Below are 54,759 nucleotides of genomic sequence, written 5' to 3'. Positions count from 1 at the left end.
TGTCATCCAGATCGGTGGCACGGGAACGGTCGATGCGACGATCATCCAGAACGGCACGCGAAATTATGTCAATGTGATCCAGGTGGGTGGCACCACCAACGTGGCGATCGGTCAGTCCGGCGTGAGCAACATTGCCGATATCACTCAGGTCGGTAGTTCCACCAACGCCCTCCTGCTCCAGATCGGAGATATGAACACCGGAACGGTGCGACAATTCGGGCGCTTCAACTGGCTGTCGATATTTCAGTTCAGCCGGTGATCGAGAAGGCGAGGTGCAACATGAGGTTCATCGTACTCGCAGCAGGAATGAGCATCATGATGGCAACGACAACCGGGCCGGCGGGAGCCGGCGAGTCAGGTGATGGCCACACCACAATAGTTCAGGACGAGAATGGCACGTCCGTCATTACCCAGAGCGGCGATCCGGCGCAGGCCGAGGTCAAGATCGAGAAGGAGCCTGGGCGCACCACGGTCTATCGCCGCAGCGGTGGCAACACCGCCATCGTGTCGCAAGGCACCGGAAATCCACAGGACATGCTGGACTGGCTGCGCAAGCAGCAGGGCCGCTGACGCACGAAGGCCCATCGTCCGTGATGGACGATGGGCCACATCGTGAGCGAGCGTTACCAGCTGCGATAGACGCCGGTCAGTGTGCCGTTGTTGTTGCCATCCGGGCCGACATCGCCCTGCGTCGAGCTCGGCGCTGGATGGTTGGTGCCGTTGAGCGCACCGTACGGTCCGGCGACATCCGGATAGTATGCGCGTGGCTGAACCGGCTCGTAAGCGGGAGCGGTGCGGTTCCATCCCGCGCGCGCTCCGTTCCAATCATAGCCCTGGGCCGAGGCGGCCGTCGTGCCCGCGACGAGTGAAGCCGTGATCAGGCAGAGGAGTTTTGACTTGTTTTGCATTGGAGATGCTCCTTGCTGGTGTCGGGAGCCAACGACCGCAGTGCGGGAGCGTTCCGGGTGTTGTCGGCCGAAGCGATCAACTCCGATCAACTGGTTATGAAGTCCGCTTTTCCCGGAACACGTGCGACATCAGCCGGAATCCCGGGCGTCTTGCCGCAGCTTGTTCCCTGTTAATCCCGTGCCTTAACCAATAATTAATTATACGTTTGCGGGTGGGCGACAGCCCGGCCTAGCGTGCGGTGGGGAGCCGCTATCCGCGAAGCCAAACGAGTTGGTGCGTATCATGATGTCCAGATCATTTGGGGCGTTGCTCGCCTCGCTCAGCGCAGCCGCGCTGCTCCTTGCCCCCAGCGACAGTTTTGCCAGGCCCGGCGGCACCGTCGCCCATGCCGCCACGCCGTCCGGTCCGGCGGCGCGTCCGCCGATTGCGCCAGGCGCCAGGTTCCGCGGCCGCAACACGCCCTGGGTCTACTGGCCGGGCGGCGGCGGGTTCTACTATGACAACGCAGGCTACGGCCAGCCTTTCGCCGAGACCGCACAACCCGTCTCCAGCGACGTGCGCTACACCTATACGTATGACGTTCCCTGGGATTGGACCCATCGCTTCCCGCCGAACGTGGTGCCGTCAGACCGGCCCTACGTGCCGAGCTGTCCGACGGAGCAGGTGACTGTGCCCGGCCGCGGCGGCGGCGAGCACACGGTCAACATCATGCGCTGCTACTGAGCCGCGCATTCGGCTCAGCTAGCCCAGCTCAAAACTGGTCACGCCGAAGACGCGGTCGATCCGCAGCGGCGCGATCGGTCCTGTGTACATCCGCGCCGTCTCGAACACCGGCTTCAGCCCGAGCTCTTCCGCGAGTGCAATCGCCTCGCGATTGACGGCGGGGACGTCGAGGAGGATTTCGCCGCCGTTTGCGCTCGCCAGCAAGGCCTGCACGATCGCGTCCGCCGCCGCGCGGTCGTGGGCGACGAGCGGGCCGATCTTGCGGCCGGTCCGGCACGGCCGGATCACGCCCCATGCAGCGAGCTTGCCGTCGCGCAGCAGCGCGCGACCGACATGTCCTGATGCGCCGATCCAGGCACGCAGGAAGGCGCCGCGCGGAGCCGGGAACACCGTTGCATCGTCGGCTTCAATGAGCGCGAACGGGATCGAGCCGAGCGCAACGACATCGGCGGGCGGCCTCGGTGGCGCGGCGATGAAGCCGCCATAGCGGAGATTGGCGTAAGCAAGCTGGAAGCCGGACTTTCTGTAATTGTCCTGCTGCGCGACGACGCCGTCGAGGCCGATCACGCGAGTGCCCGCATGCGCGATCGCCGCGTTCCAGATGCGGAGGCCATGGCCGGAGCCGCGAAAACCTTCGCGCACGATGTAGAAGCCGAGGAAGGCGAAGCGATCGTCGTAGTTGACGCAGGAGACAGTCGCGACCGGCTCGCCGTCGATCTCGCCAACGAAAAAGCCGTTTGGGTCGGGGATCGCGAAACAGACGGCATCGGAGAGGCCCGGATTCCAGCCCTCGGCCGCGGCCCAGTCGACGGCGATGGCGATCTCCTCGGGGCGCAAATTACGGATCTGCAAATCGCTCATCTTTCAGGTCGCTTTCGATGGTGGACCATCCGGCTGGTCCGGCGCTAGAAGGCCCATGACGGGCCGGGCTCGGCGGCTCGCCTCCACGATATCACAGAGGATGATCGGTCATGGCAGCACAGATGGCAGCAGAGAAGGTCGCACTCGTGACCGCCGGCGGCAGCGGCATGGGGGCAGGGGCTGCGCGTCGGCTCGCAGCCGACGGCTTTCGCGTTGCGATCCTGTCGTCCTCCGGCAAGGGCGAGGCCCTGGCAGCCGAGCTCGGCGGATTGGGGGTCACCGGTTCCAACAAGTCGAACGACGATCTGAAGCGGCTGGTCGATGGCGCGATGGCCAAATGGGGACGCATCGACGTGCTCGTCAACAGCGCGGGCCATGGGCCCCGGGCGGCGATCACGGAGATCACCGACGAGCAGTGGCACACCGGCCTCGACACCTATCTGCTCAACGTGATCCGTCCCACCCGGCTGGTGATGTCAATCATGCAGGCGCAGAAGGCCGGCGCCATTATCAACATCTCGACCGCCTGGGCATTCGAGCCGAGCGCGATGTTTCCGACCTCTGCGGTTTTCCGCGCCGGCCTTGCCGCCTTCACGAAGATCTTCACCGACACCCATGCCGCCGAGAACATCCGCATGAACAACGTGCTCCCGGGCTGGATCGACAGCCTGCCGCAGCTAGATGCGCGCCGCGACAGCGTGCCGATGAAGCGCTACGGCAAGGTCGAGGAGATCGCGGCGACCGTCTCGTTCCTGGCGTCCGACGGTGCTGCCTACATCACCGGCCAGAATATCCGCGTCGACGGCGGACTGACGCGTTCGGTCTGAGACGCGGGGCTCGAATCGCGTTTCGCGCGCTTGTCGTGATGCGACATTGGCGTGCGTAATGCGCCGCGGATGTGTGATCACGCGTGGCCCCTCGGTCACACCCGTGACGCGTTCGCGTGCCGCACGGCTCACACTACGTCACAGTCCCTATGAACTTCGCCGCAGCCCAAGACGGCGAGGGATCGGCAGCCTATGCCGATCTGCGCCGGACAACTTCCGCCCGCGCATTCGAAACGCGAGATCGATCGCGTGAGGCAAGGAGACTGGAATGAAGAAGTTTTTGCTGGCAGTTGCCGCTGTCGTTTTGGGCTCCGCATCCGTGCAGGCGGCCGACCTCGCGGCGAACTATACCAAAGCGCCGATGATGGCGACGGCCTACAACTGGACCGGCTTCTATGTCGGCGGCAATGTCGGCGGACAGTGGGGGAGCGCCGATCCGACCACCTCGACCATCTGGACGCCAACCGGCTATTTCGACCCCAGCAGCGTTCCCGCCATCAACACGGTCGGCGCCCAGCGCGTCAACAGCTCCAGCGTGACCGGCGGCTTCACCGCGGGCTATAACTGGCAGGTCAACCACGCGGTGCTCGGCCTCGAGGGCGACATCAACTATTTCGGCTTCAAGGGCAGCGCGAGCGGCTCGGCGCTCTATCCCTGCTGCGCACCGACCGGCTTCACGGTGTCGTCGTCGGTCTCGGCCGACTGGCTCGCCACCATCCGCGGCCGCATCGGCTTCCTCGCGGCTCCGACCTGGCTGCTCTACGCCACGGGCGGTGCGGCGATCGCGGAGGTGAAGGGCAATTTCAACTTCACCGACACCTTCTCCGCGGCATCAGAATCGGCCGCCATCCGCGACACCCGCCTCGGCTGGACCGCGGGTGTGGGCACCGAATATGCGTTCGGCGGCGGCTGGTCGCTCAAGGCCGAATATCTCTACGTCGATCTCGGCCGCGCCAGCGCGACCAGCACCAATCTTACGAGTTTCGCAGGCGGCACGGCAAATCCGAGCAACGTCTACACCCACTCGGTCGACCTCAAATCGAACATCGTGCGGGTCGGCGTGAACTACAAGTTCGGCGGACCCGTCGTCGCCAGATACTGAGCTTCATCCCGTTTCCTGATCTGGCGTGGAAAGCCCCGGCCTGGCCGGGGCTTTCTGTTTGGACCTCAGCCTGCGTGCGACGTCACGAGATGCGCCAACGCCGGCAATATCCTGTAGCGTGCGATCTCGTGGGGATATTCGCCCCGATTGGCAAGCAGGGCGATGCCCAACCGCTGCGCCGGAACGAGTCCGATATAACCGGACGCGTTGTTGAGCCCGCCCGGCTTGTCGACGACGGTGACGCCTGGAAGACGCACCGTCTCCCAGGCCATTGCCTGTCCGAACTTGTCGTCGACGCGGAAGATCTCGTGCTGCGTCATCCCCAATGCCTCGCGCAAGTGAGGCTCGATCGTCCGCCCGTCGATGCAGGCAGCAACGAATCTCGCGAGATCCCGCGGGGAGGAAAACATCTGGCCCGTGCCGGGGAAATCAAAATAGCTCTGCTGGTTGCCGATGGGGCCGATCGCCATGCCCTGATCCGAATAGCCCTGGACCGCGCGCTGCATCCAGGCCTCGTCCATGATGGCACGGCCGTCCTCGCCACGTTCGGGCACGGAGGTCGCATTCATGCCGATCGGCTTGAAGATGCGTTGTTCGAACAGGGTCGAGATCGGAGCGCCGTAACAGCGCTCGAGCGCGAGCTGAAGCAGCACGTAGCCGGCGTGGCTGTAGACGCGCTGCTCGCCGGGCACTTCGCCGGCTTGCGGTCGCCAGCTGTTGAACATCTCGACGAACTGCGCGCGGGAAAAAGTTTCGCTCGGCCACGGCGGATGATCGGTCGGCAGCAGCATGCCCGAGGTGTGCGTGACGAGTTCGCCGACGGTGACGCGGCGGATATAGTCGCCGGTGAGCTCGGGGAGATATTTCGCCAGGCGATCGCCGAGCTGCAGCTCGCCGCGGAGGGTGCCGAGCGCAACCAGCGTCGCCTCGAACGGCTTGCGCAGGGAGCCGAGGTTGAACAGCGTGTCCGGCGTGACCGGCCTTCGCGTGGCCTCGTCGGCAAAGCCGTAGTTGAAGAATTCGACATGGCCGCCGGCATAAAGCGCGACGGCAAGGCCGCCCGGTTGGTCCGGCGTCACGGTCGGCGCCAGCTCGTTCGCGACGATGTCGCGCATCTGCGCGATCATATCGGAGTCCGCGGCGGCCTCGCGCGGCAAGGCAAGCGCGAGCGGAACGAGCGCAGCCCGGGCGAGCGCCCGTCGGGTAAGATATGATGAGGTGACAACAGGCGGCACGGCTCTGAAGCAGAATGCGATGCGCCCCCACGTCTCTTGTAGCGGGAAGGGCCGTGTCTCCCTATTCACGATTGCGCGTGGTGGGTTCCGCGCGAGTGGTCCGTAGCCCGGATGGAGCGAAGCGCAATCCGGGAAAGTGCCGCAGCCAAGTGAGCGCCCCGGATTACGCTTCGCTTCATCCAGGCTGCGGTCGGCGAAATTTAACTTAGCTAGTTGGCTAACAATTGTTGACTGCGGTTGGCGGCAATCCTATAGTTAGCCCCATGGCTAACCAAATATCCCGACTCGATCAGGTTTTCGCGGCCCTTGCCGATCCCACCCGGCGGGCGATCGTGATGCGGCTCTGCGCCGGCGAGGCGTCGGTCGGCGAGCTTGCCGATCCCTTCGAGATGGCGCTGCCGAGCTTCATGAAGCACATCCACGTGCTGGAGACGAGCGGCCTCGTCCTGTCGGAGAAGTCCGGCCGCGTGCGCACCTGCCGCCTCAGTCCCGACGCGCTTGTCGGCGCGGAGGACTGGTTCCAGCAGCAGCGCGCGATCTGGGAGGCGCGGCTCGATCGGTTCGAGGCCTACGTCATGCAACTGAAGAAGGAAAGGGCGGCCGCCAAGCGCCCGTCCAAGACAGCTAAGAAGACAACCAAACGGAAAGGTTCCTGACGATGACGAATTCTGCCAATCCCGCCCTGTCGCAATGGTCGCTCGACCGCGAGATCGTGATGTCGCGCGTGATCGACGCGCCGCGCGATCTGGTGTTCGAAGCGTGGTCCGACCCGAAGCATCTGCCGCAATGGTTCGGGCCGAAGGGTTTCAAGCTCGAGACCTTCGAGATCGACGTGCGGGTTGGCGGCGTCTGGCGCTTCAACATGATCGGCCCGGACGGCACGGTCTATCCGAACCGCATGCGCTTTCGCCGCATCGAGCGGCCGTCCTTGATGGAGATGGATCACGGCGTCGACCAGGACGAGGATCCCGGCATGTTCCGTTTCACCGTCGCCTTCGCCGAACAGAGCAACGGCAAGACGGTTCTGATGATGCGGCAGCTGGCCTCGAGCACGGCGCAGCGCGACGGCATGATCAACTTCGGTGCGGTCGAGTACGGCTACCAGACGCTCGACAAGCTGGCGGCTTATGTGGGCGGGATGAAGAGGTAGGGCGAGCAGCCACTTCCCCCTTCATGAGAGGCGGCCAAGGAGCGGCCGCCTCGGAGCACGAGGACCATCGGCGAGGCCTCATCCTTCACGGGGCGCGCCCCTCAGGATGAGGGGCGCGTCATTCCTTCGCCTCGTCCGTGACGATGTCGCCGAGTTTCTGCCATCGCTGGCCGTCGAACTGCACCATCTGAAACTGCTTGTTGACGCGGTAGTCGGTCGGCGTCGTCGTCACCGAGATGCCCGGCAGCGTCAGGTCGAGTGTGATGTTGTACAGGCTCGCGGCCTGGCGCATCACGTTCTCGCGCGTGAGATCGTCGCCACATTGCTTCAGCACCTGCACCAGCAGCTGCGCGGTGATATAGCCGTAGACGTTCAGGTTCGAATCCTTGTCGCCCTCCGGGTAGTACTTGGCCATGAAGGCGAGATATCGCTTCATGCCGGGATCGTCCTTCCATTCGGGATCGGCTGAATCCTTGACATAACCGACGCTGACGACGCCGTTGGCGTTGTCGAGTCCGGCGGGCTTCAGCACCGCGCTCACCGAGGAGGCGTTGATGTCGATGATGTGCAGTGGCTTCCAGCCGATCTCGGCGACCTTCTTGATGGCCTGCGCGGCCTGTTTCGGCGTCGTGGCGCTGAACAGCGTGTCAGCGCCTGCGTCCTTTAACCGCAGGATCTGCGAGTCGATGGTCGGCTCGGTGATCTCGTAGGACGTCTCGGCGACGATCATCTTCGCCTTGTCGCCGAGACCTGCCTTGAAGCCCGCGAGATAATCCTTGCCGAGATCGTCGTTCTGGTAGAGCACGCCGATCCTGGCGTTCGGATAGTTCTTCAAAAGATATTGCGCGTAGATCCGGCCCTCGACGAGGTAGGACGGGTTGAAGCCCATGGTCCAGGGGAAGTTCTTCGGATCGGTGAAACGCGCCGCGCCCGTTGCCGCGAAGAGCTGCGGGACCTTCTTGGCGTTGAGATATTTTTGCACGGCGACATTCGGCGCGGTGCCAATGATCTGGAAGGTCAGCAGCACCTCGTCGTTTTCCACCAGCTTGCGGGTCTGCTCAACCGTCTTCGGAGGCGAATAGGCGTCGTCATACTGGATCAGATTGACCTTGCGGCCGTTGACGCCGCCCTGGTCGTTGATCATCTTCATGTAGGCGGCCTGGGTCTTGCCGATGACGGCATAGGCCGAGGCCGGCCCACTGAGCGGGACGGTCTGGCCGACCTTGATCTCGGTGTCGGAAGCGCCTGGATCGTATTTCTTCTGCGCCTGTGCCGCCGGGATCGATAGCGCGAGAACGATCGCAGGTGCCGCGATGCGTTTGAGAAGTAGGTTTTTCATTTCCATTCCCTATTCCGACTGTCACTCGCCCTTGAGGCCGGCCTCGCGGATTAGCCCGGTCCACTTTTTTGTTTCGTTGTCGATGAACTGGCCGAACTCGGCCGCGGTACCGGCGCGCACTTCGAGGCCCTGGGCGGTCAGCTTGTCCTTGATCGCCGGCTCGGCCAGCGCGCGCAACACTTCGGCCTGCAGCTTGTCGACGATGGCGCGCGGCGTCGTCGAAGGCGCCATGAAGCCGTACCAGCCGGCGGCGGCCACGTTGGGAAAACCCTGCTCGCGCAGGGTCGGCGCTTGCGGATAGAGCGCGCTGCGTTCGGCGGAAGCGACGCCGAGCACAATGAACTTGCCGCTCTGGATGTAGGGCAGTGCGGTCGGCAGCGCCGTCAGCGTGGCATCGACGCGGCCGGCGAGCAGCTCGGTGTAGGACGCCGCATCGCCACGGAAGGGAATGTTGAGCCCCTTGACGCCGGCATCCCTGAACAGGAGTTCGCCGGCAAGATGCGGCTGCGAGCCGGCGCCGGGCGAGGCGAAGGTCAGGCCATCCGGCTTCGATTTGCCGTAGGCGATCAATTCGGGGAGCGTCTTGAACGGCGCGTCCGCGCTGATGATCAGGAACAGCGGCGCGATCACCGTCATCGCGACCGGCTGCAGATCCTTGCGTTCGTAAGTCAGCTTGCCGAACAGCGCTTCGGCGGTGGCGTAGGGGGCCGCGACATAGAGGAGGGTATAGCCGTCGCCCGGCGCATGCGCGACCGTGTCGTTGGCGATGCGGGTGCCGGCGCCCGGCTTGTTCTCGACGATGAATTGCTGGTGCAGGTTGCGGCCGAACTCTTCGGCCAGCAGCCGCAACGAGATGTCGTTGGAGCCGCCGGGCCCATAAGGCGAGATCAGGCGCACCATGCGCGACGGCCAGGCGTCCTCAGCGTGTGCGGAGAATGGAAGTCCCGATAGCAAAAGGGCGAGGGTGCCCAAGAATGTTCGCCGTGTGACGGTCATGGTGGCCTCCCGGTGGCGGAGCGCCGATTGTCTTGTTCATCGTCTGGCGCTCTTCTTGTTTTGCTTTTGTGTTTCGGTCGTCGGCGCCGCACCAACCATGGTGCGGATGCTGTCGGCAAGGGCGGCAATGCGCGGGCCGATCTCGCCCTCCAGCTGGCCGGGCTGGAGCCGGAACGCGGGAATGCCGCAATTGATCGAAAAGGCCTGCTTCGCCTCACGCGCATGAAACAGCGGCGCGGCGACGGCATGGATCGAGGCGATGTACTCGCCGAAGCAAGTGCAGAAGCCGCGGCTGGCGCATTGTGTGAGGCCGGCGCGATATGTCTCGCGGAAGGACGACCACAGTTCGGTGTCCTCGCTTGCAATGCGGTCTTCGAGCAGCGCGGCATCGGCCTGCGGCAAGGTCGCCGCCGCGGCACGGCCCATCGCGGTCATCACCACGGAAATGGGCATGCCGATGTCGGGGACGTGCGGGCCGACGTCGCCGGAGCGCGCGGTCTCGACATAGATCATGGAGGTCGCATCGAGCAGGCCGATCGAGACCGTGCCCCGCACGCTTAGCGCCAGCTCCTGCATCATGGGACGCGCGACCTGGCGGAACTGCATGTCGGCGAGCAGCGGATGCGCCATGCGGAGTGCGCGCGCACCGACGCGATATTTGGCGCGTTCGGCGTCGTAGCGGAGGTAGCCGAGCTCCGCGAGCGTGTGCGTCAGCCGCGCCACCGTCGGGCGCGGAATCCCGGTCAGCGTCGACAGCTCCATGTTGCCGAGCTGGGCCGCCCCCGCCTTGAACGCTTCGAGCACTACGAGACCTTTCGCCAGCGTCGTCGCGAACGCGGCGTCATCGATGCTGTCCGCCAGCACGGCGGCAGCGGACGAGGAGGCGCGGATCGCTTTGGAGGCGGTTCTGGCCATGCAGGCTTTAATGAACCCGGTCCCGCCGGATGTCCAATAGATTCATAAAATGTAGCGTTATGTCCATTATCCGGACATGCGGCGGCTGTGCCGGCAGGGCAAGAATGTGCGCGAAGAGCCCCGCCGCACACAGATTTTCGTCGCGATTGCGTGGCTTGTTGTGACAGGATTATTACGACTGAATGTCATATCGATTACATCGGAGCGATTCATGTTGCAGTGGCAGGCGCGGACAAATCCCCTCGCGTGGTGGTGGGGGTCCCTGACGCTGGTCAGTGCTGCCAACATTCTCGTCTGGTTCATGCTGTACCGCGAGTTCTACCCGACGCCCGCCGGCAGCATCAGCGGCGGCTCCGACATCGGGCTGATGTTCCTGCTCTGCGCCGGTTACGTCTTCGGCTGCGCCTTCCGCTCGTTCCTGCCGCGCGCCGACGTGCAGCGCATCTGCCTGTTCGACACCTGGCTCTCCAGCGTCTTCGTCGGCCGCACGGTCGCGACCGTGGCCGAACTGTGCTTCGCCGCGCAATGGGCGGTCATCCTGCATCAGCTCGGGACCATGACGGGCGCCGAGACGGTGGTGAACATCGCGTGGGTGATCGTGCCCATCATCATCATCGCGGAGTGCTTCTCCTGGTATGCGGTGGTGACGACCAACTTCCTCTTCAACGCGATCGAGAACTCGCTGTGGGCGGTGACATTCTTCCTCGCGGGCATCGCGCTGTGCCGGCTGATGCCGGAATTCCAGGGACCGGTGCGCTGGGCCCTGATTGCCGGCATCGTCGGCATCGCCTGCTTCCTGGCCTTCCTCGTCACCGTCGACGTGCCGATGTATCTCAGCCGCTGGCGGGCAGGGCATGAAGAGGGCAACAGGTTGCTCGGCTTTCTCGAAGGCCTGCATGACGTCTCGACCCGCTGGGTCGTGACCCACGACATCGCGCACTGGAAGGGCGAGCTGACCTGGATGTTCCTGTATTTCACCGCCGCCGTGTGGTCGAGCCTCGCGCTCTGTGCGCTCTACGCGATGGACGGCTATCTCACGCGCTATCTGGTTTGACAGATTATTTGCCGACCAGGCCGCACTTGCTGCGTTCAAGCGGGCGGAAGGCCTGGTCGGGCGGGATGGTCGCGACCAGCTTGACGAAATCCCAGGGCCCTTTGGATTCCTCAGGCGTCTTGACCTGCACCAGATACAGATCATGCACCATGCGCTGGTCCTCGCGGATGCGGCCGTTGGGCGTGTAAGCGTCGGAGACGGGCGTCGCCTTCATCTTGGCCATTACAGCCGTGCTGTCGTCTGAGTCGGTATCCTTCATCGCCTGGAGATAGTGGCGCACGGCGGAATAGACGCCCGCCTGGATTTGCGACGGCATCGCTTTGCGGCGGGCGAAGAACGCATCGGAGAATTTCCGGGCCGTCGGCGAGACGTCCTCGAAGAACGAGGTGACGATGAGATCGCCGCGCGTCGCCTTCAACCCGACGGCCTCGATATCGACATTCTGGAATGACATCGGCACGATCTTGATGCCCTGGTCGGCAAGGCCGAATTCTTCCGCCTGCTTGATTGCGGTGGCGTTGTCGCCGGCCACGTTGATTGCCAGGATTTTTGCACCCGAGGACTGCGCCTGAAGCAGGAACGAGCTGTAGTCGGGCGTGCCGAGCTGCGCCTTGACGCTGCCGGCGACCTTGCCGCCGAGCTCGATGATGCGGGCGCGCGCGGTTGTCTCGATCGAATGGCCGAAGGCGTAGTCGCCGGTGATGAAGAACCACGGCTCCTTGCTGGTCTGCATGATGCCGGAGACCACCGCGGTCGCGGTCGAATAGGCATCCTGGGTCCACTGCACGCTGCCCGCGGCACAGGCTTCATCGGTGAGCTGGTTGGCGCCTGCGCCGGAGATGAGGAAGATCTTTCCGTTGCCGCGCACCAGTTCCTGCACCGCGAGCGCGGCACCGGAACTGCCGCCGTCCGCGATCGCCTGCACGCCGTCGCTGAACCATTTGCGGGCGAGCGAGGCCGCAAGGTCCGGCTTGTTCTGGTGGTCGGCCTGCAGGATCTCGATCTGCTTGCCGTTGATCTTACCGCCGAACTCTTCCGCCGCCATGCGCGCCGCCTCGACCGAGCCCGGGCCCATCGCGGTCGCAAAGATGCCGTTCATATCTGTGAGGACGCCGATGCGGACGGCCTCGCCCTTGATCTCGGCACGCGCGGGAGTACCTGCGAGCGCCAGCGTGATCAACAGAGTGGCGGCGGATGTCGTGCGGAGGATGGCCATGGCGTTTCCTGATGTTGTTATGTTTGATTGATTGGCGTCGGCAGTCAGGCCGGCTCGGCGACGACCTTATTGCGCAGGATGCCGATGCCGGAGATTTCGACCTCGACAGTGTCGCCGGGGCGCATCCACAGGGGCGGCTTGCGCTTGGCGCCGACGCCGCCGGGCGTGCCTGTCACGATGACGTCACCGGGGACGAGCGGGCAGGTCGTCGAGATGTAGGCGATCAGTTCGGGGATTGCGGTGATCAGGAGATCGGTGGTGGTGTCTTGCACGACGGTCCCGTTCAGCCGTGTCTGCAAGTTGAGCTTTGACGGATCGGGGATCTCGTCCGCCGTCACCAGCCACGGGCCAAAGCTGCCGCTCTCGGCAAAGGTCTTGCCGGAGAGGAATTGGCTGGTGTGGCGCTGCCAGTCGCGAATGCTGCCTTCGTTGTAGCAAGAATAGCCGGCGATGTGGTCGCGTGCGCGGCTCGCGGAGATGTGGCGGCCTGCCTTGCCGATGACGAGCGCAAGCTCGCCTTCATAATCGAAATCGTCACTCACCTTTGGCTTCACAATCGGCTGGAGATGGCCGACCTGGCTGCAGGGGAAGCGCACGAACAGCGCAGGCTTCTCGGTGACGGTGCGCCCCGTTTCGGCGACGTGGTCGCGATAGTTGAGGCCGACGCAAATGATCTTGCCGGGATCGGGGATGACCGGGGCAAAGGTGATCTCGTCGAGTGCATGATCTGGCGCAGCGGATGCGGCGTGCTTTGCCGCCTCGGCAACGCGCCCAGCTTCGAGCAACTGCCGCAACGTGGTGCAGCCCGCGATGCGTGTGCCGAGATCGACGACCCCATTGTCCTTGACAGCCCCGAAAGAGGCATGGCCGTCGGTGATGAAAGAGAGCAGCTTCATGAGATATCCTTGGGAGAAGTCGGTTCAGGCCGCGGACGGCACGTGGGTTGGAGGTGTGACGGCGGCAATCAGCCGGTCGAGCTCGGTGTCGTTGCTGGCGCTGCCGCGGACGTAGCGATCGGGGCGAACGAGCGCGGCGATGATGCCGTGCTCGCGCAGCCATGACCCGACGCCTTCGGCATCGTCGCTGGTCAGGATTTCGGTTCCAGATTGCGAAAGAGCAAGACGCGATGAGATCGTCGCGGCGCTCTCGACGAGGAGCACGTGGCTGTAGCCAACCCGGTCGTCGCCGCGGCGGCCGTCCTTCAATTCGAATTGCGGCGCAAGATGTCCGGCGAGCGGGAGATCGCCAAGCGCGAGGCCTGGGCCGAGCAGGGGCTTTTTGACCTCGAGCCTGACCGGCGCATTCGCGCGCGCCTCGCCGGCCGCAAGGCCCGCTTCGATCGCCTTGGTGTTGATGACGCCGCCGAGGCGGATCGCGAGCTCAATGAACTCGCGCACGTGCGGCTGGCGCTCGCTCTGATAGGTGTCGAGCAGGCTTGGATCCGCCAGTCCGCGCAGGACTGCAGCGAGCTTCCAGGCAAGGTTGGCGGCATCTCGGATGCCGGCGCACATGCCCTGGCCGAGGAAGGGCGGGGTCTGGTGTGCGGAGTCGCCGGCGAGCAGCAGACGACCGCTCCGCCATTGCTGCGCGATGATGGAATGAAAGGTGTAGACCGCGGCGCGCTCGAGTTCGGCATCCTCGGGCGTGATCCAGCGCGACAGCAGCTCCCAGACCTTCGCTGGCTGCGCGACCACCTGGGAGTCTTCGTCGGGCAGAACTGTGATCTCCCAGCGTCGCCGCGTGCCGGTGCCGCGGACATAGGTCGCCGGCCGGCGTGGATCGCAATGCTGGATACTGTAGTCGCCGAGATCGTCGCGGTTGCGCTTGAGCAGCACGTCGATCACCAGCCAGCGCTCGTGGAAGCCGAGATCGTCCATGCCGGAGCCGATGAAGCGGCGCACCAGAGAGCGAGCACCGTCGCAACCGATGACGTAGCCGGCACGGACTTCGCTCAGCCTCCCGTTGGAGAGGTCCTCGTAACGGACGCGTACGCCGATCTCGTCCTGATCCAGCGCGAACACGTCGCAGCGGTTGCGCAAGGCGATGTGTGGCCAGCGCGCGAGGCCAGCGATCAGCGCGTCCTCCAGGTCAGGCTGATGGAAGCGATAGCTGAGATTCCATCCCATCGGCGTCAATGTCTGCGGCCGCGACCAATCCAGCAGCATCCGGCCGTCGGCGTCGAGAAAGAGCATGCCGGGGCTGAGGATGACATGCGGCAGGATCGCGTCGGCGAGGCCGAGGGTTTGGAACACCCGCATGCATTCGTCGTCGAAATGGACCGCCCGCGGCAGATGATAGGTCCGCGCCTCGCGCTCCAGCACCAGCGTCCGCACGCCGCACAGGCCAAGCAGGTTGGCCAGCGTGGCTCCGACCGGGCCGCGGCCGACGATCACGACGTCAAACTCTTCAGGGGCGGATTTATCTTGCATGGGGACTATCTCTTCCCCAAGGGATGCAGTCGTATCAACGCCGCCGCGCCAAGTGTCCGCCCAGCGGACGGCTCGCCTAGATCTCGACGGGAATGGCCGACGCCGTCTCCTGGAGCTGCGCCGCAAACTGCACCACCGCCTCTTCGATTCCGAGGGCCGAGCGGATCCAGATGATGGAGATGCAGCCAAATACCGCGCCGTTCCGCACGATGGGTACGGCGATCGAGGCAGTCTTGGGATTGTATTCGCCCTCGCTGCGGATCGCGTATCCGCGCGCCTGCGTCTCGGCGATCATTCGGCCGAGGCGGCCTTCGTCGAGGAAGGGGCGGTCGTCGGCCTCGTCGATCCGGCGCAGATGATTGACAATCAGGTCGCGTTCGCGCGCGGGGCTGGCGGCGAGATAGGCCCGCCCCGCGGAGGTGCGCAGCATCGGCAGGCGCTTGCCGATCATGCCGCGGTCGATCGAGAGCGGGCTGCGCGAATGCGTGGTCTCCTGCACCACCATCGCGGCGTTTTCGTAGGTCGAGAGATCGACCGGCCAGACCAGGCCCTTGCTCAGCTCGGCGAGGAAAGGTGCTGCCGCCTGGCAGATCACGACGCCGGGATCGTAGCCATCGCCAAGACTGAGCGCCCGCCGGGTCACACGAAAGCGGTCGTCGCTGGCGCTGCGCGCGACATAGCCGAGCTCTTCCAAGGTCTCGAGCAGGCGGTAGACGGTCGGGCGAGGCAGGTCGAGCGCGCGGGCCACGTCACCGGCGCGAATGCCGCCGGAGCGATTGACTTCGTGCAGCACGTCCAGCCCACGCTTGAAGGCGCGGACGCCTTCAGGCTGCCGCGGCTGACCGTTCGTCCGCTCCTTGGACACTTCGCATTTCCTCCCTTGTGGCCTGCGGCCTCGCGATTATCGTCTTTGCGAACGCGAAGCGATTGCGGATGCCACCGTAGGATCGCGCGCGGCCGGTATCAAGTTCACCGCAGTGCGGCGGACGCGATGCCCTCGGGAGGAATTCGATGGAAATCACCGCGCTCGGCTATATCGGGATCAATTCATCCCAGCTCGACCAGTGGGGCCGGATGGCGACCGGGCTGCTCGGCATGCAGCAGGTGGATCGCGGCGGCAAGATGCGCGCTTTCCGCATGGACGACCACAAGCAGCGCCTGGTGGTCGACGGCAGCAGTGATGCCGGGCTCGCGGTGATGGGATGGGAGGTTCCCTCGACCGCGGACCTCGACCGTCTCGCCGGCCGTCTGGAAAGCCACGGCGTGAAGGTGACCCGCGGCTCCCGCGCGCTGGCCGACGAGCGGCATGTGGCCGAGCTGATCGTATTCAGCGATCTCGCCGGCAACCGGCTCGAAGCCTTCTACAAACCGGAGCTGGCGACCGAGCCGTTCAAGCCCGGACGGCCAATCTCGGGCTTCCGCACCGGCGCGCTCGGCATGGGGCATGTCGTGCTCAACGTCGAGGAAGTCGAACCGTTGGTGCCGTTCTATCGCGACGTGCTCGGCTTTCAAGTTTCCGATTTCGGCCTCAAGCCCTACGGGCTCTATTTCTTCCACGTCAACGGCCGTCACCACTCCTTTGCAATGGTTGGCTCAGGACGGAAAGCGCTGCACCATTTCATGGTCGAACTTGGCAGCCTCGATGATGTCGGGCAGGGCTACGATCTCGCGCAGATGGACGACGGCCGCGTCGCCTACACGCTAGGACGGCATACCAACGACCACATGACGTCGTTCTACGTGAACACGCCATCCGGCTTCTTCATCGAATATGGCTGGGGCGGTCGTGTGATCGATCCCGAGACCTGGAAGCCACACGAGACCTTTGACGGCCCGTCGCTATGGGGCCACGAGCGGCTCTACATGCCCGAGGAGCAGCGCAAGCGCCTTCGCGACATGAGACTGGATGCAGCGTCGCGCGGCGTTCGTGTGGCCGACCCCCGCGTGCCGCCACTGAATTGCGCGTGGCTGGATTCGGTGGTCGCGCGGGAGTAATCCGGGGCGGATACGATCAGGCCTCGCCGAGATCGACCTCCGTCAAGATGCCCTGGCGCAGTGCCAGCCTGACCAGCTCGATGTCGGATCCGACGCCGAGCTTGTCCTTGATCAGGGAATGCAGGTTCGCCACCGTCTTCGGGCTGACATGGAGCGTCTCGGCGATCTCCTCTGTCGTATTCTCGGCGAGCAGGAGCCGCAGCACTTCGAATTCGCGCGGCGTGAGGACGTCGGCGGCAGAGCTTTCCCCGGCGAGCCGGCTCAGCGCGAGCTCATGGTCGATGTCGGGGCTGATCGCGATCTTGCCGGCAAGCACGTCCATCACGGCGCGCACCAGCGTCTCCGGCGGACTGGTCTTGGTGACGTAGCCCCTGGCACCGGCGCGAATCGCCTGCACGGCAAAGCCGGCATTCTCGTGCATGGTGAAGACGAGAATCCTCGCGCCCTTGTCCCACTGCCGGATGCGCCTGACCGCCTCAATGCCGCCGATGCCGGGCATGCTCAGGTCGATGATGACGAGGTCGGGCGCCTCCGATTTGTAGAGACGGTAGGCCTCGGCGCCGTCGGCGGCTTCGGCGATGACGCGAAGTCCCGGCTGCTTCTGAAGCACGGAGCGATAGCCCTCGCGGACCACGGAATGGTCGTCGACCAGCAGAATGGTCGCGTCCGCCGCGCTCATGCGGCATGCTCCAGCGACGGCCGATCGGTGGCTGCGAGCGGAATGACCACGCGCAGTGCGGAGCCGCCGTTCGGTGCGGCCTCGAAGCTCAATTGGCCGCGCAAGGCGGCGACGCGCTCGCGCATGCCGAGCAGGCCCATTCCGGATTTCGCGACGGGATCGCTCGCGCGTCCGTCATCGTCGATCGCAAGCGCGATCTCGCTGGCCCCCATCGTCAATTCCAGGCTGACCCGCGTGGCGACGGCATGCTTGGCGGCATTGGTGAGCGCCTCCTGCACGATCCGGTAGAGGCTGGCGCTGATCGTGGCCGGCAGGGTCTCGAATGCGCCGTCGAACCGGATCGAGAAGCGCGTCTCGCCGCGGCTGCGCCCGTTCCAGCCCGCGACGAGGCCTTCGAGGCTGGCGACGAGCCCGAGCTCCTCCACATCGGGCGGCCGCAGCCGGAACAATGTGCCGCGCAACGTCTCCATCATGCCGGTTGCGGTCCGCGCGATGCCGTCGCATTCGCCAAGCAGGGAGGGACACTCTTGCGCGGCGGTCTGGCGGGCGGAGGAGGCGAGCGCGCGGATGGCGGCAAGCGACTGGCCGAACTCGTCATGCAGCTCGCGCGCGAGATGGCGACGCTCCTCGTCCTGCAGCGCGATCAGCTTCCGCGTCAGCTCGCTGCGTTCGGCAAGCGCGGTCTCGAGGCTTTCGGCGAGATGGTTGAAGCCGTCGCGGATCGCGGAGAGCTCGGCAAGATCGAACGGCGGCAGCCGCGTGGTGAGATCGTTGGCGGCAATCCGCTCGAGGCCGGTGCGGATCATGCGGGTGGGGCGCAGCGCGCGCGCCAGTGCGGCGTAGACCAGCCCGCAGAGTAGCGGCAGCGCGATCGCGAGCGCGAGCATCAGGCGGCCGGCCTCGTGCCAAGCCTCCGCGGTCTGCACGCCCGGCTCGACCGAGACCACGGCCTCCCCGAGCTTCGTCCCGCGCACGATCACGGGCCGTGCCGCTTCTCGGCCGGGGTCGAACAAGCCGCGATAGAACGCCGTGAAGGCTTGCGGCGGCGGGTTCGCCGGGACAGGCGCGCCGCTACAGAAGCGCTGGAGGACGTCGCCGCTCGTGCCGCGGAACGCCAGGCACAGACCGGGCGTCATCACATAAGCCGAAACGGGGTCGAGGTTGGGAAAGTCCGAGCGCGGGCTCGCGACCCACTGGATCTTGCCCTGCTGCAGCTCCAGCGTCTTGGCCACGATGGCGGCGATATCGTCGAGGCGCGCATGCGCCTCGCGGTCGGACGTAATCAGGAAATAGGCGGAGATCGCCGCGAAGCAGGCGGCCGATATCGCGGCCACGCGCAACGTCAGACGGACTTTGAGATCGAATCTCGGTCGGTTCCACATCGGCGGGCACCTTGGTGCGAACGGATTTGTCGCGCTCGCATTAAACGGCAGAACGCATCCGGCGCAAAGCCGCCAGGCGCCAGTGCGGTGCACCGTCGTGAAATTTTCCCGGCCATCGCCGGGACCGGCGCTGCTGCATGGCCTGATTGCGCCGTCCAGATTGGCGCGCCGCTCCGTCACACGAGGCACATTTATGCACCTGCGCCGGTTGATCCTCTCAGTCTGTCTCCTTGTCGTCCTTCCGGCGGCTTATGCGTCGGCCGGTGCCGAAACGGCCATCGGCGTCGCCATGGACGACTTCAGTTATACCGATACGTCGGCTGAACCCGCCAACCAGACCGCCGCCCATGAGCGACGGCTGTCGGCCTTCATGGCCGCGCTCCGGCGGGACATTGGAGGCGACCGGCGCTACCGGCTCGTACCGTCGGCCCAGGACGGCGCGGCGTTCAAGGTGATCGGCGGCATCCAGAAGACGAGCACCTTGGTGCAATGGGCCAAGGTCGCCGTGATCGACGTCGGCGCCAAAAAGGTCGTGATGGACAAGCTCTACACCTTCCGCGGCGACAATGATGAATCGTGGGAGCGCGCCGAGATCTTCGTGTCGCGCGAGATCGTAGCCGCGCTCGGCACGCCTGCTCCGATCGCACTGGCGGTGTTCGAATTCGAGCTCGACGACAACACCGCGGCGCCGGCCGCCGGCCTCGCGGCCGCGGACGCATCCTATCTGGCCGAAGTGACTGGCAGCGTCCGCGACGCCCTCGGCCGATCCGGCCGCTACCGTCTCGTCGATGTCGGCAGCGCCAACGAGGCGGCGTTGAAGGCGCGCGCTTTACGCGACTGCGGCGGCTGCGAGGCGGCGATTGCGCAAGGGCTGGGTGCGGATCAGTCGCTGATCGGGGTGGTGCGGCGGGTCAGCCGCACCGAGTACACGCTCGGCTTTCAGGTGCGCGATGCCAGGACCGGCGTGGTGCTGGCACGCGGCGACAGCGGCCTGCGCCTGGGCGCGGACTATTCGTGGAAACGGGGCGCCGTGCGGCTGGTCAGCGATCGCATGATCGAGAACCAGCCGCAGCAATAGGCCTCAGAACGTCAGCTGCACCTTCATCGACTGCGAGCGGTCGCTGGCGAGCTCGAAGGCGGCGACCGCGTTCTCGAACGGCATGGTTGCCGTGATCAGCGGCTTGACGTCGATCAGGCCTTCGCCCATCAGCCGCACCGCCAGCTCGAACTCGGGGTCGAAGCGGAAGGTGCCGCGCAGCTGCAATTCCTTGGCGACGATGGAGTTGATCGGCAGCGTCACCTCGCCGCCGAGGCCGAGCTGCACCAGCGTGGCGCCGGGCCTGAGCACGTCGAGCGCGGTGCGCAGCGCGGCCTGGTTGCCCGAGGCTTCGAACAGCGTGTCGAACACGCCTTTGCCGGTGCGCCAGGGATCGAGCGCCGTGGCATCGGCGGCGACATTGATGGCGTGAGTGGCACCGAGTTGCCTTGCGACGGCAAGCGGCGCCTCTGCGACATCGGTGACCACGATCTCGGCCGCGCCGCCGAAGCGCGAGACCAAAATCATCAGCGCGCCGATCGGGCCGCAGCCGGTGATCAGCACGCGCTTGCCGAGCAGGGCCCCGGCCTGCTTGCCGGCGTGCAGGCACACCGCGAGCGGCTCGGCGACCGCGGCTTCCGCCAGCGACAGCTTGTCGGTGATCGGAACGGCCTGCGCGGCATCGACCGTGATGAATTCGCGAAAGCCGCCCTGCACATGGGGAAAGCGCATCGCGCTGCCGAGGAAGCGCATGTCGAGGCACTGGTTGCGCATGCCTTCCTGGCAATGCAGACACTGGCCGCACGGCTTGCTCGGATTGACCGCGACGCGGGTGCCCGGCTTCACATTCGTGACGCCGTCACCGACGGCTGCGACCACGCCGGCGATCTCGTGCCCCAGCGCCATCGGTTGCTGGATCCGCACGACGCCGAAGCCGCCGTGATGATAGTAGTGCAGATCGGAGCCGCAGATGCCGCCATTCGCGATCTTGACGCGGACTTCACCCGGACCGGGCGCTGCATCCGGATAGCTATCGATCCGCAGATCTTTCGGTGCGTGAATGACGACGGCGCGCATGCTTGGCTCCCTCAGGGTTTCGCGGCTTCACATAGCGGCGATCATGCCGCCATCGACATAGATGATCTGGCCGTTGACATAGGTCGATGCATCCGAGGCCAGGAAGATCGCAGCGCCCACCAGCTCGTCCGGCCGGCCCCAGCGCTTGGAGGGAACGCGGCCCATCAGCCAGTTGTTGAAGTCGGTGTTGTTGACCAGCGCCTCGTTCATGTCGGTCAGCATGTAGCCGGGGCCGATCGCGTTGGCCTGAATGCCGTGCTGGGCCCATTCCACCGCCATCGAGCGGGTCAGGTTCTTGATGCCGCCCTTGGCGGCGGTGTAGGGCGCAATCGTGGGACGCGCGAGCTCGCTGCCGAGTGAGCCGATGTTGATGATCTTGCCGTGCTTGCGCGGGATCATGCGCTTGGCCGCCTCGCGGCCGATCACGAAGGCGCTGGTGAGGTTGGTCTCGATCACCTTGCGCCACTCGTCGGTGGTGAACTCCACCAGCGGCTTGCGGTGCTGGATGCCGGCATTGTTGACGAGGATGTCGACCGCGATGCCCTTGTTGTCGAAGTGGTTGAAGGCGGCGACGATTGCAGGCTCGTCGGTGACGTTGAACGCGGCGCCCTCGGCCAGGTAGCCGGCGGCGCGAAACTCGGCGACAACCTGCTCGACGCGGTTGGGATCGAAGCCGTTGACGATGATCCTGGCGCCGGCCTTGGCCATGCCCTCGGCAATGGCGCGGCCGAGACCGCGGGAGGAGCCGGTCACCAGCGCGGTGCGGCCGGAAAGGTCGAAGAGGGCGGTGCTCATCTCAAAAATATCCTCAAGAGTTGGAACGGCGCACGGTCAGATCGGAGCGGTCGAATACGGCGGGCAGAAGGTCGACGCCGAGGCCGGGGCCTTCCATCGGATAGACAAAACCGTCCTTGATCGTGGGCATGGTGGTCACGAGCTCATTGTACCAGCCCTTGTAGAAGGCGCGCACCGATTCCTGGATCAGCGTGTTGGGCTGGCTGAACGACATGTGGATGGCGGCGATGAAGCCGATCGGGCCGATGCAGTCGTGCGGTGCGAAGGGCCGGTGATAGGTCTCGGCCATCGCCGCGATCTTGCGGCCCTCGGTGAGGCCGCCGGTCCAGCACAGATCCGCCATCACCACATGCATGGCGTCGCGGTCGAGCATGTCCTTGTAGGGGAAGCGCGAGCCCAGCGTCTCGCTGGCGCAGACCCAGACGTCGGTGCAGCGGGCGTATTCGGCCAGCGCCTGCGGCGAGTTCATCCGGATCGGGTCTTCGTACCAGGTCGGCTTGTAGGGCTCGAGCGCGCGGGCGATTTGTTTTGCGGTCGGCAGGTTCCAGAGCGAATGGAGCTCGACCATGATCTCCATCTTGTCGCCGACGGCTTTGCGGATTTTTTCAAACGGCTCGATCGCGTGCTTCATCTGGGCGGCGGTGATGTACAGGCCCTTGTTCTCCTGCGCCGCCGGATCGAACGGCCAGATCTTCATCGCCGAGATGCCGCTCTCCAGCAGATTTTCGGCAAGCGCATCGGCGTGGTGCATGAAGCCATCGAGATCCTCATAGGGACCCTTGGCAGCGCCAAGATTCCAGTTCGCGACCGGGCTGATATTGGTCGAGCGGACATATTGGGTGCCGGCGCAGGTGTTGTAGATGCGCTGCTTGTCGCGGCAGAGGCCGCCAAGCATCTGGTGCACCGGCTGATTGCAGACCTTGCCGAACAGGTCCCATAGCGCGATGTCGATGGCCGAAGCCGCGCGATATTCGACGCCGGTGGAGGACTGCGCCATCGGCAGATTCAGCATGTCGCGATGGATCGCCTCGATGTGCAGCGGATTGCGGCCGAGCAGGCGGCCGGCAAAGGTATCGTGGATCTGCGCCTCGACGGCGCCGGCGCCGTAGAAGGTTTCGCCAAGACCGATCATGCCCGTGTCGGTGTGGACGCGCACCCAGATGACGTTGGAGAATTCTTCGGTGCGCAGCGTCTCGATCGACGTGATCTTCACGGCAATACTCCTCCCATCGCAGGCGCGCGCAGCGCCGTCTTGTTGTCATTCCGCACCGCAACATGGTGCGGGCGCATGCCGAGTCTTACGCTCGCTTGTAATATATCACAACATGTTTTAGGGATATCACCAACAAGGCGCCGCCCTGCAAACGACGGCGCGGGCTGAGGGAGAGACGACATGGCAACACGCAAGCGCGCGCTCGAAGTGGTGAGGAACGACGACGCCGAGGGCAAGCCCTCCCGGCGCAACCGTCTCAACTTTTTCGAGCTCGCCTATCAGAGGATCGAAGAGCTGCTCGTCCATTGCGAGCTCAAGCCCGGCCAGTTCATGACGATGCTGGAATTGCAGCACATCACCGGCTTCGGCCGCACGCCGGTTCATCACGCCGTCAATCGTCTCTCCGCCGATACATTGATCATCATCCGTCCGCGCCACGGTCTGCGCATTGCGCCGATCGATCTGGCACGCGAGCGCATGCTGCTGGCCTTGCGCCGCGACATGGAGCGCTTCGTGATCCGGCTCGCGGCCGATCGCGCCAGTCTCTCGCACCGCAATCAGGCGCTGCATATCGAGCGCCTTCTGCGCGAGCGCCGCGCCAATCTGACCCTCGACGAGTTCAATCATATCGACCGCCGCATCGACGCGCTGGTGCTGGAGGCGGCAGGCGAACCGTTTCTGGTGCACACGCTGCGGCCGTTGCACACGCTGTACCGGCGTATCGGCTACATCCACCACCGTTTCATGCCGGGACAGGCCGAGCTGTCAGGAACAATCGATCATCATCTGGCTATTCTTAATGAGGTTGCCAATCGTCGTGTCGAGGACGCGGTGAAGGCGAGCGATGCACTGATCGACTACATGGGCGAGATGTTCACCGGCATGGAGGTCGGGATCGACCCGCGCCTGCTCGATTGCAGCATCGAGCCGCTACTTGGCACGTAAGAGAGTTTAAGAGAGGACCAAAGATGTCGACGATGGCGATGCCACAACCGACCGCGAGCGAAGCCGCGGTCCGCTACCTCATCACGAACTACAGTCCCAAGGGCAACAAGGTCGGCTGGCTGATGATGGCCTCGATCCTGGTCGAAGCCTGGGATCTCTATTCGATCGCCTTCGTGCTGATCTTCATCAAGGAGCAGTTCAATCCCGATCCGCTGATGCTGGGCCTGGCCGCGGCCGGTACGCAAGGCGGCGCCATGATCGGCGCACTGCTCGGCGGCTGGCTTTCCGACAAGATCGGCCGCCGCGTCATGTTTCTGGTGACGATGGTGCTGTTCATCGTGCTGGCGCTGGCGCAGGCCTTCGTGCCCAGCGTCGGCTGGCTCGTCGTGATCCGCTTCCTGCTCGGCATACCGCTCGGTTCGGACATCTCGACCGGCTACACCTACATCATGGAATCCATGGCCAAGGGCGAGCGCGAGGTCATGGGCAACCGCTGGCAGTTCATGTTCGCGGTCGGTGAGGTCCTCACCATCGGCGTCATCGTGATCTTCCTGCTGATCGACATGCAGCACGAGATGCTGTGGCGGGTGACGCTCGGCCTCGGCGCGCTGCCGGCGCTGATCATCCTGGTGATGCGCCACGACGTGCCTGAGACGGCGGTGTGGCTGGTGCAGAAGGGACGCTACCGCGAGGCCAAGCAGGTCGCGCGCGAGATGTTCAACGACGATCTGGCCATGCTGCCGGACCATGACGTCGAAGTGCCGAAGGTCTCCACCCGCGCGTTTCTCGCCGACCTCAAGAAGGATCCGATCCGCTGGCGCGCCACGATCTACGGCTGGATCGCCTGCTTCGCGCAGGCCAGCGAGTTTTCGACCTTCGCGTTCTACCTGCCGGTGCTCTTTGTGATGGTCGGCGTGTCGAGCGTGCTCGGCATCAATCTGGTGACGATGGCGCTGTTCTCCTTCGCCGCCTTGTCGGGCTGGGTCGGTCCGCTGCTGACGCCGAAGATCGGCCATCGCGGCATCTCGATCGCGGGCTTCTCGATCGTGCTGGCCTCGCTGCTGGTCGCGGCCTTCGCTCTCTACACCGACAACAAGATCCTGCTGCCGTTCGCGGCTGCCGCGATGCTGTGGGGCCATTATTGGGATGCGTCGAACTGCATGACGATCCCGACCATGGTCGCCAAGCCGAAATATCGCGGCACCGCCAGCGGCTTCGCCTACATGTTCGTGAAGCTGCCGTCGTTCCTGGCGATCTTCCTGTTCCCGACGGTGTTCGCCGCGATCGGGCAGGCGAACGCCACGCTGATGGTCGCGATCTTCCCGCTGATCGGATTGCTTGCCGCAATCTTCATCCTGCCGGAAGTCTACGGCTACGAGAACGATTGACGATGCGTGACCCGGTCGCGGCCGCGACGGCCGCGATCGGGCTTTGTCCTGCTACGGGCTCAGGAAGACGGGATCGATCCCGATCCCATGGCTGAGCAGGCCGATGGCCTGAAGCTGGGCGGAGTGCAGGTCGATTTCCACGATGGCGAACAGAGTCAGCAGCGCCACGACCGAGAGGACGAGCAGGGGATGGGACGTCTCGCCCCGGCCGCCAGCGGGCGCGATGTAGCTCTGGATTTCGCGACGCAGGGAAAAGCTCTGCGGTAGCGCCTTCGATTGAATCTGCATGATGAACCTTCCTTGTCGCGGCATGTCTCAATCACGCGACAAGAGAACTGTAGCCGCGGTCAGACCGTCGGCATTGATGCACCGCAAACAACTGAACGTAATCGGCCGCGCTAACGGATCGCGGCCGCAAGCGCTGCGATCAAGGCGGGCGGCGTCACCAGCAGTCCGAGCTTCAGGAACGGCCAGGCGCCGACTTCGATCTTCTCCCGCCGCAGCGCCACCAGCCACAGGATGGTGGCGAGCGAACCGGTCACCGACAGGTTGGGCCCGAGATCGACGCCGATCAGGATGGCGCTCACGACCGGCGCGGGCAAATGATCGCTGGCGGCGACCGAGCCAGCAACGAGGCCGATGGGAAGATTGTTGGCGATGTTGTCGGCGATCGCGGTGGCGAGGCCGACGCTCCATGCCGCCTTCGTCACGGATTGCCCGACGGCTTCATGCAGCAGCGCGCTGAGCCGTCCGATCACGCCGGTCTTGATCAGCGCTTCCACCATCACGAACAGCCCGCCGACCAGCGGCAGCACGCTCCAGGAGACGCCGCGCAGCACGGGGAGCGGCGATTGCCGGCTGAGCAGCAGCACGATTGCGGCTGTCACCACGCCGCAAACGAAGGTCGGCAGGCCCAATTGCTTGTCCAGCGCGGAGGCCGTGACCAGCACGATTCCGATCGCCACGATGCCGATGGCGGTCAGCTTGCCACCGCGGCCGAGCTTCGGATGCGGCACGCTGCGAGCGATCGTTTCTTCCTTCAGGGCGCGGTGCTGGGTCAGGCGCAGCACGACATAGGTCAGCAGGATCGAGGCCGCCGAGGGCAAGGCGAACAGGCGCAGCCATTCGGTGAGCTCAGGCATGTGCGCCCCGAACACGACCAGATTGGCCGGGTTGGAGATCGGCAGCACGAAGCTTGCGGCGTTGGCGATGAAGGCGCAGACGAAGAGATAAGGCAGCGGCTTGGCGCCGGCTGCGCGCGTCGCGGCATAGACGGCGGGCGTCAGCACGATCGCGGTGGCGTCGTTCGAGAGCAGGACGGTGACGAGCGTGCCCACGATGTAGATCAGCAGGAACAGCCGCTGCGGCCAGCCGCCTGCATATTCCACGGCGAGCGCTGCGAGGTAGTCGAACAGGCCTTCGAGCCGCGCCAGCTCGGCGATCAGCATCATGCCGATCAGGAAGAGATAGACATCGACACCCTTCCCGATGCCTGTCAACGCATCCCGCCACGGCAGCAAGCCGAACAGCACGAGCGCACTGGCGCCGATGGCGGCCCAAATCGCCTCCGGCAGGCGAAAGGGCCGGATGATGACGCCTGCGGTCGCAGCGACGATGATGCTCCAGGCCAGGATGGCGTCAGACGGCACGTTCGGTCCTCGAAGTGGGAAGGCTCATTCGGCAGCGATAGCGGAAGCCGCCGGCGCTGTCTTCCCCTGCGGGCCGCGGACCGCCACCTGTGATTTGCCGCGTCTCGGCCTGAGCTTCAGTCCTCAATTTTGTTCAAAAGTATGTTAGGTTGGAACGGCACGCGCCGTCATTGCGAGGAGCGCAGCGACGAAGCAATCCAGACTGTTCCTGCGGGAAGATTCTGGATTGCTTCGCTGCGCTCGCAATGACGGAGTTTTTGTCAGCTTCGTGCAATCACAACACTCACCGCGTGATCGACGGCTTTGCCGTGATCGCCTTGCGCAAGATGCGCGAGAGCAATTCCACCGAATACGGCTTCTGGATCAGTTCGAAACCGCGATCGGCGTTCTCGGCGAGGACGTTGCTGTAACCAGAGGTGAGCACGACGGGCAGGCCCGGATAGCGTTCGCGGATGATGCCGGCGAGCTCGACGCCGTTCATGCCGGGCATGATGACGTCGGAGAAGACGAGGTCGACGGCGAACTCGTTCTCGCCGAGGATGGCGAGCGCCGCATTGGCGTTGGCGACGCGGCGGACGACATAGCCGAGGTCTTCCAGCAGCTCAGTGGAGAAGCGGCCGACCTCGTCGTCGTCTTCCACCACGAGCACGCGATAGCCGCGCCCGGTGGCGGCGGCCTCATAGGTCAGCGCCGCGGCTTCCTGATCCGTCGCGGGGCTATGCGCCCGCGGCAGATAAATGGTGAAAGTCGCGCCTTCACCATGCGTGCTCGTCACGGCGATGTCGCCCTCGGACTGCTTTGCGAAGCCGAAGGCCTGGCTCAGCCCGAGGCCGGTACCCTTGCCGACCTCCTTGGTGGTGAAGAACGGCTCGAAGATGGCCTCGATGTTGTCGGGCGCGATACCGCTGCCGGTGTCGGCGACCGAGATCGCGACATAGTCGCCGCCGCGCGCCGACTGCGCCCGCAGGTTAGGGATGCCCTGAACTTTCCGGACGGCTATCGTGAGGCGGCCTTCGCCGTCCATGGCGTCGCGGGCGTTGACGGCGAGGTTGATCAGCGCGGTCTCGAATTGCGCGACATCGGCGATCGTGAAGCAGTCGCCATCGTGAACCTCCAGCGCGATTTCGATGCGGCCACCGACCAGCGGCCGGACCAGCTGCGCGACGCCTTCGACCTGGCTGCCGACGTTGAAGATCTGCGGTTTCAGCGGCTGCCGGCGTGCAAACGCCAGCAGCTGGGCGGTCAGCTTGGAGGCCCGCTCGACGGTGTCGGAGATGGCATCGACATAGCGGCGGCGGCGCTCCTCCGGCAGCTCGCGGCGGCGCAGGAAATCGGTTGCCGAGCGGATGATGGTGAGCAGATTGTTGAAATCGTGCGCGACGCCGCCGGTGAGCTGGCCGATCGCCTCCATCTTCTGCGATTGCCGCAGCGCTTCCTCGCCGCGGCGGCGCTCGGTGATGTCCACCGCCTCGGGTACCGCGCCGGTGATGTTGCCGTGGCGGTCGAGCACCGGGCGCATGCCGAACTCGAAATCGCGCTCGCCGATGGGAAGGCGCAGCCGCATCTCCAGCCGCACGGCTTCGCCCTTGAGCACGGTGTCGAAGGCCTCGCGCACCCGCGCGCTCATGCCGTCTGTCGTGCTGAACCAGGGCGTCTGCCATAACGGCTTTCCGATCACGTCCGCAGGGCTCGCCTTGATGGCGTCGAGCACGGTCGTGTTGGCGTAAAGCAGCTCGCCCCTGAGATTGACGAGGCCCTGGTACTGGTTGCTGGTCTCCAGGATCGCGCGCAGCCGCGCCTCGTTGGATTCGAGCTCGGCAGTGCGCTCGACGATACGTTCTTCCAGCGTCTCGTTGAGCTGCCGGAGCTCGATCTCGGCCTGCTTGGCCACCGTGATGTCATGGGCAACGCCGATGAAGCCGATATGCCTGCCGGTCGGGTCCCAGCGCGGCTGCGATTCCGAACGCAGCCAGCGCCATTCGCCGGCGGCGTTCTTGTAGCGGGCTTCCAGCACGAACGGTTTGAGCGATGCTTCACCCTGGACGGACTGCTGCAGCACATGCGGCAGATCGTCCGGATGCAGCACCTTGCGCCAGTCGAAGGAGATGGCCTGGTCGTAGGGCAGGCCGACGAAATCGACATAGGCTTGATTGGCGAAGGATCGTGTGCGGTCCAGTTTGGTGACCCAGATCGGCACCGGCGCGCTGTCGGCGATCAGCCGGAAGCGCTCCTCGCTCTCGCGCAGGGTCTCGCGCACCAGCATCTGGTCGGTGACGTCGATATGGGCGCCGACGAGGCGGACGGCGCGGCCGCCACCGTCGCGCTCGATCTTGGCCACGACGCGGATCCAGCGGGTCTCGCCGTCGCTGGGGCGGATGATGCGGTATTCGGCGGTGTAGTCCTCGCTGGTGCCGGACAGCGAATCGATGAAGTGCTTCACCGTTGCGTCGCGGTCGTCGGGATGAATGCGATTGATCCAGTCCTCGTGCGACTCGTCGGCCGCTTCCGGCGGCAGGCCGTGGAGCATCAGATATTCAGGCGAACGGCGGTTCTTGAAGCCTTCGCGGAAGTCGACTTCGAGACCGCCGACCTTGCCGATGCGCTGGATGCGCGCAAGCTCGGCTTCGCGTTCCTGGAGCGCGCGATAGGCGCTGTCGCGCTCGCGCGCGACATCTTCCAGGTGCTGGCGCAGCCTTTCGGCGGCGATGGTCTCGGGCGAAGGATCGTTCAAGGCGATGGCCGTTGTGATGCGGGAGCGCACGTGGCCGACCGATATTCACACAGACGACGCGTGATGGCCATTGCTCAAAAGAAATATGGAAAGAAAGGCGCCGCCGAATGCAGCGTGCTAGGTATGAACGAACGCCGGGTCTGGCTATTTGTTCCGAACCTTGGAACGATGAGCCCTCCGCGCGCGTATCTCCGAGCGGCCGCAACCTTCATTACCAAACACTCGCTTTCCGAAGAGGCTAAATCTTGAAGCTTTTTGTCTGCCAGGCCTGCGGCAACGTCCTCTATTTCGAGAACCGCGCCTGCGAACGCTGCGGCCATCGCGTCGCGTTCCTGCCGGAGAAGGAGACGATGTCGGCGATCGAGCCCGACGGCGAGGCTCAAGGTGGGGCTTGGCGGACGCTGGCCACCAAGGGCGAAAGTCGCATGCTGTGCAGCAATGCCGAGCACGATGCGTGCAACTGGCTGACGGATGCAGGTGATACCACAGGCTATTGCCGCGCCTGCCGCCATAACGGCGTCGTGCCGGACCTGTCGGATCAGGCGCAACTCGCCGGCTGGCGCGAGCTGGAGATGGCGAAGCACCGGCTGTTCTATTCCCTGATCCGCTGGAAGCTGCCGCTCCAGACCCGGCAGGACAATCCCGAACATGGCCTAATCTTCAATTTCCTCGCCGACGATCCGCAGAGCGGGCAGAAGGTCCTGACCGGTCACGACAACGGCCTGATCACGATCGCGCTGACCGAGGCCGACGACATCGAGCGCGAGCGGCGCAGGCTGGAGATGGGCGAGCCCTACCGGACGCTGCTCGGGCATTTCCGCCACGAGGTCGGGCACTATTTCTGGGACGTGCTGGTACGCGACGGCGGCAAGCTGGACGAATGCCGCGCCGTGTTCGGCGACGATTCCGCCGATTATGGCCAGGCCTTGCAGCGCCACTATGCCGAAGGCGCCCCGCCGGACTGGCAGCAGAATTATGTTTCGGCCTACGCGACCACGCACCCCTGGGAAGATTTCGCCGAGACCTGGGCGCACTATCTCCACATCGTCGACACCCTGGAGATGGCTAGCGAGTTCGGCATGGAGGTGCGGCCCAAGGTCGACCGCGACGGGGAGTTGACGACGCGCATCCGCTTCAACCCCTACGAGGCGAGAGACGTCGAGGCGATCGTCAACGCATGGCTGCCCTTCACCTTCGCCATGAACAGCGTCAACCGCGCCATGGGCATGCGCGACCTCTATCCATTCATCCTCTCGCCGGTCGTCGTCGACAAGCTCCGCTTCATTCACGGCCTGGTCCGGGACGTGGGCAAGGCCGGGAAGCCGTAGGCCGTCCGGGGCTTGCCAGGCCCGTTTCGGTCTTGCTTCGGTCTTGCGCTGGTACGCCAGAGCGGCCGGATTTTGACCGTTGCCTCCGGCCTATTTTGATGTACCACGGGAGCCACACGGCCCGTCCTATAGGCCCCAACGGCCAGGGAAGGGTCCCGCCCAAGGTCGAGACTCAAGAAAAGCATGTTCAAACGCATTCTGATCGCTAATCGCGGCGAAATCGCCTGCCGGGTCATCAAGACCGCTCGCCGCATGGGAGTTCAAACGGTCGCGGTCTATTCCGAGGCCGACCGCGACGCGCTCCATGTCGAGATGGCCGACGAGGCCGTGCTGATCGGCCCGCCGGCTGCGGCCGAGAGCTATCTGGTGATCGAGAAGATCGTGGAGGCCTGCCGCAAGACCGGCGCCGAAGCCGTGCATCCCGGTTACGGCTTCCTGTCCGAGCGCGAGGCGTTCCCGCGCGCGCTGGAGGCGGCGGGCATCGTCTTCATCGGCCCCAACCCGGGCGCGATCGCGGCGATGGGCGACAAGATTGAATCCAAGAGGGCTGCGGCGAAGGCAAAAGTCTCGACCGTGCCCGGCTATCTCGGCGTCATCGAGGACGCCACGCACGCGGTCAAGATCGCCGACGAGATCGGCTATCCCGTGATGATCAAGGCCTCCGCCGGCGGCGGCGGCAAGGGCATGCGCATCGCGCATTCGACCTCCGAGGTCGCAGAGGGATTCAACCTCGCCAAGGCCGAGGCCAAGGCCTCGTTCGGCGACGACCGCGTCTTCATCGAGAAGTTCATCGTCGACCCCCGCCACATCGAGATCCAGCTGCTGGGCGACAAGCACGGCAACGTGATCTATCTCGGCGAGCGCGAATGCTCGATCCAGCGCCGCAACCAGAAGGTCATCGAGGAAGCGCCTTCGCCGCTGCTCGACGAAGCCACCCGCCGCAAGATGGGCGAGCAGGCCGTCGCACTCGCCAAGGCCGTGAATTACGACTCCGCCGGCACCGTTGAATTCGTCGCGGGGCAGGACAAGAGCTTCTACTTCCTGGAGATGAACACGCGCCTCCAGGTCGAGCACCCCGTCACCGAGCTCGTCACCGGCGTCGACCTCGTCGAGCAGATGCTCCGCGTCGCCGCCGGCGAGAAGCTCGCAATCACGCAGAAGGACGTCACGCTGACGGGCTGGGCCGTGGAATCGCGTCTCTATGCCGAGGACCCGTTCCGCAACTTTCTGCCCTCGATCGGTCGCCTGGTGAAATACCGTCCGCCGGCGGAAGCGAGCCAGGATGGCATCACGGTGCGCAACGACACCGGCGTGCAGGAGGGCGGCGAGATCTCGATCCATTACGATCCGATGATCGCCAAGCTCGTCACCCACGCGCCATCCCGCGCGGCCGCGATCGAGGCGCAGGCCACCGCGCTGGACTCGTTCTACGTGGACGGTATCCGCCACAACATCCCGTTCCTGTCGGCGCTGATGCATCATCCGCGTTGGCGTGAAGGCCGGCTCTCCACGGGCTTCATCGCGGAGGAATTCCCCAAGGGGTTTGCCGTTCGTGTGCCGGAAGGCGAGGTCGCACGGCGGCTTGCCGCGGTCGGCGCCGCCATCGATCACGTGCTCGGCGAGCGCAAGCGGCAGATCTCGGGTCAGATGGGCGGCCGCATCGTGCAGCGCGAGCGTCGCCGTGCGGTCTGGCTCGACCGTCAGGAGATCCTGCTGGAGATCGCGCGCGAGGGCGAGGCGGTCGCGGTGCGTTTCCTCGATGCCGACGGCAAGGCTGGCAAATCGCATCTGTTGCAGTCGCCGTGGAAGCCGGGCGATCCGGTCTGGCAGGGCACCATCGACGGGCACATCGTCGCGGTGCAGGTGCGCCCGATCGCGAACGGCATTCGCCTCGCGCATCAGGGTGTCGAGGTGCCGGTCTATGTCTGGACCGAAGCGGAAGCAGCCTCGGCGCGGCTGATGCCGGTGACCACGGCTGCCGACACCGGCAAGAAGCTGCTTTGTCCAATGCCCGGCCTCGTAGTCTCGATCGCGGTGACCGAAGGGCAGGAGGTCAAGGCGGGCGAGACGCTCGCGGTGATCGAAGCCATGAAGATGCAGAACGTGCTGCGCGCCGAGCAGGACGGCACGGTGAAGAAGATCCACGCCAGCGCCGGTTCGACGCTCGCGGTGGATGCGCTGATTTTGGAGTTTGCGTAAGGGGCCTCAATGTCGTCCTGGCGAAAGCCAGGACGACGGCGGGACGCAATTCGCACTAACCGAGACATCACCATGGCCTTTCGTTCCCGCCGCGAAAAACTGCGATCGATCCTGTCCGGCGGGACTTGCGTCCATCCCGGCTCGGTCTACGACGCCATCTCGATCCGCATCGCCGAGGATCTCGGTTTCCCGCTCGGCATGTTCGGCGGCTCGGTGGCTTCGCTCGCGGTGCTCGGCGATCCCGACATCACGCTGATCACGCTCACCGAGCTTGCCGAGCAGATGCGGCGGATGTCGCGTGCGGCAGCACTTCCGGTGCTGGTCGATGCCGATCACGGCTATGGCAACGCGCTCAACGTGCGCCGCACGGTGCAGGAGCTGGAGACGGCGGGCGCCGCCGGCCTCACCATCGAGGACACGCTGCTGCCGGCTGGCTTCGGCGCAGCGAAGACGCAGCTGATCTCGCTGGAGGAGGGCGTCGGCAAGATGAAGGCGGCACTCGACGGCCGCGGCGATCCGTCGCTCGTCATCATGGGGCGCACCGGTGCGGCCTCGATCACCTCGATCGAGGATGCGATCCGCCGCGCCAGGGCCTATGAAGCCGCCGGCGTCGACGCGCTGTTCTTCACCGGCATCAAGTCGCGTGCCGAGCTCAAGGCCATCGCATCTTCAACGCGCCTGCCGATCGTGCTCGGCGGCGCGCCGGAGGAGTTGAACGTGCTCGATGATCTCGCTGGCTGGCGCGTTCGCATCGCGCTTCAGGGCCATGCGCCGATCGCGGCCGCAACGCAGGCCGTCTACGAGACGCAGAAGGCGCTGCGCGACGGCACTGCGCCGAAGAATCTCAAAGGCCTTCCGTCATCGGACTTGATCAGCCGCGTCACGCGGGAGGCCGACGTCAAGGCGCGCAGCGCCGATGTCCTCGGACTGAAACAATGAGCCGGGCGATCCTCCAGGTGATGATCCGCGGGCGCGTGCAGGGCGTCGGCTATCGGGCCTGGCTCGAGCATCAGGCGACGACGTGCGGTCTCGAGGGCTGGGTCCGCAACCGCCGCGACGGCAGCGTCGAAGCGCTGTTCGCAGGGCCGCCGAACCACGTCGCCGACATGGTTGCGCTGTGCCGCCACGGCCCGCCGTCCTCGCGCGTCGACAGCGTCACCAGCGAGACGGCCGACGTCGATGAGCTGAACTTGCGCCGGGCAGGTGAGGCGTTTTCGGTGTTGCCGACGGTGTAGCTAAAGAATCACCGTGGCAGCTTGGCGATCGCTTCGCTCAATTCGTGGATCTCGTAGGGCTTGCGCAGGATCGGGAAATCGCCGCGCACGCCTGCGGCGACTTCGCTGTAGCCGGTGGCGAGCAGGATCGGCAGGCCGGGGCGGATCTGGCGGAGGTGATGGGCGAGGCTGAGCCCGTCCATCTTGCCGGGCATGACGATATCCGAGAACACGAAGTCGACGCCGTTCTTCTCGATCTCGCTTAAGGCGGCTTCGGCGTCCGCGACCCGGCGCACGTGATAGCCGAGCTGCTCCAGAAGACCGATGCTGACGGCGGCGACGTCCGGATTGTCCTCGACCAGCAGCACCGTGCCGCTGCCTTGGAACGCCGGTTCTCCCGCCGCCTCGCGCGATGGCTCGTCTTCTCCGCGCGGCAGGAGGATGGTGAAGGTCGTGCCCTTGCCAAGCGCGCTCGCGACCCGGACCGTGCCGCCGGCCTGATGGGCGAAGCCGTGCACCTGGGAGAGGCCGAGGCCGGTGCCTTTTCCGATCGGCTTGGTCGTGAAGAACGGCTCGAAGATCTTGTCGAGAACGTCGGAGGGAATGCCGAGGCCGGTATCGCTGACGTCGATCGCGATGAATTCGCCCACGAGGGGGTCCTCGTCGAGCACGAGATTGCGCGCTGCGATCGTCACCGTGCCTCCGTCGGGCATCGCGTCGCGGGCATTGATGACGAGGTTGAGCAGCGCGGTCTCGAGCTCGGAGACGTCGGTCCTGATCGGCCAGACGTCGCTGCTGACGTCGAAAGCCAGGCGCACGGAGCTGCCGACGCCGGCGTCGAGCACCTCGCGGATCGCCGCGATGCGGTCGGCGAAGTCGATCGCCTGCGGATTGACGCTCTGCCGCCGTGCGAAGGTGAGGAGCTGATTGGTCAGCGCCGCGCCGCGCCTGGCGGCGGTCTCGATCGCCGAGATCGCGCGCTGAAGCTTGGCTTCGTCGTCGGCCCCGCGTTTCAGCATGTGGAGGCTGCCGCTGATGATCATCAGGAGATTGTTGAAGTCGTGGGCCACCCCGCCGGTGAGCTGGCCGAGCGCATCGAATTTCTGGGATTCGGCGAGCTGCTTCTGCATCGCCTCGAGCTTGATCTGGGTATTGCGGCGCTCGGTGATGTCGCGCGTGATCTTGGCGAAGCCGACCAGCTTGCCGTCCTCGTAGATCGGATCGATCACGACGCTCGCCCAGAAGAAGGTGCCGTCCTTGCGGACGCGCCAGCCTTCCTCCTCGTAACGGCCCTTGTCCCGCGCGATCCCGAGCGCACGGGCGGGCTTACCGTTGGCGCGGTCGGTCTCGGTGTAGAAACGGGAAAAGTGCTGGCCGAGGATCTCCCCGGGCGAATAGCCCTTGATGCGCTCGCCGCCGATGTTCCAGCTGGTGATGATCCCGGTGGGGTCGAGCATGTAGAGCGCGTAGTCCGCGACCCCTTCAACCAACAGGCGGAAACTGCGTTCACTCTCGAACAAGTCTCTCTGCTGACTGAACTTCTCGACCATTCCCGGACCCTGCCTTAACGGGGGCAAACGCCGCAGGTGGCGGATTGTTCCCCGAGCTTGGAACCTTTTTAGGCAATATTGCGAGCCCGTATGCAGGGCGCAAGCCAGGGGATGCTCTTGACAGCCGATCCTATTCGTCAGATATTTCTGTTATGACAGAAATAACAGGAAGAAAGAAACTCCCAGCCGCCGTCGAGCGCTTCATCCTGCATTGGGGTGACATGGGGGACCAGTGGGGGGTCAATCGCTCGGTCAGCCAGATCCACGGGCTGCTCTATCTGGCCGAGGCGCCGATGACGGCCGAGGACATCGCCGACACCCTCGGCATGGCCCGCTCCAACGTCTCCAACTCGCTCAAGGAGCTGCTCGCCTGGAACCTGATCCGGCGCGTCCCGATTCTCGGCGATCGCCGTGACCATTACGAGGCCGAGACCGACATCTGGGAGGTCGCTGCCAGGATCGCGGCGCGGCGCAAGGAGCGGGAGCTTGATCCGGCGATCACAGCGCTCAGGGCCTGCGTGTCCGATGCCGCCGACGATCCGACCATCAATCCGGTCGCGAGCAAACGGCTGAAGGAGATGCTCGCCTTCACCGAGCTCGCCGACCACTGGTTCATGCAAATGCTGAAGGTGCCGCGGCCGCGGCTGGTCGCCTTGATGCGGCTTGGCGAGAAGATCGCCAATCTGCTGCCGCTGGGCAAGACCAAATAGGTTTGAGGAGGGTGCGATGACGTCGGCAAGATTATCAGGCTCCAACGCATCGACCTTCGCTCACACGAAACTGCTCGACGATCGCCGCTTCCGCGCGCTGCTGTCGGACGAGGATTGGGGCCGGCTGCCGCTGGCGACCTGGCGACGCTTTTCGAAACGCGTCGCCGACGGCGACAGCGTCGTCTATGTCGGTGTGGTCGATGAGATCGGCTTCAGCGGCATCGGCTGGTGGTTCGCCCAAGCCGCGCGCCTGATCGGCGGTCCGTTGCCGACCGGCCGCGACACCGGCGTCCCCATCGTCGTCACGGTAACCGAAGACGCCGGGGGCGGCGGCCAGACTTGGACCCGCATCTGCGCGCGCAAGCGCGGCTTTCCGCAAGTGATCCATTCCGCCAAACGCTTTGCCGGCCCGACCGGGCTCGAGGAATATGTCGGCTTCGGCGTCTCGATGGCGCTCCGCATCGCAGTCGAGGACCAGGCGCTGACGTTTCGCAGCGCCGGTTATGGGCTCCAGTTTGGACGTCTGTGGATTCCGCTGCCGCGATGGCTGACGCCGGGCGAACTCACGGTGACGCACAGCGATCTCGGCGAGGGCGCCTTCCGCTTCACCCTCGATGTCGTTCATCCGCGTTACGGCGCGCTGATCCACCAGTCCGCCATGTTCAAGGAGGCCGTGTCATGACACAGCTCATGTGGACGCTCATCGCCATCCAGATCGTGATGGGCGTGTTCGACACCTTCTATCACCACGAATTCACCGAGCGCCTGGCCTGGCGTCCGTCGCAGCGCTTTGAGCTGAAGCTGCACGGCATCCGCAACATGCTTTATGCGCTGCTGTTCCTCGTGCTCGGCTGGCTCGAAGTTTATGGTGTGCTAGCGCTGCTGGTCGTCGCGGTGCTGGTTGCCGAGATCGTCATCACGCTGATGGATTTCGTCGAGGAGGATCTGAGCCGGAAGCTGCCGCCGAGCGAGCGGATCAATCACACGCTGCTCGCGATCAATTACGGCGCCATCCTGGTGCTGCTGCTGCCGGTGCTGATCGACTGGGCCATGCAGCCCGTCGGCGTGACGGTCGTGTATCAGGGCCTGCTCAGCATTGCCGCGATGGCCTGTGCGGTTGGTGCGGCGCTCTGCGGGCTCAGGGATTTCGCGGCGATGCGCCGGCTCGGCCGCATGCGAAGCGTTCCCGCACATGGGCTCGTCGAAAAGCTCTCCGGCCGCAAGACCGTGCTGATATCAGGCGCCACCGGCTTCATCGGCAGCCGCCTCGCAGCGAGCCTCAGCGGAGCAGGGCATCAGGTCATTGCGCTGATCCGCAATCCCGCGAAGGCCGATATTCTGCCGCCGCCGGTCACGCTGATCACCAGCCTCGATCAGCTCGCCTCGGACACGCCTATCGATGCCATCGTCAATCTCGCCGGCGAGCCGATCGGCAACGGCCTGTGGACCGAGGCGAAGCGCGCGAAGATCCTCGGGTCGCGCATCGACATGACAGGCGAGATCGTAAGATTGATCGCGCGGCTGGAGCGCAAGCCCGAGGTGCTCGTCAGCGGCTCTGCGATCGGCTGGTATGGCCTGTGGGCCGACCAGGTGCTGACGGAATCGGCGAAGTCGCACGCCTGCTTCAGCCACGAGCTGTGCGCGGCCTGGGAGGCGGCGGCGCGACCGGCGGAGGAACTCGGCGTCCGCGTGGTCAATTTGCGCATCGGCCTCGTGCTCGGCACCGAAGGCGGCTTCGTCACGCGCATGCTGACGCCGTTCGAGTTCGGGCTCGGCGGTCCCATCGGCACCGGGCGGCAGTGGATGTCCTGGATCGAGCGCGACGATCTGATCCGGCTGATCGCCTATGTGATGGCGACGCCTGATCTGACGGGTCCCGTCAATGCCACCGCGCCGATCCCCGTCACCAACGCAAAGTTCAGCGAGGAGCTAGGCCGCCGTCTGCATCGACCCGCCGTGTTTCGCATTCCCGGCGGCCTGCTGCGCCGGATCGGCGGCGGCTTCGCCGACGAACTCCTGCTCGGCGGCCAGCGCGTGCTGCCGAACAAGGCGTTAAGCCGCGGTTTTGTGTTTCGCCACGAGACGCTGCGAAGCGCGTTCGAGGCGATCTTGTAAGGCCGTGCGGCGTCAGACCGCCGCCACGCTCCGAAACGTCGCCGCCACCGCGCGCAATGCCGCCAGCTTGGCGGGATCGCTGACCTTCGAATGCAACATCACCTTCGAGCTGCCGAGTTTCGGCAGCTTGTGCGTCGGCCCAATGTCGACCAGCCCGGGAGGCGCGATCCGTCGCGCCAGCGGCGCGACTGCAAGTCCGGCGAGCGCGGCTGCCACCACGGCAGTGACGCCGCCGCCGACGAAGCGCTCACGCCATTTGAGGCCGGCCTTGTCGAGCGCGCGCACGGCGATGGCGCGAACGCCGCAGGGTGGGGCGAGCGTCGCGAGCGGCAACTGTTCGCCCTTCGGCACGGCAAAGCGTCGTGATGCGAACCAGCCGAACTCGTCCTCGGCCAGCGTCTCGCCGCCGCGGCGGCTGCCTTCCTGGCGCACGATCACCGCATCCAGTTGGCCCGAATCATAGGCCTCCTGCATCTCGCGCGAGAAACCGATGGTGACGGCGAGCGTGAGGTTCGACGACATCGCATGCAGGCGTTCGAGCAGGGGTACCAGTTCGGGGCCTGCGGCGTGATCGGAGATGCCAAGCGAGAGCGACTGCGCGACTGACGCCTCGCCCGACAGCGCGCGATCATGCGCCGCGATCAGGGCGCGGGCGCGCTCGAGGAAGGTCGCGCCGTCTGCCGTGAGCCGGACTGCGCGCGGCGAGCGCTCGACGAGGCGCTTGCCGAGCAGCGTTTCCAGCCGTTGCAGCTTCAGACTAACCGCTGCCTGCGTCGTGCCGAGCGCTTCGGCGGTCCGCGTAAAGCTCTGGAGGTCGGCGACCAGCAGGAAGGCTTGGACCGTGGCGATGTCGAGCGTTGCTGTCATTATGATATCTTATCACTGGTATCAACAGAGATAAGATACCAAAATGTGGAGGGCGGGTCTAGCTTCTCCCCAACGCCGCGCAACACTTGCGCGACATCCGAGGAGAACGACCATGCCGCTGATCACCGTGTCCTACACCACCTCCCGCCAGTCGCCTTCGCTGAAAGCCGACATCGCGAGCGCCGTGTCCGAGCTTACCGCAAAAATCCTGCACAAGGATCCGGAGGTCACCGCCATCATCGTGAAGTCAGTGGAGGCGGGCGACTGGTTCGCCGGCGGCAAGTCGCTCGCGGAGCAAAAGCTGGCGAGCTACTGGATCGACATCCACATCAGCGAAGGCACCAACACCAAGGACGAGAAGGCCACCTACCTCGCCGCGATGTTCCAGCGCATGGCCGGGATCCTGGGCCCGCTGCATCACGAGACCTATCTGCATGTCGACGAGGTCAAGGGCGACGCCTATGGCTTTGGCGGCCTGACCCAGGAACGGCGCTACATCGCCGGCAAGCTCGAGGTTTCGCCGGAGAAGGCATGAGGAGCGAGGCCGCGGGTGAACGACCGCACCCGCGGCCTGAACCGGTTGGGCCTCCTGATCGTCAGCTCGCTATGCGAAACTGAACTTCGTCCTTGTTCAGGAAACAGGTCTTGTCGAACAGCTTCAGGTCGAGCGGGTTTGGCAGCCTGACATCGTCCAGGTCAGGGCAGGGCTTGAGCGAGGGATCATAGGAGCGGTCGATCTGCGAGATAAAGACGACGATCAATCCCTTGTCGCGCGCGAATGATTTCAACGCGCGCACCTGAACGGTGAGGTCGGGATTTTCCCGCCGCTGGTCGAGCAGTTGCAGATAGTCTATCACCACGACCGTGCCACGCGGTGCTGCGGCCATCTGCTTGACGACGTAGTCGGCACTGATGGCGTCGGAGCAGTCGACCTCGAAGAGTTTGTCGAGTTGCGCGAGGTCCACGCGGATCGCCCGAAAGCGATCGAAGACGTCTTTCTCGGTGTATTCGAGCGAGAAGAACGCCGCGCGGTGGCCCGACCGCATCGCCTCCACGGCAAGCTCGAGGCTCATCAGCGTCTTGCCCTGGCCGGGGCGCGCGCCGACCAGCACCAGGTCGCCCGGTCGGAATTGCGGGAAGAGCCTGTTGGCCGGCGTCGCTGCGGCCGCTTTCGCCGCGAGCATGCTCCAGGCGGAAAAGCCTTCCGTCGCGGCGATGCGGTCGAGCGCATCGTGCAGCGGGATGCCTTCCTCGCGGGACAGGCGCTTCGCTCTTCGCTTCAGATGATAGATGGGTGCAGACAGTCTCATCGCAAAAACCTCCCATTGCGAGCTGAAACGCAACCCCTCCTTATGCCTGGCGCTCGAACAGTCGGTCCGATGGTTTAGTCGCCCGGCATGACATCTGCTTTCCCGGCGGAGGGGGGAGGCGTGGGCGACACCGGAATCGACCGTAGCTGATTCCGGCTTTGCGGAGAATGAGAGAGACCGGAAGTTAGACCGCCGCTTCCGGCATCAGCATCCGGGTCGGCCCGAACAGCTCCTCGAAGGCCTGCCGGAGCGCGACGTCGACATCGGCCATCGTCACGAGCTGGCCGAGATCGACCAGCGAGGTGACGCCGTAGCGCGGATCGGCGACGCCGCAGGGCACGATGCCGGCGAAATGCGAAAGCTCCGGCTCGACATTGATGGCGATGCCGTGGAACGAGACCCAGCGCTTCAGCCGGACGCCGATCGCCGCGATCTTGTCCTCGTGCTCGGGTCCCTTGTCGGGCCGCTTGACCCAGACGCCGACCCGGTCCTCGCGCCGTTCGCCACGGATGTTGAAGGCAGCGAGTGTCCGCAGAATCAGCTCTTCAAGGCTCGCGACATAGGCCCGGACATCCGGCCGGCGGCGCTTGAGGTCGAGCATGACATAGGCCACGCGCTGGCCGGGCCCGTGATAGGTGAGCTGGCCGCCGCGCCCGGTGGCAAAGGTCGGGAATCGGGCATCGAGCAGGTCGGATTCCTTGCCGGAGGTGCCGGACGTGTAGAGCGGGGGGTGCTCCAGCAGCCAGACCAGCTCCAGGGCTTCACCGGCGGCGATCGCCGCGACGCGCGCTTCCATTTCGGCCACGGCCTCCGGATAGGGCACGGGCGCGTCCGAAATCCGCCACTCCACCGGCTCGCCGGAGGAGGCGGAAAACGACGTCAAATCGAGCTCTTGGCGGGGGTTTTGGGGTGAATTAACCATTGGCTAACCATAACCGGGTGATGATCGCAGGCGCAAATACCAAGTCCCTAGTCCTAGTCCCAAGTTGCGGTGGTGCTGAAGTGCCTACTCTCGACAAAGTCACCGTGGATCTCATGGTCGTCCTCGGGACGACCACCATGCCGATCCACCAGGTATTACGTCTTTCCCGCGGCGCCATCATCGAGCTGGACGCAACCGAGGCCGACGAGGTCAAGGTTTTGGCCAATAATTTGCCGGTCGCCTCCGGCGTCGTGCTGGTCGACCGCAACCGGATCGCGGTCGAGGTCAAGCAGATGCTGCCACGCATCCCGGGCACGCGGTAGCGGCCTGGGCACGCGGTAGCGGCCTGGGCACGCGGTAGCGGCCCGGGCACGCGCAGCCGCCTGGGCAGGCGGAAAAGGCCGATCCCGGCGCGAAGAGCCGGAACTTTCCTGCCAAGCTTGTGGAATTCAGGGCCTTTGGAGGCTTGTACCCCTCTGATGGATTTGTTAGATCGGCGCCGTTGATCCGGTTGGCCTTCAAGCCTCAAGCCGGCATCCCCAAAAGCGCTCGTGGCGGAATTGGTAGACGCGCTGCCTTGAGGTGGCAGTGAGTAAAATCGTGGGGGTTCGAGTCCCTCCGAGCGCACCAAGCAAACAGACACGCGAAGGATCTTTTCGCGATCTTCAATGCCCGCCGGGTTCGCGCTGCGGACCCTGGAATGGGGCCTCCAGAAGTCTCCGATTTTTGATCTCCCGGCCGAGGGTTCGCTCCGTCGGCGCGGTCCTCGTTCGCGACCCCTAATCACTGCGGCAAGGCCAGCAGCAGCCACGCGCCGGCGGCCACACAGGCAATGCCGGCAGCGCGCGCGATCCAGCGTCCCAAGGGCGTGACTTTCTCCAAAAGTACAAGCAACGACAGAAGCGCGATCCAGAGCACGTTCATCACGCCACCCACGAACAACAGCGCCATCAAAACCCAGCAGCAGCCGACACAGTAGCCTCCATGCCGAAAGCCCAGCAGCACGCAGCCTCGCAGGTCGCTGCGAAAGCCGCCGTGGCGCATCAGGAATAGAAAGGGCGACTGACATTGGGCGAGGCAGACGTCTTTCAGCCGTGTCCATTGATAGACGCCCGCCGCGATCAGCACGATGGCGCCGAGCAGGTTGCTCGCGATCGCCATCCGGGAATCCAGCAGGGCAGCCCGCTCGATCGCCCATTGGAGCAAGGTGGTTGCCAGCGAAAAGCCGCACCAGGCGAAAAGATAACCGGCAGCAAACCAGCCGGTCGCGGCGAATGGCTTGCCTTGCGCTTTGCCCTGTCGGCCTACGCGGGCGTACATCAGGATCATGGGCGCGGCAGAGGGAGCCATCATTCCAACCATCATCACCGCCCACATCAGGAACACATAGGCGAACTCGATCGTTCGCCACGGCTCGTTGGCCGGCAGCATGATTCCGGTCCCGGCCGGGATCATGCGGAACTCGGTCATGTCCATGCCGCCCATGTCCATGTCGTTGGCAAGCCAGAGCACATAGCTCCATGCCAGCGCGACAATGAGGACGATCGCACCGCCGACGATCCAGCGATCGCGCCGCAGCACGGCTTCCAGGGGGCTGTCCGTCATTTGCGATCGATATTGTGCGATCGATGTTGCCAGCGCCGATACAGCCGGTATCGGGAGTTTACCATCACGCCTGGTTCGACCAGCGGATCGGTGCATACAGGCCGTTCCTGCCGGAATTATCCCAGCGCATGCCATGATCGCTAAAGGTATTGCCGGCGGCGCCGACGGCCATCACCATGGCGTCGGGGCTGACCGGATGGCCGATGTTTGTCCACATCTCGCCGCTCGGATGCATGGTCGGTAGCGGATCGACCGACATGTGCAGGATGCCGGGTATTTCCGCGGAGCGCGTCTTCCCGTCGATCCGGAACGTGATCGGGACCTTGCGCACCCCAAGGTTCTTGCTGATCAGCGGCGCGAACGCGGCCATGGGACCGCCGGCACCGCCGGTGAAGATTGCAGCCAGGGCCTCGGTCTGGTCATCGTTGGCGCGCTGATCGATATAGGCGGCCACCGACCAGTCTCCGTCTGCCATGACCCCAGGTGCGTGGAGGATGACGAGCACATTGAGCTCATCGAGCGCGATATCGCCATAGCGGCCGGTCTCGATGTGGAAGATCAGTGGTACGTTGCAGAAGCCCTCGGTCGGTCGCGCGGTCAACGGGGGCGCCGCCGACACCAGGCAGGGACACACGATGCTGCAACTGCAATTCTCGAAATAGTCACCGGAAAGGTGCCATGGGACATCCGCCATTGCTGTCTCCCGCTTGGCCGAACCCGATAGATGCTTTCGAATGAGCTACGTAGAGTTGAAAATTACGCTTGGTTGGGAAGCTGCGCAAGCCGATTCCACCGATGCCGGGCTTCTCTTGATTGGTCTGCGTCGGCAAGCACTTCCTCCGGCGCGGATGACCGTGGAACGATGGCCGTCGGAATCGCATTGCAGTCGGTGAGGTCGCTGCGGAAATGCCGGCTCCGGCGCATGGCCATGTTCCTGATGGTGGAGAACGATGAAAGACAGCGCGTCGGAAGTGACCGACATCAGCGACGCCGTTCACTTGTGCATCGACATGCAGAACATCTTCGCTCCTGGCGGTCTCTGGGAGACGCCATGGATGGCGAGGGTCTTGCCGACGATCGCCTCGATCGTTTCTCGACATCAGGTCAGAACGATTTTCACGCGATTCATCACGCCGGAAGATCCGGAAGATCGGCCCGGACAATGGCAGAGCTATTTTCGTCGCTGGCGCGAAGCGACCCGCAAACATCTTCCGCCGTCGGGCCTTGAACTCGTGCCCGCCCTGAGCCGCTTCGTTCCGCCGGCTACCGTCGTCGACAAGCCGGCCTATTCGGCGTTCAGCAATCCCGGCCTCGCGAGCTTGCTGATCGAGAAGAATGTCGGCACGGTCGTCATCACCGGGGCGGAGACGGACGTCTGCGTACTCTCGACGGTCCTGAGCGCCGTCGATCTCGGCTTCAGGGTCGTCATCGTCGAGGATGCGCTGTGCAGCTCGTCCGACGTCGGACATGATGCACTGATGACGATGTACCGCACCCGCTTTCACGGTCAGGTCGATCTGATGACCGCCGAGGAATTGGCGGAGTTCTGGCGGGAGTAGGGGACGATCCGGTCAATTGAAATTGTCGCCGAGCATGTTGTGGAAGGCGGTGGCGACGGCGGCAATGCCGCTGGCGCCGTGCATCAGCGCGATCTCGCCCTGCTGCTCGTGGCGAATGGCGTGGGCCATCACACGCAGGCGCAGATCGCCGCCGCTATGCCACATCTGGTCAGCCATCCTGACGGCGCCGGCGTGATGCTTGGTCATTGTTTCGACGAACAGCGTGTCGAATTGATCCGCCGGCGCGGCCTTGACCTGTCGCATCTCGGCCTGTGTCAGGAAGCCCGGCATGGCGGCACGTTCGTCTGAGCTGCAATCGGGCATCTCGGTGTCGAACCAGCTCAACCACCACGTCTCAAAAATCCGGTTCTCGCCGGTCTGGCTCGCGACCATCAGCATCGCCAGCTTTCGCAGATGCGGGTCCTGCGCGCGCTCCGTTGCGGTCCGGGCCAGCTCGATGCCCTGGGCATGATGCGCGGTCATATGACGGATGTAACTCTGGTCCGCGTCCCTGTCGCGGCCCATCCATGGCGGCTCGTACCCATGGCTGCCGAACAACGCGGTCGCGCCGAGCAGCGCGATCAGAGCCAGCGCGCCGGTGATCCAGGCATTGGTGAAGCGAGCATCGCGCGCGGGTGCCGCGCCTCGCCTCCAGCGCAACCGGGCGAACAGGGGATACATCACGGCCGAGGAGGCGTGAACGAGCAGGCCGATCCAGTAGGGCTGCTGCAGCGTGAACAGCGGCTGCCAGAACGGAAACAGCGGCACCAGCACGAACCATTCCATGCTCGACGAGAACACGGCCCAGGGCAGTGCGAGCAGCAGGATCGTGAGCGGCCGCAACTCGGCGGTCCAGCGCCCGAGCACGCCGAAGAAGACCACCGCCCAGGAGAAGTCCGCCCATTGATGGAAGGCGATCCCGGCAAGCACCGCGCTCCACGACGGCTCTGCGCTGATCGCCCAATCGCGCGCGGGAATGGCGGCGACCGTCATCCAGTCGACGGCGGCATCGCGTCCGAGGCGCGCGGCGAAGAGCTGGCTGACGATGGTCGAGAAGGTGCTGCTGATCAGGCCGAGTTCGGCAGCGGCGACCCAGCGCGAGCGCCGCCGTGAGGCGCCTTCATCAGCGGGGCGAATTGAACTGGAAATGGCTGACGGCGCGGCGGCGTTCACGTCAGCTGATTGAGTTTCTTCAACGGATTGAGCTCGCTCGGCTTGCTCTGTTCGTCCCGGCCGCGCTCCGCCTGCTCCTTGCCTTCCTCATGGAGATCCTGATCGCCGACGATCTCGCCGACGGCCTGTTTCGCCTTGCCAGCGATCCGCTGACCGAGGCCCTTGGTCTTGCTCATGGTCTGCCTCTAGGCTCACGCCGTGACCCCGGCGCTTGAAGGGGGATGAGCGCCGGGGCCGCAGTTTCGTCTATTCAGCCTCCGGCAGGGGGGACGTCGGAAGCGTTGAATGAGACTCGCTGACGCGCGGATGGTTCCTCGGCCGTCATCTTGGCTCGAGTTCGATGATCACGCCTTCATTGCCGCGGAGCAGGATTGAGGCGCCCGGCAACGGCTCGGACGGCAGGTCGAGATGCGTCGACATCAGCAGGCGGCCGCGACCTTGCCAATGCCATTTCCGCGGCTCGGCGGCGATGTTGAGCACGACCAGAATTTCCTTGCCGCCATCCGTCCGCCTGTAGGCAAGAACGTCGTTCTGCGATCGTAGCGGCTCGTAGCCGCCGCGGCGCAGGCAGGCATGCTCACGCCGCAGCGTCATCAGCGCCCGAAACAGCGCCAGGATCGAACGCGCGTCGCGCTGCTGCGCGGCCACGTTGGCTGCGCCGTCGGGCGGCTCCAGCGGCAGCCATGGATCGCCGGTGGTAAAGCCGCCGTTGCTGCTGTCATCCCATCGCATCGGCGCGCGTTCAGGATCGCGGCAAAGGCCATACCCCGGAACGAGCTTCTCGAAGGGATCGTGGACGCGGTCGGGCGGAATGGGAACGCGCTTGCGGCCGATCTCGTCGCCCATGAAGAAGAACGGCGTTCCCCGCAACGTCATCAGCAGCATCGCCAGCACCCGCATCTGCGGCTCGCCAATCTTGCTCGCGATCCGCTGCTTGTCATGGCCACCGATCACCCAGACCGGCCAAGCATGATCCGGGATGGCGTTGTAATACGCGTCGATCGTTGCTTGCAGGGACAGCGCATCCCATTGCGAGTCCAGCAGCGCGAAATTGAGCGGCAGATGCAGGCGCGGTCGGTCGTTGCCGTAGAAGTGGCCGATGCGGTCGGTCTTGCCCTGGACTTCGCCGCATAACATTCGTCCCGGATAACCGTCGATCACTTCGCGGATGAATTCGATGCAATCCATCGTCTCTGGCCGATCGTCGGTAAAGACGGGCGTCTGGCGCTGCGGCGGCGGCTTGCATCCCGCTTGCGGGTTATGCGGATTGTCACGCAGCAGCGCGTCCTTGATCAGGACGGCGCTGGCATCGACCCGAAAGCCGTCGACGCCGCGATCGAGCCAGAAGCGCATGACATCGGCAATCGCGGCGCGCAACTGCGGGTTTCTCCAGTTCAGATCGGGCTGCTCGACCAGGAAGGAATGATAGTAATATTGCCGGCGCGCCTCGCACCACTCCCAGCCGCTGCCGCCAAAGCGGCTCAGCCAGTTGTTGGGCGGACCGCCATTCTCGGCCGCGTCGGCCCAGATGTACCAATCGGCCTTCGCGCTGTTCCGTGAGCTGCTGCTCTCGACGAACCAGGCGTGATCGTTCGCAGTATGATTGGGCACGAGATCGAGGATCAGGCGGATCCCCGCCGTGTGCAGGGCCTTGAGCAGGCGGTCGAACGCGTCGAGGTTGCCGAACGCAGGGTCAATGGAGCAGTAGTCGGAGATGTCGTAGCCGAGGTCGCGGAACGGGCTCTTGTGGATCGGCGTCAGCCACACCGCGTCGACGCCGAGCCATTTCAGATAGTCGATCCGCGAGGTCAGGCCGGCGAGGTCGCCCTTGCCGTCGCCGTCCGAGTCCTGGAACGAGATCAGTGCGATTTCGTAGATGACGGCGGATTTCCACCACGCACCTTCGTTACGGGACGCCTCGCTCATTGCCTTGCATCACCTCGTCTTGCATCACCTCGTCGTGTGGCCTTCAGGTACGTCCCGTCGTAGCGTTCGCTGCGATCTGCTTGGCCGCGGTTCGGGCGCTCTCGATGCCCTTGGGATAGCCGCTACGGTTCGGATACAGCTTGCGCCGTGCGTCGCGCGGCGGCCGCTGCGGCTTGGTATCCTGCGCGGCGCGGTAGTCGAGCATCGCGATGCCGCCGACCATCAGCAGCGCCAGCGCGATATTGCCCTTTTTGGGATTGTCCGCGGTCAGCCCCGAGAGCAGCGCGGCGGCATCGAGGCCGTCGCCGCCGACGCGGGCCCACAGGCCGGCGTTCTTCTCGACCGAGAGCGTCATGATCCCGGCCAGAATCTCGCGCACGCCGAAGGTGCGAACCAACGTCTCATGGCCTTCCATGCCCAGCGTCTCCGTGACGCGCCGCGGGGCGAAGAATTCCACGACGCCGAGACCGATGCTGAACCAGCCGAGCGCACGGGCGAGCTGGTCTTCGGGCCGCTTCAGGCTCGGGCCGCCCTCGACGATTTTCGGGTCGCCCTTGGTGCGAACGATGTTGGAAAAATGGAACATGGACTTACTCCTCAGGGCTTCAGCACGACCTTGACGCAGGAATCGCGCTTGTCGCGAAACACCTGATACATCTCGGGGCCTTGGCTAAGCGGGACGGTGTGGGTGATGACGAAGGACGGATCGATCTCGCCTTCCTCGATGCGGCGGAGCAGGTCGTCGGTCCAGCGGTTGACGTGGGTCTGGCCGGTGCGCATCTGCAGGCCCTTGTTCATGAAGGCGCCCATCGGAAGCATGTCGGAGAATCCACTGTACACGCCGGGCACCGAGATGATGCCGCCGGGACGGCAAACATAGATCATCTCGCGCAGCACGTGCGGCCGGTCGCTCTCCACCATCACCATCTGCTTGGCGCGATCGAGCAGCGTGTCGGGCAGGGAGGCCATCACATGCGACTCCATCCCGACGCAATCGATACATTTCTCGGGGCCTCTGCCGTCGGTGAGCTCCTCGAGCCGCTCCAGGACGCTTTCGTTTTCGAAATTAATGGTGGTGGCGCCGCCGGCTTCGGCCATGCTGAGCCGTTCGGGAAGGCAGTCGATCGCGATCACCTGGTTGGCGCCGAGCAGGATGGCGCTGCGGATCGCCATCTGCCCCACGGGCCCGCAGCCCCAGATCGCGACCGTATCGGTCGGCTCAATGTCGCATTGCGCGGCGGCCTGCCAACCAGTCGGGAAGATGTCGCTGAGAAACAGCAGCTTCTCGTCGGGAATGCCGTCGGGCACCTTGATGTGGGTGGCGTCGGCGAACGGCACGCGCAGATACTCGGCCTGGCCGCCGGGATAGCCGCCGGTCAAATGCGTATAGCCGAACAGGCCGGCCGTCGTGTGTCCGAATGCCTTGTCTGCCAGATGGCGTTTGCGATTGGTGGTTTCGCAGACCGAGTAATTGCCGCGCTTGCACTGGTCGCATTCGCCGCAAATGATCGTGAAGGGCACGACGACGCGGTCGCCCTTCTTCAGCTTGCCGTCGACGCCGGAGCCGACCTCGACCACTTCGCCCATGGTCTCGTGGCCCATGATGTCGCCGGGCAGCATGCCCGGAATGTAATTGTGAAAGAGGTGGAGGTCCGAGCCGCAGATGGCGCAGCTCGTGACTTTAATGATCGCGTCGCGTTGATCCTGAATCTCAGGATCGGTGACGGTGTCGCACCGAATGTCTTCCTTGCCGTGCCAAACCAGCGCCTTCATCTCTGTTCTCCCGCGAGCTACGAGGCATCCAAGTCGAACAACGAACGATGGTTGCTATCGTCCAGTGCAAAATCTTCGCGCCGCACCAGCCTGTGTCCCGATAGGAACGAGCGGCCATTGCGGTGATTGGAGCGTCATCAATCCCACTCAAGGACAAGCGAAGGATACGCTCATGGCCGCCAATCAACTCGCCGTCGTCACCGGCGCCTCCACCGGCATCGGCCTGGAACTCGCCAGATGTTGTGCCAAAGGAGGCTTCAACCTTGTCATCGCGGCGGACGAGCCCGAGATCGAGAGGGTGGCCGTCGATCTTCGCAGGCTCGGCGCCAGCGTCGAGGCGGTCGAGGCCGATCTCGCCACCACTGAAGGCGTCGACAAGCTCTGCGCCGCGGTCGGCGACCGGCCGATCGACGCCCTGCTGGCCAACGCCGGCGTCGGCCTCGGCAAGGCCTTCCTCGATCAGGATTTTGCCAGGATCAAGCACCTCGTCGATACCAACATCACCGGCACGCTGTATCTGATCCATCGCGCCGGCAACGAGATGCTTCGCCGCAATTCGGGCCGCATCCTGATCACCGGCTCGATCGCCGGATTCACGCCGGGCAGTTTTCAGGCGGTCTACAACGCCAGCAAGGCCTTCCTCGATTCATTCTCATTTGCACTGCGCGAGGAGCTGCGCGACAGCGGCGTCACCGTCACCTGTCTGATGCCGGGCGCCACGGAAACCGAGTTCTTCCGCCGAGCCGACATGATGGACACCAAGGTCGGCACCGAGCAGAAGGATAGTGCCTACGACGTCGCGAAGGCCGGCTTCGACGCCATGTTGCGGGGCGAGTCCGACATCGTAACCGGCATGAAGAACAAGCTTCAGACCACAATCGCCAACGTCACGCCGAACGAGATGTTGGCAAAACAGCATCGCAAGATGGCGGAGCCGGGCACGGCGAAGTCGTAGAATAGTGCCATCGCAATCTGTGCTGGGTGGTGCGGCAGATCCCGCGGACCAACAAAGGAGCACGCCGATTCACATAGCCTAATGCGTAAAACTCCCCGAGCCTTCAGACTGGTTCGGCTGGGAAAAGGGGGCTGTGATGCCGATGGATCGCGTCGAACAGGCCTTTGTCGCAACGGCGATCACGGGCTTTCTGGTGATGATGGCGGCGATCGTCTGGATGATGATGGGCTGACGGCCGGGAGGGCTGCTGATTGCGGATCGCGTTGCCCTATGCTGCGGTGCTCCTGTGCCTGGCGGTGACCGCCTGGCTCGCTTTCGCGCATCTATTCTGATCGCTATCAGGCTCAACCGTGCGGATCGGCGATTAGCGCGGCCAGCCTCTGAGCCATCGCCGGCAGATCGATCGGTTTCTCCAGGATCGGCACGTCGTGGAATTCCGGACTGATCGTGACCTTGTCGTAGCCGGTCGTGAAGAGGAACGGTATGTTCCGTGCCTTAAGTTCGCGTGCGACAGGAAAGATCATCTCGCTTCGGATGTTCACGTCGAGCACGGCGGCATCCAGGATGCCGCCATCTCGCAGGATCCTGAGCGCGTCGTCGAGATCACCGGCCGGCCCCGCGACCTCTGCACCGAGCGCCTGACATGCCTTGCCAATGTCATCGGCGAGAAAATATTCGTCCTCGACAATGAAGATCCGCCGCCCCGTGAGCGGCGAGAGTGGATCTGACGGTGCAGGCGAAATCGCCATGGCGCTTCCGTGGCTTCCTTCCGGCGGGTAGGAACATTGGGCGGTGGCCCGCCTTGGTACAACGTTACAACCGAAAGTGGGTTCCATGAGCAACCGCGACATCATCGTCATAGGTGGCTCTGCCGGCGCGACCGCACCGCTGAAGCAGATCCTGGGCCGGCTGCCGCCGGATCTGCCCGCGGCGGTGTTCATCGTCCTGCACATCCCGGCGCAGGGCATCGGCATTCTATCGACAGTTGCCAGCAGTGCCGGCCCGCTGCCGGTCCGGCAGGCCGAAAACGGCATGAGGATCGAGCCCGGCCAGGTTTATCTGGCCGCACCTGACCATCATCTGCTGCTGTCCGAAGATCGCGTGTTCCTCGGGCGCGGTCCGCGCGAGAACATGGTCCGGCCGGCCATCGACGCCTTGTTCCGCTCGGCCGCCATCAATTACGGCCCGCGCGTCATCGGTGTGCTCCTGAGCGGCCTATTGTCGGACGGTGCGGCCGGTCTCAACGCCATCAAGCGTTGCGGCGGAATTTCGGTGGTACAGGACCCCTCGGACGCCATCGCCGATGAAATGCCAAGGAGCGCCCTGGAGGCGACCATCATTGATCTTTGCGTCCCCGGCGCCGGAATGGGCGATGTCCTGTCCGATCTCGCCAGGGAGGCTGCCGGCGCCGCGCTGCCGATCCCGCCGGAGATCCGGCTCGAGGTCGAGATCGCGGCCGGCGAACGGATCGGCAGTGACCGTCTCGTCTCGATGGCCGATCCGGTTGCGCTGACCTGTCCGGCCTGCGGGGGCGTGCTGTCCGAGGTGAAAGAATCGCACCCGATGCGCTTCCGGTGCCAGGTGGGCCACGCCTTTGCCGCCGACGTCCTCGCAAAAGAGCAGGAGGGGCAAGTGGATGAAGCCCTGCGGATCGCACTGCGCATCATCGAGGAGCGGGCTGAGCTGGTGCAGCGTATGGCCGCCGACGGCCGGCGCAACGGCCGGCCTGCGGTTGCCGACATGTACCAGGCGCGGGCTGCCGAATATCGCGAATATGCCGACATGATCCGACGCGTCGTGCTAAAGTCGCTCGATCCTCCGGTTCGCAAGCGGGAGGCTTGAGGTCGCCATGACCATTTCCCTCGCCGAATGGACCGAGCAGCTCGATACCGAGCGCCGCCATCTGATCAAGGCCGATCAGGATATCGAGGAGGGTTGCCAGCGCATCCGCGATCAGGAGGAGCGGATCCGTGAACTCAGTGCCGGTGGCCACGACGCAGGCCAGGCGGAGCGGCTGGTCGAGGTGCTGAAGCAGACCCTGACGGAATGGCTCCGCCACCGCATCCTGATCGAGCAGCGGATTAGCTATCTCCGGCAGCAAGTCGGTCCGGAGTGATCCAGGGGGCGTTGGCAGGCCGCCTGGCTCCATGCCGGGCGCGTACATCTCTGGTCGGCAATTGACACCGATGTTCGCCGTATGGAACGCAGCGCGACGTTTCCGCCTTCCACCTGTTGGGATAACATCATTTCTGATATTGCCGCGAGCGGGCGTCCCGCTTCACGCCAATGAATGAGAGCTACCGAGACCATGCATGAAATCGGCGACCAATCGGTCGAAACAGAGCGCCAGACCAGGTCCCCGCTGGTCATCGGGGTGGGCGCCGCGCCGACAGCACTGGATAGCGTCGAGCGGTTCTTTTCCAAGCTGACCGTGGGCGCCGATCAGGCCGTCGTGCTGGCGCTGCAACATCACGAGGCGCTCGACGAGCCGCGGCTGCGCCGGATCGTGCAAAACTCCAACGGCGGCAAGATCGCCGACATCAGCGACGGGCAAACCATCGAGGGCGGCACGATCTATCTGTGCCCGCCGGCGCAGATCACGACGATCCAGGGCGGTCGCTTCGCCGTCCGCGCGGCCGAGCAGGCGCCCGGCGAGCGGGCAACAATCGACAGCTTCCTGGTCTCGCTGGCGGAAGAACGCGCCGAGCAATCGATCGGCGTGATCCTGTCCGGCATCGGTGGCCACGGCACGCTGGGCACCGCGACGCTGAAGGATCATGGTGGTCTCGCTATCGCCGAAAAGGGCGCGAGCGACGAGGCTGAGCATCTCGAGGACTCCAACACGCCGGCGGCGATCGCCGATTATGTGCTCTCTCCGGAAGAGATCGCCGAGCACATCCAGGTCTATGCCCGTCATCTGCGGCGGCTGGAAGAGAAGCAGGGGTTCGACGAGGTGCTGGCCGCTGCCGCGACCTCGCTGTCGCGCATCGCCGACATCCTGCGCAGCAAGACCGGCAATGATTTCCACGGCTACAAGCAAAACACCTTCCTGCGTCGCGTGCAGCGGCGGATGCAGGTGGTTCAGATCGCCGAGATTTCCGCCTATGTCGATTTCCTACGCAACGACGACGATGAGGCCCAGCACCTTTTCAACGACCTCTTGATCGGCGTCACCGAATTCTTCCGCGATAAGCGCGAATTCGAGGTGCTGGAGAGCCAGATCGTCCCGAAGATGTTCGAAGGCAAGAGCGCGGGCCAGCAGGTTCGCGTCTGGGTGCTCGGCTGCGCCACCGGAGAGGAGGCCTATTCGATCGGTATCCTCCTGCGCGAGCACATGGCCAAAATGGACTCCGTGCCGCAGGTTCAGATCTTCGCGACCGACATCGACGGACGGGCGCTGGCGGCCGCGCGCGTCGGCCGCTATCGCACCAAGATCGAGACGGACATGACCAGCGAGCGCCTGGCGCGCTGGTTCGTGCGCGAGGGCGATACCTATTGCGTGGTCAAGGAGCTGCGCGAGATGTGCATCTTCTCGCAGCACAACGTGACCAAGGACGCACCGTTCTCGAAGCTCGATCTCGTCTCCTGCCGCAATCTGCTGATCTACCTCAATGCCGAATTGCAGAACCGGGTGATCCCGCTCTTCCACTTCGCGCTTCTGCCGGATCGTTACCTGTTCCTCGGCAATTCCGAGAACGTGACGCGGCATCCAAAACTGTTTGCGCCGATCGATCGCCGCGCCCGCATCTTCAAGAAGCTCGAGACCGGAACGCGGCTGCCGCCGGAATTTCCGATCACGACCGTCGCGGGCAGGGCGCCCGCCGAGGTGCCGCCGTTGCGCTCGTTCCGCCCCGACGTCGGGCTGGAGCGCCGCGCGCAACGGGTCGCGGAGCGCTACGCGCCCGCT

57 protein-coding genes and 1 tRNA gene (1 of these 58 only partly in view) are annotated in these 54,759 nt (G+C 64.8%); 28 read left to right on the top strand and 30 right to left on the bottom strand.

Annotation, left to right across the window (positions count from 1 at the left end; translation table 11 throughout):
* Positions 1-259 carry the 3' portion of a curlin gene (locus tag AC0L27_RS16955; protein WP_354209321.1) on the top strand. 164 nt of this gene lie to the left of the window's left edge, so 259 of the gene's 423 nt are visible here — the last part of the coding sequence; its start codon lies off the left edge, out of view; the stop codon is at positions 257-259.
* A gap of 20 nt (positions 260-279) precedes the next feature.
* On the top strand, positions 280-570 hold the full coding sequence (locus tag AC0L27_RS16950) for a hypothetical protein (protein ID WP_354058765.1): 291 nt from the start codon (positions 280-282) through the stop codon (positions 568-570).
* Between the two features lie 53 nt (positions 571-623).
* Here the strand turns inward: AC0L27_RS16950 and AC0L27_RS16945 are convergent, their stop codons facing one another.
* Positions 624-908: a hypothetical protein gene (locus tag AC0L27_RS16945; protein WP_354209322.1), complete on the bottom strand. Its 285-nt coding sequence runs from the start codon at positions 906-908 to the stop codon at positions 624-626.
* Between the two features lie 283 nt (positions 909-1,191).
* Between AC0L27_RS16945 and AC0L27_RS16940 the strand changes: the two genes are divergently transcribed.
* Complete coding sequence (locus AC0L27_RS16940) at positions 1,192-1,632, top strand: hypothetical protein (protein ID WP_247462781.1); 441 nt, start codon at positions 1,192-1,194, stop codon at positions 1,630-1,632.
* An 18-nt stretch (positions 1,633-1,650) separates the two neighbouring features.
* Here the strand turns inward: AC0L27_RS16940 and AC0L27_RS16935 are convergent, their stop codons facing one another.
* Entirely contained in the window at positions 1,651-2,493 is an 843-nt protein-coding gene (locus AC0L27_RS16935) for a GNAT family N-acetyltransferase (protein WP_354209323.1), read from the bottom strand.
* A gap of 122 nt (positions 2,494-2,615) precedes the next feature.
* Here AC0L27_RS16935 and AC0L27_RS16930 point away from each other — a divergent pair, with 122 nt between their 5' ends.
* Positions 2,616-3,320: an SDR family oxidoreductase gene (locus AC0L27_RS16930; RefSeq protein WP_354209408.1), complete on the top strand. Its 705-nt coding sequence runs from the start codon at positions 2,616-2,618 to the stop codon at positions 3,318-3,320.
* 268 nt (positions 3,321-3,588) lie between these two features.
* A complete protein-coding gene (locus AC0L27_RS16925) occupies positions 3,589-4,422 on the top strand; it encodes an outer membrane protein (RefSeq protein WP_354209324.1) in 834 nt (277 codons plus the stop codon).
* 65 nt (positions 4,423-4,487) lie between these two features.
* Here the strand turns inward: AC0L27_RS16925 and AC0L27_RS16920 are convergent, their stop codons facing one another.
* Positions 4,488-5,549 carry a serine hydrolase gene (locus AC0L27_RS16920; protein WP_354254994.1) on the bottom strand — a complete coding sequence of 354 codons (1,062 nt, stop codon included), beginning with the start codon at positions 5,547-5,549 and terminating at the stop codon, positions 4,488-4,490.
* 371 nt (positions 5,550-5,920) lie between these two features.
* On the opposite strand from AC0L27_RS16920, the gene AC0L27_RS16915 reads away from it, so the two are divergent.
* Both AC0L27_RS16915 and AC0L27_RS16910 read left to right on the top strand, forming a co-directional pair.
* A complete protein-coding gene (locus AC0L27_RS16915; RefSeq protein ID WP_354209326.1) occupies positions 5,921-6,313 on the top strand; it encodes an ArsR/SmtB family transcription factor in 393 nt (130 codons plus the stop codon).
* Positions 6,314-6,315: 2 nt separating this feature from the next.
* Positions 6,316-6,807, top strand: coding sequence for an SRPBCC family protein (locus AC0L27_RS16910; RefSeq protein ID WP_354209327.1), 492 nt, complete (start codon positions 6,316-6,318; stop codon positions 6,805-6,807).
* A 118-nt stretch (positions 6,808-6,925) separates the two neighbouring features.
* Here the strand turns inward: AC0L27_RS16910 and AC0L27_RS16905 are convergent, their stop codons facing one another.
* From AC0L27_RS16905 to AC0L27_RS16895, 3 genes are read right to left on the bottom strand one after another with little or no spacing between them, the layout of a single operon-like run.
* Positions 6,926-8,146, bottom strand: coding sequence for an ABC transporter substrate-binding protein (locus AC0L27_RS16905; protein WP_354209328.1), 1,221 nt, complete (start codon positions 8,144-8,146; stop codon positions 6,926-6,928).
* Between the two features lie 21 nt (positions 8,147-8,167).
* A complete protein-coding gene (locus AC0L27_RS16900; RefSeq protein ID WP_473319723.1) occupies positions 8,168-9,142 on the bottom strand; it encodes a Bug family tripartite tricarboxylate transporter substrate binding protein in 975 nt (324 codons plus the stop codon).
* Between the two features lie 36 nt (positions 9,143-9,178).
* Complete coding sequence (locus AC0L27_RS16895; protein ID WP_473319721.1) at positions 9,179-10,057, bottom strand: IclR family transcriptional regulator; 879 nt, start codon at positions 10,055-10,057, stop codon at positions 9,179-9,181.
* A gap of 211 nt (positions 10,058-10,268) precedes the next feature.
* On the opposite strand from AC0L27_RS16895, the gene AC0L27_RS16890 reads away from it, so the two are divergent.
* Positions 10,269-11,111, top strand: a complete 843-nt coding sequence (locus AC0L27_RS16890; protein ID WP_354209331.1) for a hypothetical protein — start codon at positions 10,269-10,271, stop codon at positions 11,109-11,111.
* A gap of 4 nt (positions 11,112-11,115) precedes the next feature.
* Here the strand turns inward: AC0L27_RS16890 and AC0L27_RS16885 are convergent, their stop codons facing one another.
* From AC0L27_RS16885 to AC0L27_RS16870, 4 genes are all read right to left on the bottom strand, one after another.
* Positions 11,116-12,327 carry an ABC transporter substrate-binding protein gene (locus AC0L27_RS16885; RefSeq protein ID WP_354209332.1) on the bottom strand — a complete coding sequence of 404 codons (1,212 nt, stop codon included), beginning with the start codon at positions 12,325-12,327 and terminating at the stop codon, positions 11,116-11,118.
* Between the two features lie 44 nt (positions 12,328-12,371).
* Positions 12,372-13,223 carry a fumarylacetoacetate hydrolase family protein gene (locus AC0L27_RS16880; RefSeq protein WP_473319718.1) on the bottom strand — a complete coding sequence of 284 codons (852 nt, stop codon included), beginning with the start codon at positions 13,221-13,223 and terminating at the stop codon, positions 12,372-12,374.
* Between the two features lie 24 nt (positions 13,224-13,247).
* Complete coding sequence (gene mhpA / locus AC0L27_RS16875; RefSeq protein WP_354254992.1) at positions 13,248-14,756, bottom strand: bifunctional 3-(3-hydroxy-phenyl)propionate/3-hydroxycinnamic acid hydroxylase MhpA; 1,509 nt, start codon at positions 14,754-14,756, stop codon at positions 13,248-13,250.
* Positions 14,757-14,832: 76 nt separating this feature from the next.
* Positions 14,833-15,621, bottom strand: coding sequence for a DNA-binding transcriptional regulator (locus tag AC0L27_RS16870; RefSeq protein WP_275168022.1), 789 nt, complete (start codon positions 15,619-15,621; stop codon positions 14,833-14,835).
* A gap of 146 nt (positions 15,622-15,767) precedes the next feature.
* Between AC0L27_RS16870 and AC0L27_RS16865 the strand changes: the two genes are divergently transcribed.
* Positions 15,768-16,751, top strand: coding sequence for a VOC family protein (locus AC0L27_RS16865; protein ID WP_354209334.1), 984 nt, complete (start codon positions 15,768-15,770; stop codon positions 16,749-16,751).
* Positions 16,752-16,767: 16 nt separating this feature from the next.
* Here the strand turns inward: AC0L27_RS16865 and AC0L27_RS16860 are convergent, their stop codons facing one another.
* Both AC0L27_RS16860 and AC0L27_RS16855 read right to left on the bottom strand, forming a co-directional pair.
* Positions 16,768-17,430, bottom strand: a complete 663-nt coding sequence (locus AC0L27_RS16860; protein WP_354209335.1) for a response regulator transcription factor — start codon at positions 17,428-17,430, stop codon at positions 16,768-16,770.
* Entirely contained in the window at positions 17,427-18,812 is a 1,386-nt protein-coding gene (locus AC0L27_RS16855; RefSeq protein WP_354209336.1) for a HAMP domain-containing sensor histidine kinase, read from the bottom strand. Before AC0L27_RS16855 ends, AC0L27_RS16860 begins: the two co-directional genes overlap by 4 nt.
* Before the next feature lie 193 nt (positions 18,813-19,005).
* Here AC0L27_RS16855 and AC0L27_RS16850 point away from each other — a divergent pair, with 193 nt between their 5' ends.
* Positions 19,006-19,890, top strand: coding sequence for a DUF3280 domain-containing protein (locus AC0L27_RS16850; RefSeq protein WP_354209337.1), 885 nt, complete (start codon positions 19,006-19,008; stop codon positions 19,888-19,890).
* Positions 19,891-19,893: 3 nt separating this feature from the next.
* Here AC0L27_RS16850 and AC0L27_RS16845 read toward each other — a convergent pair whose 3' ends face one another.
* Genes AC0L27_RS16845 through AC0L27_RS16835 form a run of 3 tightly spaced genes read right to left on the bottom strand, consistent with a single transcriptional unit; the run spans position 19,894 to position 22,933 of the window.
* The gene (locus AC0L27_RS16845; protein ID WP_354209338.1) at positions 19,894-20,925 is read right to left on the bottom strand and encodes an L-idonate 5-dehydrogenase; all 1,032 of its coding nucleotides are present in this window, start codon (positions 20,923-20,925) and stop codon (positions 19,894-19,896) included.
* Positions 20,926-20,952: 27 nt separating this feature from the next.
* On the bottom strand, positions 20,953-21,720 hold the full coding sequence (locus tag AC0L27_RS16840) for an SDR family oxidoreductase (protein ID WP_354209339.1): 768 nt from the start codon (positions 21,718-21,720) through the stop codon (positions 20,953-20,955).
* A 13-nt stretch (positions 21,721-21,733) separates the two neighbouring features.
* A complete protein-coding gene (locus tag AC0L27_RS16835; RefSeq protein WP_354209340.1) occupies positions 21,734-22,933 on the bottom strand; it encodes a mandelate racemase/muconate lactonizing enzyme family protein in 1,200 nt (399 codons plus the stop codon).
* Between the two features lie 180 nt (positions 22,934-23,113).
* On the opposite strand from AC0L27_RS16835, the gene AC0L27_RS16830 reads away from it, so the two are divergent.
* Both AC0L27_RS16830 and AC0L27_RS16825 read left to right on the top strand, forming a co-directional pair.
* On the top strand, positions 23,114-23,878 hold the full coding sequence (locus AC0L27_RS16830) for a GntR family transcriptional regulator (RefSeq protein WP_473319716.1): 765 nt from the start codon (positions 23,114-23,116) through the stop codon (positions 23,876-23,878).
* A 23-nt stretch (positions 23,879-23,901) separates the two neighbouring features.
* Positions 23,902-25,266, top strand: a complete 1,365-nt coding sequence (locus AC0L27_RS16825) for an MFS transporter (RefSeq protein WP_342761015.1) — start codon at positions 23,902-23,904, stop codon at positions 25,264-25,266.
* A gap of 51 nt (positions 25,267-25,317) precedes the next feature.
* On the opposite strand, the gene AC0L27_RS16820 is transcribed toward AC0L27_RS16825, so the two are convergent.
* The 3 genes from AC0L27_RS16820 to AC0L27_RS16810 all read right to left on the bottom strand — a co-directional run bounded on the left by AC0L27_RS16820 (position 25,318) and on the right by AC0L27_RS16810 (position 29,676).
* Positions 25,318-25,554 (bottom strand): hypothetical protein, encoded by a 237-nt coding sequence (locus AC0L27_RS16820; RefSeq protein WP_354209341.1) that lies wholly within the window; start codon positions 25,552-25,554, stop codon positions 25,318-25,320.
* A gap of 110 nt (positions 25,555-25,664) precedes the next feature.
* Positions 25,665-26,915: an arsenic transporter gene (locus tag AC0L27_RS16815; protein WP_354209342.1), complete on the bottom strand. Its 1,251-nt coding sequence runs from the start codon at positions 26,913-26,915 to the stop codon at positions 25,665-25,667.
* 283 nt (positions 26,916-27,198) lie between these two features.
* The gene (locus AC0L27_RS16810) at positions 27,199-29,676 is read right to left on the bottom strand and encodes a PAS domain S-box protein (protein ID WP_473319714.1); all 2,478 of its coding nucleotides are present in this window, start codon (positions 29,674-29,676) and stop codon (positions 27,199-27,201) included.
* On the opposite strand from AC0L27_RS16810, the gene AC0L27_RS16805 reads away from it, so the two are divergent.
* From AC0L27_RS16805 to AC0L27_RS16785, 5 genes are all read left to right on the top strand, one after another.
* On the top strand, positions 29,677-29,895 hold the full coding sequence (locus AC0L27_RS16805; RefSeq protein WP_275168011.1) for a hypothetical protein: 219 nt from the start codon (positions 29,677-29,679) through the stop codon (positions 29,893-29,895).
* Entirely contained in the window at positions 29,892-30,974 is a 1,083-nt protein-coding gene (locus tag AC0L27_RS16800) for a zinc-binding metallopeptidase family protein (protein WP_275168010.1), read from the top strand. The genes AC0L27_RS16805 and AC0L27_RS16800 overlap by 4 nt, the downstream gene beginning before the upstream one ends.
* A gap of 183 nt (positions 30,975-31,157) precedes the next feature.
* A complete protein-coding gene (locus AC0L27_RS16795; RefSeq protein WP_354209343.1) occupies positions 31,158-33,173 on the top strand; it encodes an acetyl/propionyl/methylcrotonyl-CoA carboxylase subunit alpha in 2,016 nt (671 codons plus the stop codon).
* A gap of 72 nt (positions 33,174-33,245) precedes the next feature.
* Complete coding sequence (locus AC0L27_RS16790; RefSeq protein ID WP_354254991.1) at positions 33,246-34,112, top strand: isocitrate lyase/PEP mutase family protein; 867 nt, start codon at positions 33,246-33,248, stop codon at positions 34,110-34,112.
* The gene (locus tag AC0L27_RS16785; RefSeq protein ID WP_354209345.1) at positions 34,109-34,408 is read left to right on the top strand and encodes an acylphosphatase; all 300 of its coding nucleotides are present in this window, start codon (positions 34,109-34,111) and stop codon (positions 34,406-34,408) included. Before AC0L27_RS16790 ends, AC0L27_RS16785 begins: the two co-directional genes overlap by 4 nt.
* An 8-nt stretch (positions 34,409-34,416) precedes the next feature.
* Here AC0L27_RS16785 and AC0L27_RS16780 read toward each other — a convergent pair whose 3' ends face one another.
* Positions 34,417-35,937: an ATP-binding protein gene (locus AC0L27_RS16780; protein ID WP_473319712.1), complete on the bottom strand. Its 1,521-nt coding sequence runs from the start codon at positions 35,935-35,937 to the stop codon at positions 34,417-34,419.
* Between the two features lie 152 nt (positions 35,938-36,089).
* Here AC0L27_RS16780 and AC0L27_RS16775 point away from each other — a divergent pair, with 152 nt between their 5' ends.
* From AC0L27_RS16775 to AC0L27_RS16765, 3 genes are read left to right on the top strand one after another with little or no spacing between them, the layout of a single operon-like run.
* Entirely contained in the window at positions 36,090-36,647 is a 558-nt protein-coding gene (locus AC0L27_RS16775; protein ID WP_354209347.1) for a GbsR/MarR family transcriptional regulator, read from the top strand.
* A 16-nt stretch (positions 36,648-36,663) separates the two neighbouring features.
* On the top strand, positions 36,664-37,329 hold the full coding sequence (locus tag AC0L27_RS16770) for a DUF4166 domain-containing protein (RefSeq protein WP_354209349.1): 666 nt from the start codon (positions 36,664-36,666) through the stop codon (positions 37,327-37,329).
* Positions 37,326-38,762, top strand: a complete 1,437-nt coding sequence (locus AC0L27_RS16765; protein WP_354209350.1) for a TIGR01777 family oxidoreductase — start codon at positions 37,326-37,328, stop codon at positions 38,760-38,762. Before AC0L27_RS16770 ends, AC0L27_RS16765 begins: the two co-directional genes overlap by 4 nt.
* Before the next feature lie 12 nt (positions 38,763-38,774).
* Here the strand turns inward: AC0L27_RS16765 and AC0L27_RS16760 are convergent, their stop codons facing one another.
* Complete coding sequence (locus AC0L27_RS16760) at positions 38,775-39,629, bottom strand: LysR family transcriptional regulator (protein ID WP_473319710.1); 855 nt, start codon at positions 39,627-39,629, stop codon at positions 38,775-38,777.
* 112 nt (positions 39,630-39,741) lie between these two features.
* Here AC0L27_RS16760 and AC0L27_RS16755 point away from each other — a divergent pair, with 112 nt between their 5' ends.
* Entirely contained in the window at positions 39,742-40,164 is a 423-nt protein-coding gene (locus AC0L27_RS16755; protein ID WP_354209352.1) for a tautomerase family protein, read from the top strand.
* A gap of 61 nt (positions 40,165-40,225) precedes the next feature.
* Here AC0L27_RS16755 and AC0L27_RS16750 read toward each other — a convergent pair whose 3' ends face one another.
* Positions 40,226-40,939: a DNA helicase gene (locus AC0L27_RS16750; RefSeq protein WP_354209353.1), complete on the bottom strand. Its 714-nt coding sequence runs from the start codon at positions 40,937-40,939 to the stop codon at positions 40,226-40,228.
* Positions 40,940-41,123: 184 nt separating this feature from the next.
* Positions 41,124-41,861 carry a lipoyl(octanoyl) transferase LipB gene (gene lipB / locus AC0L27_RS16745; protein WP_354209355.1) on the bottom strand — a complete coding sequence of 246 codons (738 nt, stop codon included), beginning with the start codon at positions 41,859-41,861 and terminating at the stop codon, positions 41,124-41,126.
* Between the two features lie 80 nt (positions 41,862-41,941).
* Between lipB and AC0L27_RS16740 the strand changes: the two genes are divergently transcribed.
* Positions 41,942-42,184 carry a FliM/FliN family flagellar motor switch protein gene (locus AC0L27_RS16740; RefSeq protein WP_007603171.1) on the top strand — a complete coding sequence of 81 codons (243 nt, stop codon included), beginning with the start codon at positions 41,942-41,944 and terminating at the stop codon, positions 42,182-42,184.
* 222 nt (positions 42,185-42,406) lie between these two features.
* Positions 42,407-42,491: transfer RNA gene (locus tag AC0L27_RS16735), tRNA-Leu, on the top strand.
* A gap of 153 nt (positions 42,492-42,644) precedes the next feature.
* Here the strand turns inward: AC0L27_RS16735 and AC0L27_RS16730 are convergent.
* Together AC0L27_RS16730 and AC0L27_RS16725 are read right to left on the bottom strand one after the other, a co-directional pair.
* Entirely contained in the window at positions 42,645-43,466 is an 822-nt protein-coding gene (locus tag AC0L27_RS16730; RefSeq protein WP_354209356.1) for a DUF2182 domain-containing protein, read from the bottom strand.
* Positions 43,467-43,530: 64 nt separating this feature from the next.
* Positions 43,531-44,160 (bottom strand): DUF1326 domain-containing protein, encoded by a 630-nt coding sequence (locus AC0L27_RS16725; protein WP_354209357.1) that lies wholly within the window; start codon positions 44,158-44,160, stop codon positions 43,531-43,533.
* Positions 44,161-44,416: 256 nt separating this feature from the next.
* Here AC0L27_RS16725 and AC0L27_RS16720 point away from each other — a divergent pair, with 256 nt between their 5' ends.
* Positions 44,417-45,025, top strand: coding sequence for a cysteine hydrolase family protein (locus AC0L27_RS16720; protein WP_354209358.1), 609 nt, complete (start codon positions 44,417-44,419; stop codon positions 45,023-45,025).
* A 12-nt stretch (positions 45,026-45,037) separates the two neighbouring features.
* On the opposite strand, the gene AC0L27_RS16715 is transcribed toward AC0L27_RS16720, so the two are convergent.
* The 5 genes from AC0L27_RS16715 to AC0L27_RS16695 form a co-directional block, all read right to left on the bottom strand.
* Positions 45,038-46,198, bottom strand: a complete 1,161-nt coding sequence (locus tag AC0L27_RS16715) for a DUF305 domain-containing protein (protein ID WP_354209359.1) — start codon at positions 46,196-46,198, stop codon at positions 45,038-45,040.
* Complete coding sequence (locus tag AC0L27_RS16710) at positions 46,195-46,374, bottom strand: CsbD family protein (RefSeq protein ID WP_007603181.1); 180 nt, start codon at positions 46,372-46,374, stop codon at positions 46,195-46,197. The genes AC0L27_RS16715 and AC0L27_RS16710 overlap by 4 nt, the downstream gene beginning before the upstream one ends.
* A gap of 145 nt (positions 46,375-46,519) precedes the next feature.
* Entirely contained in the window at positions 46,520-48,124 is a 1,605-nt protein-coding gene (locus AC0L27_RS16705; protein WP_354209360.1) for an alpha-amylase family glycosyl hydrolase, read from the bottom strand.
* A gap of 43 nt (positions 48,125-48,167) precedes the next feature.
* A complete protein-coding gene (locus tag AC0L27_RS16700) occupies positions 48,168-48,710 on the bottom strand; it encodes a hypothetical protein (protein ID WP_354209361.1) in 543 nt (180 codons plus the stop codon).
* Positions 48,711-48,721: 11 nt separating this feature from the next.
* Positions 48,722-49,897: a zinc-dependent alcohol dehydrogenase gene (locus tag AC0L27_RS16695; protein WP_354209362.1), complete on the bottom strand. Its 1,176-nt coding sequence runs from the start codon at positions 49,895-49,897 to the stop codon at positions 48,722-48,724.
* A gap of 172 nt (positions 49,898-50,069) precedes the next feature.
* Here AC0L27_RS16695 and AC0L27_RS16690 point away from each other — a divergent pair, with 172 nt between their 5' ends.
* A complete protein-coding gene (locus tag AC0L27_RS16690) occupies positions 50,070-50,852 on the top strand; it encodes an SDR family NAD(P)-dependent oxidoreductase (RefSeq protein WP_354209363.1) in 783 nt (260 codons plus the stop codon).
* A gap of 344 nt (positions 50,853-51,196) precedes the next feature.
* Here AC0L27_RS16690 and AC0L27_RS16685 read toward each other — a convergent pair whose 3' ends face one another.
* Entirely contained in the window at positions 51,197-51,601 is a 405-nt protein-coding gene (locus AC0L27_RS16685) for a response regulator (RefSeq protein ID WP_354209409.1), read from the bottom strand.
* Positions 51,602-51,686: 85 nt separating this feature from the next.
* Here AC0L27_RS16685 and AC0L27_RS16680 point away from each other — a divergent pair, with 85 nt between their 5' ends.
* The 3 genes from AC0L27_RS16680 to AC0L27_RS16670 form a co-directional block, all read left to right on the top strand.
* Positions 51,687-52,694 (top strand): chemotaxis protein CheB, encoded by a 1,008-nt coding sequence (locus AC0L27_RS16680; RefSeq protein ID WP_354254989.1) that lies wholly within the window; start codon positions 51,687-51,689, stop codon positions 52,692-52,694.
* A 7-nt stretch (positions 52,695-52,701) separates the two neighbouring features.
* Positions 52,702-52,968, top strand: coding sequence for a hypothetical protein (locus AC0L27_RS16675; protein ID WP_354209365.1), 267 nt, complete (start codon positions 52,702-52,704; stop codon positions 52,966-52,968).
* Between the two features lie 192 nt (positions 52,969-53,160).
* The coding region (locus tag AC0L27_RS16670) for a CheR family methyltransferase (RefSeq protein WP_473319705.1) at positions 53,161-54,759 on the top strand (1,599 nt) is incomplete at its 3' end.

It is taken from the genome of Bradyrhizobium sp. Ken51, assembly GCF_055807435.1.
Note: the sequence above shows the minus strand (reverse complement) of the source record. Positions and strands in the feature narration are given on the sequence as shown.

Bases quoted from the DNA above. Each gene is read 5' to 3' on its own strand.
- AC0L27_RS16695 (WP_354209362.1), bottom strand. From the start codon at position 49,897: ATGAAGGCGCTGGTTTGGCACGGCAAGGAAGACATTCGGTGCGACACC.
- AC0L27_RS16780 (WP_473319712.1), bottom strand. From the start codon at position 35,937: ATGGTCGAGAAGTTCAGTCAGCAGAGAGACTTGTTCGAGAGTGAACGC.
- AC0L27_RS16790 (WP_354254991.1), top strand. From the start codon at position 33,246: ATGGCCTTTCGTTCCCGCCGCGAAAAACTGCGATCGATCCTGTCCGGC.
- AC0L27_RS16900 (WP_473319723.1), bottom strand. From the start codon at position 9,142: ATGACCGTCACACGGCGAACATTCTTGGGCACCCTCGCCCTTTTGCTA.
- AC0L27_RS16945 (WP_354209322.1), bottom strand. From the start codon at position 908: ATGCAAAACAAGTCAAAACTCCTCTGCCTGATCACGGCTTCACTCGTC.
- AC0L27_RS16770 (WP_354209349.1), top strand. From the start codon at position 36,664: ATGACGTCGGCAAGATTATCAGGCTCCAACGCATCGACCTTCGCTCAC.
- AC0L27_RS16895 (WP_473319721.1), bottom strand. From the start codon at position 10,057: ATGGCCAGAACCGCCTCCAAAGCGATCCGCGCCTCCTCGTCCGCTGCC.
- AC0L27_RS16785 (WP_354209345.1), top strand. From the start codon at position 34,109: ATGAGCCGGGCGATCCTCCAGGTGATGATCCGCGGGCGCGTGCAGGGC.
- AC0L27_RS16775 (WP_354209347.1), top strand. From the start codon at position 36,090: ATGACAGAAATAACAGGAAGAAAGAAACTCCCAGCCGCCGTCGAGCGC.
- AC0L27_RS16795 (WP_354209343.1), top strand. From the start codon at position 31,158: ATGTTCAAACGCATTCTGATCGCTAATCGCGGCGAAATCGCCTGCCGG.
- AC0L27_RS16850 (WP_354209337.1), top strand. From the start codon at position 19,006: ATGCACCTGCGCCGGTTGATCCTCTCAGTCTGTCTCCTTGTCGTCCTT.
- lipB (WP_354209355.1), bottom strand. From the start codon at position 41,861: ATGGTTAATTCACCCCAAAACCCCCGCCAAGAGCTCGATTTGACGTCG.
- AC0L27_RS16930 (WP_354209408.1), top strand. From the start codon at position 2,616: ATGGCAGCAGAGAAGGTCGCACTCGTGACCGCCGGCGGCAGCGGCATG.
- AC0L27_RS16680 (WP_354254989.1), top strand. From the start codon at position 51,687: ATGAGCAACCGCGACATCATCGTCATAGGTGGCTCTGCCGGCGCGACC.
- AC0L27_RS16675 (WP_354209365.1), top strand. From the start codon at position 52,702: ATGACCATTTCCCTCGCCGAATGGACCGAGCAGCTCGATACCGAGCGC.
- AC0L27_RS16860 (WP_354209335.1), bottom strand. From the start codon at position 17,430: ATGAGCGCGGCGGACGCGACCATTCTGCTGGTCGACGACCATTCCGTG.
- AC0L27_RS16750 (WP_354209353.1), bottom strand. From the start codon at position 40,939: ATGAGACTGTCTGCACCCATCTATCATCTGAAGCGAAGAGCGAAGCGC.
- AC0L27_RS16825 (WP_342761015.1), top strand. From the start codon at position 23,902: ATGTCGACGATGGCGATGCCACAACCGACCGCGAGCGAAGCCGCGGTC.
- AC0L27_RS16905 (WP_354209328.1), bottom strand. From the start codon at position 8,146: ATGAAAAACCTACTTCTCAAACGCATCGCGGCACCTGCGATCGTTCTC.
- AC0L27_RS16935 (WP_354209323.1), bottom strand. From the start codon at position 2,493: ATGAGCGATTTGCAGATCCGTAATTTGCGCCCCGAGGAGATCGCCATC.
- AC0L27_RS16700 (WP_354209361.1), bottom strand. From the start codon at position 48,710: ATGTTCCATTTTTCCAACATCGTTCGCACCAAGGGCGACCCGAAAATC.
- AC0L27_RS16725 (WP_354209357.1), bottom strand. From the start codon at position 44,160: ATGGCGGATGTCCCATGGCACCTTTCCGGTGACTATTTCGAGAATTGC.
- AC0L27_RS16915 (WP_354209326.1), top strand. From the start codon at position 5,921: ATGGCTAACCAAATATCCCGACTCGATCAGGTTTTCGCGGCCCTTGCC.
- AC0L27_RS16855 (WP_354209336.1), bottom strand. From the start codon at position 18,812: ATGTGGAACCGACCGAGATTCGATCTCAAAGTCCGTCTGACGTTGCGC.
- AC0L27_RS16885 (WP_354209332.1), bottom strand. From the start codon at position 12,327: ATGGCCATCCTCCGCACGACATCCGCCGCCACTCTGTTGATCACGCTG.
- AC0L27_RS16865 (WP_354209334.1), top strand. From the start codon at position 15,768: ATGGAAATCACCGCGCTCGGCTATATCGGGATCAATTCATCCCAGCTC.
- mhpA (WP_354254992.1), bottom strand. From the start codon at position 14,756: ATGCAAGATAAATCCGCCCCTGAAGAGTTTGACGTCGTGATCGTCGGC.
- AC0L27_RS16705 (WP_354209360.1), bottom strand. From the start codon at position 48,124: ATGAGCGAGGCGTCCCGTAACGAAGGTGCGTGGTGGAAATCCGCCGTC.
- AC0L27_RS16910 (WP_354209327.1), top strand. From the start codon at position 6,316: ATGACGAATTCTGCCAATCCCGCCCTGTCGCAATGGTCGCTCGACCGC.
- AC0L27_RS16920 (WP_354254994.1), bottom strand. From the start codon at position 5,549: ATGATCGCGCAGATGCGCGACATCGTCGCGAACGAGCTGGCGCCGACC.
- AC0L27_RS16950 (WP_354058765.1), top strand. From the start codon at position 280: ATGAGGTTCATCGTACTCGCAGCAGGAATGAGCATCATGATGGCAACG.
- AC0L27_RS16925 (WP_354209324.1), top strand. From the start codon at position 3,589: ATGAAGAAGTTTTTGCTGGCAGTTGCCGCTGTCGTTTTGGGCTCCGCA.
- AC0L27_RS16685 (WP_354209409.1), bottom strand. From the start codon at position 51,601: ATGGCGATTTCGCCTGCACCGTCAGATCCACTCTCGCCGCTCACGGGG.
- AC0L27_RS16690 (WP_354209363.1), top strand. From the start codon at position 50,070: ATGGCCGCCAATCAACTCGCCGTCGTCACCGGCGCCTCCACCGGCATC.
- AC0L27_RS16820 (WP_354209341.1), bottom strand. From the start codon at position 25,554: ATGCAGATTCAATCGAAGGCGCTACCGCAGAGCTTTTCCCTGCGTCGC.
- AC0L27_RS16890 (WP_354209331.1), top strand. From the start codon at position 10,269: ATGTTGCAGTGGCAGGCGCGGACAAATCCCCTCGCGTGGTGGTGGGGG.
- AC0L27_RS16845 (WP_354209338.1), bottom strand. From the start codon at position 20,925: ATGCGCGCCGTCGTCATTCACGCACCGAAAGATCTGCGGATCGATAGC.
- AC0L27_RS16765 (WP_354209350.1), top strand. From the start codon at position 37,326: ATGACACAGCTCATGTGGACGCTCATCGCCATCCAGATCGTGATGGGC.
- AC0L27_RS16940 (WP_247462781.1), top strand. From the start codon at position 1,192: ATGATGTCCAGATCATTTGGGGCGTTGCTCGCCTCGCTCAGCGCAGCC.
- AC0L27_RS16840 (WP_354209339.1), bottom strand. From the start codon at position 21,720: ATGAGCACCGCCCTCTTCGACCTTTCCGGCCGCACCGCGCTGGTGACC.
- AC0L27_RS16760 (WP_473319710.1), bottom strand. From the start codon at position 39,629: ATGACAGCAACGCTCGACATCGCCACGGTCCAAGCCTTCCTGCTGGTC.
- AC0L27_RS16755 (WP_354209352.1), top strand. From the start codon at position 39,742: ATGCCGCTGATCACCGTGTCCTACACCACCTCCCGCCAGTCGCCTTCG.
- AC0L27_RS16710 (WP_007603181.1), bottom strand. From the start codon at position 46,374: ATGAGCAAGACCAAGGGCCTCGGTCAGCGGATCGCTGGCAAGGCGAAA.
- AC0L27_RS16830 (WP_473319716.1), top strand. From the start codon at position 23,114: ATGGCAACACGCAAGCGCGCGCTCGAAGTGGTGAGGAACGACGACGCC.
- AC0L27_RS16720 (WP_354209358.1), top strand. From the start codon at position 44,417: ATGAAAGACAGCGCGTCGGAAGTGACCGACATCAGCGACGCCGTTCAC.
- AC0L27_RS16730 (WP_354209356.1), bottom strand. From the start codon at position 43,466: ATGACGGACAGCCCCCTGGAAGCCGTGCTGCGGCGCGATCGCTGGATC.
- AC0L27_RS16880 (WP_473319718.1), bottom strand. From the start codon at position 13,223: ATGAAGCTGCTCTCTTTCATCACCGACGGCCATGCCTCTTTCGGGGCT.